At 73.3% G+C, this 55,721-nt stretch carries 55 protein-coding genes and 4 tRNA genes (2 of these 59 cut by a window edge); 26 read left to right on the top strand and 33 right to left on the bottom strand.

Going from position 1 to position 55,721, the window contains the following annotated elements:
• A protein-coding gene (locus ABD340_RS32440; protein ID WP_344594171.1) for an ArnT family glycosyltransferase crosses the window boundary here: on the top strand, positions 1-840 show its 3' portion. The gene continues 1,227 nt to the left of window position 1, outside the view; only the last 840 of its 2,067 coding nucleotides appear in the window; its start codon lies off the left edge, out of view; the stop codon is at positions 838-840.
• Positions 841-930: 90 nt separating this feature from the next.
• Positions 931-1,230 carry a 4a-hydroxytetrahydrobiopterin dehydratase gene (locus ABD340_RS32435; protein ID WP_344594169.1) on the top strand — a complete coding sequence of 100 codons (300 nt, stop codon included), beginning with the start codon at positions 931-933 and terminating at the stop codon, positions 1,228-1,230.
• A 29-nt stretch (positions 1,231-1,259) separates the two neighbouring features.
• Here the strand turns inward: ABD340_RS32435 and ABD340_RS32430 are convergent, their stop codons facing one another.
• Complete coding sequence (locus ABD340_RS32430) at positions 1,260-2,015, bottom strand: ABC transporter permease (RefSeq protein WP_344594168.1); 756 nt, start codon at positions 2,013-2,015, stop codon at positions 1,260-1,262.
• Positions 2,008-3,024: an ATP-binding cassette domain-containing protein gene (locus ABD340_RS32425; RefSeq protein WP_344594166.1), complete on the bottom strand. Its 1,017-nt coding sequence runs from the start codon at positions 3,022-3,024 to the stop codon at positions 2,008-2,010. The genes ABD340_RS32430 and ABD340_RS32425 overlap by 8 nt, the downstream gene beginning before the upstream one ends.
• Positions 3,025-3,127: 103 nt before the next feature.
• On the opposite strand from ABD340_RS32425, the gene ABD340_RS32420 reads away from it, so the two are divergent.
• The gene (locus ABD340_RS32420; RefSeq protein WP_344594164.1) at positions 3,128-3,892 is read left to right on the top strand and encodes a TetR/AcrR family transcriptional regulator; all 765 of its coding nucleotides are present in this window, start codon (positions 3,128-3,130) and stop codon (positions 3,890-3,892) included.
• An 87-nt stretch (positions 3,893-3,979) separates the two neighbouring features.
• Here the strand turns inward: ABD340_RS32420 and ABD340_RS32415 are convergent, their stop codons facing one another.
• From ABD340_RS32415 to ABD340_RS32405, 3 genes are all read right to left on the bottom strand, one after another.
• The gene (locus ABD340_RS32415; RefSeq protein WP_344594162.1) at positions 3,980-6,685 is read right to left on the bottom strand and encodes a DUF4132 domain-containing protein; all 2,706 of its coding nucleotides are present in this window, start codon (positions 6,683-6,685) and stop codon (positions 3,980-3,982) included.
• Positions 6,686-6,832: 147 nt separating this feature from the next.
• Positions 6,833-7,612 (bottom strand): hypothetical protein, encoded by a 780-nt coding sequence (locus ABD340_RS32410; protein ID WP_344594160.1) that lies wholly within the window; start codon positions 7,610-7,612, stop codon positions 6,833-6,835.
• 213 nt (positions 7,613-7,825) lie between these two features.
• Positions 7,826-10,126, bottom strand: a complete 2,301-nt coding sequence (locus ABD340_RS32405; protein ID WP_344594159.1) for an ATP-binding cassette domain-containing protein — start codon at positions 10,124-10,126, stop codon at positions 7,826-7,828.
• Positions 10,127-10,189: 63 nt separating this feature from the next.
• On the opposite strand from ABD340_RS32405, the gene ABD340_RS32400 reads away from it, so the two are divergent.
• Complete coding sequence (locus ABD340_RS32400; protein ID WP_344594158.1) at positions 10,190-11,179, top strand: helix-turn-helix transcriptional regulator; 990 nt, start codon at positions 10,190-10,192, stop codon at positions 11,177-11,179.
• On the opposite strand, the gene ABD340_RS32395 is transcribed toward ABD340_RS32400, so the two are convergent.
• Positions 11,180-11,806 carry a TetR family transcriptional regulator gene (locus ABD340_RS32395; RefSeq protein WP_344594156.1) on the bottom strand — a complete coding sequence of 209 codons (627 nt, stop codon included), beginning with the start codon at positions 11,804-11,806 and terminating at the stop codon, positions 11,180-11,182.
• Between the two features lie 167 nt (positions 11,807-11,973).
• Between ABD340_RS32395 and ABD340_RS32390 the strand changes: the two genes are divergently transcribed.
• On the top strand, positions 11,974-13,344 hold the full coding sequence (locus ABD340_RS32390; protein ID WP_344594155.1) for an alkaline phosphatase PhoX: 1,371 nt from the start codon (positions 11,974-11,976) through the stop codon (positions 13,342-13,344).
• A gap of 381 nt (positions 13,345-13,725) precedes the next feature.
• Here ABD340_RS32390 and ABD340_RS32385 read toward each other — a convergent pair whose 3' ends face one another.
• Together ABD340_RS32385 and ABD340_RS32380 are read right to left on the bottom strand one after the other, a co-directional pair.
• Positions 13,726-14,178, bottom strand: coding sequence for an iron chaperone (locus tag ABD340_RS32385; protein ID WP_344594153.1), 453 nt, complete (start codon positions 14,176-14,178; stop codon positions 13,726-13,728).
• Between the two features lie 359 nt (positions 14,179-14,537).
• Entirely contained in the window at positions 14,538-15,485 is a 948-nt protein-coding gene (locus tag ABD340_RS32380; RefSeq protein WP_344594152.1) for a LysR family transcriptional regulator, read from the bottom strand.
• An 84-nt stretch (positions 15,486-15,569) separates the two neighbouring features.
• Between ABD340_RS32380 and ABD340_RS32375 the strand changes: the two genes are divergently transcribed.
• Genes ABD340_RS32375 through ABD340_RS32365 form a run of 3 tightly spaced genes read left to right on the top strand, consistent with a single transcriptional unit; the run spans position 15,570 to position 17,678 of the window.
• Entirely contained in the window at positions 15,570-16,697 is a 1,128-nt protein-coding gene (locus tag ABD340_RS32375; RefSeq protein ID WP_344594150.1) for an aminotransferase class V-fold PLP-dependent enzyme, read from the top strand.
• A 47-nt stretch (positions 16,698-16,744) separates the two neighbouring features.
• On the top strand, positions 16,745-17,380 hold the full coding sequence (locus tag ABD340_RS32370) for a LysE family translocator (RefSeq protein ID WP_344594149.1): 636 nt from the start codon (positions 16,745-16,747) through the stop codon (positions 17,378-17,380).
• A 28-nt stretch (positions 17,381-17,408) separates the two neighbouring features.
• Positions 17,409-17,678 (top strand): hypothetical protein, encoded by a 270-nt coding sequence (locus tag ABD340_RS32365; protein ID WP_344594148.1) that lies wholly within the window; start codon positions 17,409-17,411, stop codon positions 17,676-17,678.
• Between the two features lie 15 nt (positions 17,679-17,693).
• Here ABD340_RS32365 and ABD340_RS32360 read toward each other — a convergent pair whose 3' ends face one another.
• A complete protein-coding gene (locus ABD340_RS32360) occupies positions 17,694-18,698 on the bottom strand; it encodes an SgcJ/EcaC family oxidoreductase (RefSeq protein WP_344594146.1) in 1,005 nt (334 codons plus the stop codon).
• A gap of 366 nt (positions 18,699-19,064) precedes the next feature.
• Between ABD340_RS32360 and ABD340_RS32355 the strand changes: the two genes are divergently transcribed.
• The gene (locus ABD340_RS32355) at positions 19,065-19,640 is read left to right on the top strand and encodes a TerD family protein (RefSeq protein ID WP_344594145.1); all 576 of its coding nucleotides are present in this window, start codon (positions 19,065-19,067) and stop codon (positions 19,638-19,640) included.
• Between the two features lie 280 nt (positions 19,641-19,920).
• Here the strand turns inward: ABD340_RS32355 and ABD340_RS32350 are convergent, their stop codons facing one another.
• Complete coding sequence (locus ABD340_RS32350; RefSeq protein WP_344594143.1) at positions 19,921-21,162, bottom strand: WD40 repeat domain-containing protein; 1,242 nt, start codon at positions 21,160-21,162, stop codon at positions 19,921-19,923.
• 300 nt (positions 21,163-21,462) lie between these two features.
• Positions 21,463-23,151: a class I adenylate-forming enzyme family protein gene (locus ABD340_RS32345; RefSeq protein WP_344594142.1), complete on the bottom strand. Its 1,689-nt coding sequence runs from the start codon at positions 23,149-23,151 to the stop codon at positions 21,463-21,465.
• 183 nt (positions 23,152-23,334) lie between these two features.
• On the opposite strand from ABD340_RS32345, the gene ABD340_RS32340 reads away from it, so the two are divergent.
• From ABD340_RS32340 to ABD340_RS32330, 3 genes are all read left to right on the top strand, one after another.
• Entirely contained in the window at positions 23,335-24,132 is a 798-nt protein-coding gene (locus ABD340_RS32340; RefSeq protein ID WP_344594140.1) for an HAD-IIA family hydrolase, read from the top strand.
• 159 nt (positions 24,133-24,291) lie between these two features.
• Positions 24,292-25,149: a DUF3152 domain-containing protein gene (locus ABD340_RS32335; RefSeq protein ID WP_344594138.1), complete on the top strand. Its 858-nt coding sequence runs from the start codon at positions 24,292-24,294 to the stop codon at positions 25,147-25,149.
• The gene (locus tag ABD340_RS32330) at positions 25,118-25,744 is read left to right on the top strand and encodes a YigZ family protein (protein WP_344594137.1); all 627 of its coding nucleotides are present in this window, start codon (positions 25,118-25,120) and stop codon (positions 25,742-25,744) included. Before ABD340_RS32335 ends, ABD340_RS32330 begins: the two co-directional genes overlap by 32 nt.
• Before the next feature lie 64 nt (positions 25,745-25,808).
• On the opposite strand, the gene ABD340_RS32325 is transcribed toward ABD340_RS32330, so the two are convergent.
• From ABD340_RS32325 to ABD340_RS32305, 5 genes are all read right to left on the bottom strand, one after another.
• A complete protein-coding gene (locus ABD340_RS32325; protein ID WP_344594136.1) occupies positions 25,809-26,222 on the bottom strand; it encodes a nuclear transport factor 2 family protein in 414 nt (137 codons plus the stop codon).
• Between the two features lie 183 nt (positions 26,223-26,405).
• A complete protein-coding gene (locus tag ABD340_RS32320; protein WP_344594134.1) occupies positions 26,406-27,224 on the bottom strand; it encodes a methylated-DNA--[protein]-cysteine S-methyltransferase in 819 nt (272 codons plus the stop codon).
• A complete protein-coding gene (locus tag ABD340_RS32315) occupies positions 27,221-27,895 on the bottom strand; it encodes an RNA polymerase sigma factor (RefSeq protein WP_344594133.1) in 675 nt (224 codons plus the stop codon). The genes ABD340_RS32320 and ABD340_RS32315 overlap by 4 nt, the downstream gene beginning before the upstream one ends.
• A gap of 71 nt (positions 27,896-27,966) precedes the next feature.
• Positions 27,967-28,632, bottom strand: a complete 666-nt coding sequence (locus tag ABD340_RS32310) for a response regulator (RefSeq protein WP_344594131.1) — start codon at positions 28,630-28,632, stop codon at positions 27,967-27,969.
• On the bottom strand, positions 28,629-29,894 hold the full coding sequence (locus ABD340_RS32305) for a sensor histidine kinase (RefSeq protein ID WP_344594129.1): 1,266 nt from the start codon (positions 29,892-29,894) through the stop codon (positions 28,629-28,631). Before ABD340_RS32305 ends, ABD340_RS32310 begins: the two co-directional genes overlap by 4 nt.
• A 309-nt stretch (positions 29,895-30,203) precedes the next feature.
• On the opposite strand from ABD340_RS32305, the gene ABD340_RS32300 reads away from it, so the two are divergent.
• Both ABD340_RS32300 and ABD340_RS32295 read left to right on the top strand, forming a co-directional pair.
• A complete protein-coding gene (locus tag ABD340_RS32300; protein WP_344594128.1) occupies positions 30,204-31,955 on the top strand; it encodes a sensor histidine kinase in 1,752 nt (583 codons plus the stop codon).
• Entirely contained in the window at positions 31,952-32,605 is a 654-nt protein-coding gene (locus tag ABD340_RS32295) for a response regulator (protein WP_344594127.1), read from the top strand. The genes ABD340_RS32300 and ABD340_RS32295 overlap by 4 nt, the downstream gene beginning before the upstream one ends.
• Before the next feature lie 149 nt (positions 32,606-32,754).
• On the opposite strand, the gene ABD340_RS32290 is transcribed toward ABD340_RS32295, so the two are convergent.
• Complete coding sequence (locus ABD340_RS32290) at positions 32,755-33,483, bottom strand: phosphatase PAP2 family protein (RefSeq protein WP_344594125.1); 729 nt, start codon at positions 33,481-33,483, stop codon at positions 32,755-32,757.
• 211 nt (positions 33,484-33,694) lie between these two features.
• Complete coding sequence (locus ABD340_RS32285; protein WP_344594124.1) at positions 33,695-34,468, bottom strand: DedA family protein; 774 nt, start codon at positions 34,466-34,468, stop codon at positions 33,695-33,697.
• 229 nt (positions 34,469-34,697) lie between these two features.
• Between ABD340_RS32285 and ABD340_RS32280 the strand changes: the two genes are divergently transcribed.
• From ABD340_RS32280 to ABD340_RS32270, 3 genes are all read left to right on the top strand, one after another.
• On the top strand, positions 34,698-35,168 hold the full coding sequence (locus tag ABD340_RS32280; RefSeq protein WP_344594123.1) for a DUF1707 SHOCT-like domain-containing protein: 471 nt from the start codon (positions 34,698-34,700) through the stop codon (positions 35,166-35,168).
• Positions 35,169-35,270: 102 nt separating this feature from the next.
• Positions 35,271-35,915 (top strand): HAD family hydrolase, encoded by a 645-nt coding sequence (locus ABD340_RS32275; protein ID WP_344594122.1) that lies wholly within the window; start codon positions 35,271-35,273, stop codon positions 35,913-35,915.
• A gap of 112 nt (positions 35,916-36,027) precedes the next feature.
• Complete coding sequence (locus tag ABD340_RS32270) at positions 36,028-36,720, top strand: hypothetical protein (RefSeq protein WP_344594121.1); 693 nt, start codon at positions 36,028-36,030, stop codon at positions 36,718-36,720.
• Positions 36,721-36,765: 45 nt separating this feature from the next.
• On the opposite strand, the gene ABD340_RS32265 is transcribed toward ABD340_RS32270, so the two are convergent.
• Positions 36,766-37,818, bottom strand: coding sequence for a tyrosine-type recombinase/integrase (locus ABD340_RS32265; protein ID WP_344594119.1), 1,053 nt, complete (start codon positions 37,816-37,818; stop codon positions 36,766-36,768).
• A gap of 159 nt (positions 37,819-37,977) precedes the next feature.
• Between ABD340_RS32265 and ABD340_RS32260 the strand changes: the two genes are divergently transcribed.
• From ABD340_RS32260 to ABD340_RS32225, 8 genes are all read left to right on the top strand, one after another.
• The gene (locus tag ABD340_RS32260; RefSeq protein WP_344594117.1) at positions 37,978-38,382 is read left to right on the top strand and encodes a VOC family protein; all 405 of its coding nucleotides are present in this window, start codon (positions 37,978-37,980) and stop codon (positions 38,380-38,382) included.
• A gap of 650 nt (positions 38,383-39,032) precedes the next feature.
• On the top strand, positions 39,033-40,232 hold the full coding sequence (locus tag ABD340_RS32255) for a DUF418 domain-containing protein (RefSeq protein ID WP_344594115.1): 1,200 nt from the start codon (positions 39,033-39,035) through the stop codon (positions 40,230-40,232).
• Between the two features lie 303 nt (positions 40,233-40,535).
• The gene (locus ABD340_RS32250) at positions 40,536-41,126 is read left to right on the top strand and encodes a hypothetical protein (RefSeq protein ID WP_344594114.1); all 591 of its coding nucleotides are present in this window, start codon (positions 40,536-40,538) and stop codon (positions 41,124-41,126) included.
• A 626-nt stretch (positions 41,127-41,752) separates the two neighbouring features.
• Complete coding sequence (locus tag ABD340_RS32245; protein WP_344594113.1) at positions 41,753-43,003, top strand: cytochrome ubiquinol oxidase subunit I; 1,251 nt, start codon at positions 41,753-41,755, stop codon at positions 43,001-43,003.
• Positions 43,004-43,056: 53 nt separating this feature from the next.
• A complete protein-coding gene (locus ABD340_RS32240) occupies positions 43,057-43,809 on the top strand; it encodes a cytochrome d ubiquinol oxidase subunit II (RefSeq protein ID WP_344594112.1) in 753 nt (250 codons plus the stop codon).
• A gap of 95 nt (positions 43,810-43,904) precedes the next feature.
• Positions 43,905-45,557 (top strand): thiol reductant ABC exporter subunit CydD, encoded by a 1,653-nt coding sequence (gene cydD / locus ABD340_RS32235; protein ID WP_425547492.1) that lies wholly within the window; start codon positions 43,905-43,907, stop codon positions 45,555-45,557.
• On the top strand, positions 45,554-47,290 hold the full coding sequence (gene cydC / locus ABD340_RS32230) for a thiol reductant ABC exporter subunit CydC (protein WP_344594108.1): 1,737 nt from the start codon (positions 45,554-45,556) through the stop codon (positions 47,288-47,290). Before cydD ends, cydC begins: the two co-directional genes overlap by 4 nt.
• 184 nt (positions 47,291-47,474) lie before the next feature.
• Complete coding sequence (locus tag ABD340_RS32225; RefSeq protein WP_344594342.1) at positions 47,475-48,215, top strand: Rho termination factor N-terminal domain-containing protein; 741 nt, start codon at positions 47,475-47,477, stop codon at positions 48,213-48,215.
• A gap of 84 nt (positions 48,216-48,299) precedes the next feature.
• Here the strand turns inward: ABD340_RS32225 and ABD340_RS32220 are convergent, their stop codons facing one another.
• From ABD340_RS32220 to ABD340_RS32155, 14 genes are all read right to left on the bottom strand, one after another.
• On the bottom strand, positions 48,300-48,728 hold the full coding sequence (locus ABD340_RS32220; RefSeq protein ID WP_344594106.1) for a gas vesicle protein K: 429 nt from the start codon (positions 48,726-48,728) through the stop codon (positions 48,300-48,302).
• The gene (locus tag ABD340_RS32215; protein WP_344594104.1) at positions 48,725-48,955 is read right to left on the bottom strand and encodes a gas vesicle protein; all 231 of its coding nucleotides are present in this window, start codon (positions 48,953-48,955) and stop codon (positions 48,725-48,727) included. Before ABD340_RS32215 ends, ABD340_RS32220 begins: the two co-directional genes overlap by 4 nt.
• A complete protein-coding gene (locus ABD340_RS32210; protein ID WP_344594102.1) occupies positions 48,952-49,839 on the bottom strand; it encodes a GvpL/GvpF family gas vesicle protein in 888 nt (295 codons plus the stop codon). Before ABD340_RS32210 ends, ABD340_RS32215 begins: the two co-directional genes overlap by 4 nt.
• Complete coding sequence (locus tag ABD340_RS32205) at positions 49,836-50,285, bottom strand: gas vesicle protein (RefSeq protein WP_425547491.1); 450 nt, start codon at positions 50,283-50,285, stop codon at positions 49,836-49,838. Before ABD340_RS32205 ends, ABD340_RS32210 begins: the two co-directional genes overlap by 4 nt.
• Before the next feature lie 83 nt (positions 50,286-50,368).
• Positions 50,369-50,650 (bottom strand): gas vesicle protein GvpO, encoded by a 282-nt coding sequence (gvpO, locus tag ABD340_RS32200; protein ID WP_344594101.1) that lies wholly within the window; start codon positions 50,648-50,650, stop codon positions 50,369-50,371.
• A 1-nt stretch (position 50,651) separates the two neighbouring features.
• Positions 50,652-50,891 carry a gas vesicle protein GvpG gene (locus ABD340_RS32195; RefSeq protein WP_344594100.1) on the bottom strand — a complete coding sequence of 80 codons (240 nt, stop codon included), beginning with the start codon at positions 50,889-50,891 and terminating at the stop codon, positions 50,652-50,654.
• 1 nt (position 50,892) lies between these two features.
• Positions 50,893-51,660 (bottom strand): GvpL/GvpF family gas vesicle protein, encoded by a 768-nt coding sequence (locus ABD340_RS32190; RefSeq protein ID WP_344594098.1) that lies wholly within the window; start codon positions 51,658-51,660, stop codon positions 50,893-50,895.
• Positions 51,657-52,103 carry a gas vesicle structural protein GvpA gene (locus tag ABD340_RS32185; RefSeq protein ID WP_344594096.1) on the bottom strand — a complete coding sequence of 149 codons (447 nt, stop codon included), beginning with the start codon at positions 52,101-52,103 and terminating at the stop codon, positions 51,657-51,659. Before ABD340_RS32185 ends, ABD340_RS32190 begins: the two co-directional genes overlap by 4 nt.
• Positions 52,104-52,303: 200 nt before the next feature.
• Entirely contained in the window at positions 52,304-52,636 is a 333-nt protein-coding gene (locus tag ABD340_RS32180; protein WP_344594094.1) for a hypothetical protein, read from the bottom strand.
• A 54-nt stretch (positions 52,637-52,690) separates the two neighbouring features.
• Positions 52,691-54,439 (bottom strand): thiamine pyrophosphate-binding protein, encoded by a 1,749-nt coding sequence (locus tag ABD340_RS32175; protein ID WP_344594093.1) that lies wholly within the window; start codon positions 54,437-54,439, stop codon positions 52,691-52,693.
• 178 nt (positions 54,440-54,617) lie between these two features.
• Positions 54,618-54,690, bottom strand: a tRNA-Arg gene (locus ABD340_RS32170).
• A 1-nt stretch (position 54,691) separates the two neighbouring features.
• Positions 54,692-54,764 (bottom strand) — tRNA-Cys (locus ABD340_RS32165).
• A 27-nt stretch (positions 54,765-54,791) separates the two neighbouring features.
• Positions 54,792-54,865: transfer RNA gene (locus ABD340_RS32160), tRNA-Asp, on the bottom strand.
• 4 nt (positions 54,866-54,869) lie between these two features.
• Positions 54,870-54,942: transfer RNA gene (locus tag ABD340_RS32155), tRNA-Val, on the bottom strand.
• Positions 54,943-55,273: 331 nt separating this feature from the next.
• On the opposite strand from ABD340_RS32155, the gene ABD340_RS32150 reads away from it, so the two are divergent.
• Positions 55,274-55,721, top strand: the 5' end (the start) of a protein-coding gene (locus tag ABD340_RS32150) for a benzaldehyde dehydrogenase (RefSeq protein WP_344594092.1). 1,010 nt of this gene lie beyond the right edge of the window; the window shows 448 of its 1,458 coding nt (coding positions 1-448); the start codon lies at positions 55,274-55,276; its stop codon lies beyond the right edge, outside the window.

Genomic DNA, 55,721 nt, shown 5'->3' with positions numbered 1-55,721 from the left:
GGGGTGGTGCTGGTGTCGGCGGGGTGGGCGTACGTGCTGCTCGGCCGTACCGGGGAGTGGTATCCGTGGCTGAAGCCGGTCGTGCTCGTGGCGGGGGTGGTGGGCGCCGGTCTGCTGGTGGCGGTGGGCCGGTTGCCGCGCCGGCTCGCCGCCTTGGCGGGGTCGGCGGCGGTCGCCGGCGTGCTCGCCGGGCCCGCGGCCTACGCGCTGGACACCGTGTCCACTCCGCACACCGGCGCGATCGTCACCGCGGGCCCTGCGACCGGGCCCGGTCCGGGCGGCGGCCGCGGGCCCGGTGGGATGCCCGGTGGGAGGCAGGGCCCGGGCGGCCGGGCGGGAGGGGCCAGGTTCGGAGCGCCGCCGCCGGGTGCGATACCGCCGGGTGCTGCGCGGTTCCCCGGACGGACCGACGGCCGCGGCGCGCCCCGGGACGGGGGCCCAGGAGGCGGCGGCCCTCGCGGCGGTCCCGGCGGGCTGCTGAACGGCGCCACGCCCAGCGCCGAGGTGACCGCGCTGCTGAAGGCCGGCGCGGGCTCCTACACCTGGGTCGCGGCAGCCGTCGGTTCCAACAACGCCTCCGGTTACCAGCTCGCAACGGGTGAGCCGGTCATGGCCGTGGGCGGGTTCAACGGGACGGACCCGGCGCCGACGCTGGAGCGGTTCAAGGCGTACGTCGCGGCGAAGCGGATCCACTACTTCGTGGGCGGCGGATCCATGATGATGCGCGCCCGGAGCGGCAGCGACGCCGCGCAGCGGATCGACGAGTGGGTACGGGGGAACTTCGCCGCGACCACGGTCGGCGGCACGACTCTCTACGACCTGACGGCGCCGCGCTCCTGATCGCCGCGCCGGGCCCCTGCCCGGGGTCCGGCGCGGCGCGTCCCGCGTGATGTACTCGGAAGGGAGACCACGAGCGGAGGGGACGCGACGATGGCAGATCTGCTCGACGACGCGGCGGTCACCGGCCGTCTCAAGGAGCTGCCGAACTGGACGCGGGACGGGAACGAGATCCGCCGCCGGGTGAAGGCACCGTCGTTCATGGCCGGGATCGAGCTGGTGGGGGAGGTCGCCCGGGCGGCCGAGGAGGCCGATCACCATCCCGACATCGACATCCGCTGGCGGACCCTGACCTTCGCGCTGTCCACCCATAGCGCGGGCGGGTTGACCGGCCGTGACTTCGATCTGGCGGCGCGGATCGACGCGATCGCCGAGCGGCACGGCGCCGACTAGGGCCGGGGCGCGTCGGCGGGTGACCGGGGTCAGCGGGTGCGGCGGCGGAACAGCGGGCCCGAGCACGCGATCGCGACCAGCAGCAGCCCGGCGCACCAGGCGAGCGCGACCCAGGGGCGGTCGCCCACCGGCTGATCGAGCAGCAGGCCGCGCACGCTCTCGATGACGGGGGTGGCGGGCTGGTTGCGGGCGAAGCCGTGCAGCCAGTCCGGCATCGTGTCGATCGGGACGAACGCGCTGCTGGGGTAGGGCATGAACAGCACGAAGAAGGTGAAGCCGCTGGCGGCCTCGGGCGTGCGGGCCAGCAGGCCGACCGCGGCCGACAGCGCCGCCATGGCCACGATGAAGGCGGTCAGGACCGCGAGGGCGGCGGCCCAGGCGGCGGGGCCGGCGCCGGGCCGGAAGCCGATGGCGAACGCGACGGTGAAGACCATGAGCACCGAGAACAGGTTGCGCATCGTGCTGGCGGTGATGTGGCCCGACAGCAGCATCCGGCCGCCGACGTCCATGGAGCGGAACCGGTCGACGATGCCTTCCTTCAGGTCGCCGGCGACCATCACCGCCGTCATGGACGCGCCGTAGGAGGCGCACATGACCAGGACGCCGGGGACGGCGTAGGTGACGTACTGGGGGGTGCCGGCACGGATGGCGCCGCCGAACAGGTAGACGAACAGCAGCAGCACCATCACCGGCAGCAGCACGGCGGTGAGCAGGGCGTCCAGGTTGCGGACGGTCAGGCGCAGGCTGCGTCCGGCCAGGACGGGCCAGGCGGCGAGTTCAGACAACGGAGGCCTCCTTGCCGGCCTGGTCGGGGGTCTGCTCGGGGGTCTGGTCGCCGGGCCGGTCGGGGGTGGCGGCGCGGCCGGTGAGGGCGAGGAAGACGTCGTCCAGCGTGGTGTCGTGGACGGCGAAGCGCTCGACGGCCGTGCCCGCGGGGTCGAGTTCGTCGAGCAGGGCGCGTACGTGGGCGGCGCCGCCGTCGGTGGCGACGCCGACGGTGAGCCTGGCCGGGTCGCGGTGGGTGGTGCGCGTGCCGAGTGCGGCGGTCAGGGCGTCGTAGGCGTCGGGGCCGGTGGCGATGAGGTCGAGGCGCTGTCCGGCGACGCGGTCCTTCAGTTCGGCGGCGGTGCCCTCGGCGACGACGCGCCCGGCGTCCAGCAGGGCGATGCGGTCGGCGAGCCGGTCGGCCTCCTCCAGGTACTGGGTGGTGAGGAAGACGGTGACGCCGCCGGCGGTGAGGTCGCCGACGACGTCCCACATGGCGCGCCTGCTGCGCGGGTCCAGGCCGGTGGTGGGTTCGTCCAGGAACAGCACGTCGGGATCGGTGACCAGTCCGGCGGCCAGGTCGAGGCGGCGGCGCATGCCGCCGGAGTAGGTGCCGACGCGGCGCCGGGCCGCGTCGGTGAGGTCGAAGCGCTCCAGCAGTTCGGCGGCGCGGCGGCGGGCCTGGGCGCGCGGCAGCTTGCGCAGCCGACCCATCATGCGCAGGTTCTCCTCGCCGGTCTGCAGTTCGTCGACGGCGGCGTACTGGCCGGTCAGGCTGATCGCACGGCGCACCTTCTTGCGCTGGGCGACCACGTCGAGGCCGGTGACGCGGGCGGTGCCGCCGCCGGGCGGGGTGAGCGTGGACAGGATCCGCACGGCGGTGGTCTTGCCCGCGCCGTTGGGGCCCAGCAGGGCGAACACGGTGCCCCTGGTGACGCGCAGGTCGATGCCGCCCAGAACGGTCATCGACCCGTAGGACTTGCGCAGCCCGATCGCCTCGATGGCGGTCTGCGCCGGTCGGTCGCTCATGGAGAGCCTTTCTGTGTATGGAGTACACGTTACTGTGTATGGCATACGCGGTACTGCGTAGGGTATACACATCCAAGGAAGTGCGGTCAACCCCGGGGATGTGATGAGCGAGGAGCCCGACGGCGGCCTGCCGGAGAGCATCGAACTGGCCTGGGGGCTGCGCGAGCGCCCCGGCAAGGGGCCCAAACGCGCCCTGAGCCTGAAGGGGATCATCGACGCCGCGGTGCGGATCGGCTCGGCCGAGGGCCTGGAGGCGGTCTCGATGAGCCGGGTCGCGGCGGAGGCCGGCGCCTCGACGATGGCGCTCTACCGGTATGTGCCGTCCAAGAACGCCCTGCTCTCGCTGATGCTGGACGAGGTCATGGGCGGGCCGCCGCGACTGCCGGGTCCCGAGGAGGGCTGGCGGGCGGCGCTGTCGGCCTGGGTGTGGGCGCTGCGCGCGACGATGCGGCGCAACCCCTGGTTGCTGCGGGCGCCGATCACCGGACCGCCGATCATGCCCAACAACGTGCGCTGGATGGAGGCCGGGCTGCGCGCCATGCGCGGCATGGGCCTGGACGGAGGCGCCCGGATCTCGCTGATCATCCTGCTCAGCAACTATGTCCGCTCCGAGGTGAGGATGACCCACGAGCTGGCGACGGCGTTCCAGGAGGCGTCGACCTCCGAGTCGGAGGTCGTGCGCGGCTACGGCGCCATGCTCACCGCCCTCACCGATCCCGGCCGCTTCCCGGAACTGCACGCCATCCTGGAGGATGGCGTGTTCGAGGGCGCCGTCGGCACTCCCGACGACGACTTCGTCTTCGGCCTGGAGACCCTGCTTGACGGCCTGGAGGCACTGGTGCGCCGCGGCGGCGCCCCGGACGCGTGATCGGCGGATGTTCCGGCGGGCGGCACGGCGGAGGCACGGCGGCGCGGCCCGAACGGGACCGGCCGCCGTGGCCCTGGGCCTGCGAACCTAGGCTTTCGCGTCATCCACGACGTCGGCCAGCGCGCGCAGGACTTCGGACGCGGTGACATCGTCCAGGCCGGCGAAGGTGGCCTTGGACTTCTTTGTGCCGTAGTCGTAGGCGTCGTGATCGGCGATCCAGAGGCTGTCCAGCGTCTGCTCTTCCCAGTCGGCCGGGGCCGTGACGGGGAACCCGGGGTAGACGTCGAGGATGATCGTGAGTCCGTTCGGCGAGTCGAACCGGATCGAGGTCTGCACGCCTCCCTCCCCGGCGGCGTCGCGACGCCAGCCCTGGCGTTCCAGCCTCAGCAGCGCGCCGACGCCGACCTCCACGCCGGAGAAGCGCTCGATGCGGTCGCCGGCGCCCTCCTCGTCGGTGAGCGCGTCGACCGGCCGGCCGAGCTGCGGGAACGGCTGGAGGATCTCGTAGTCGGCGAACAGCTCGCTCCACGCGGCGGCGGTCTCCCCCAGGCGAAGGGGGTGCGCGATCAGGACGGCGCCGGAGTCGGGCAGGGTGAGGGCCTCATCGTCGGCGTCGGCGAAGGAGCGGTCCTCGGCGACGCGGAACGCCGTGGTCGCGCGGCCGTCCTGCTCGTGCAGCCAGACCAGCCGCCGGACGAGGTGGCACACCAGCGGATGCTCCACGAACAACCTGCGGAAGTCATCGGTGCTCCAGCGGCGCTGCTGCACCATCGCCCGTTCCAGCCGCCGGACCAGGTCGGCCGCGACACCCCGGACGTCCTTTTTCAGCCCGCTGAACGCCCGGTGGGCGGCGGGCGCGAGCTCGGGGTCGTCCTGCACCCCCGGTTTGGGCAGCGACTTGCGGAGCTTGCCCTTGTCGTCGTACACGACCGGGCGGAGTTGCTCGTCGAAGCCGACACGGAAGGAACGCGGGCCGTAGTCGAGCGTCATGCCGTCCGCGCCGTCCAGGCCGAAGTCGGGGACCATGCGGTCGGCGAGCTGCTCCAGCGTGAGGCCGCGCGCCTGTGCGACCTGGTTGAGCAGCTTGCCCGCCTTGTTCTTCAGCCGCTTGGGCCGTGCCTTGTCGGCGACGAGGTGGAGTTGCAGGACGGCGACGTCCGAACCGGACGCGGCGAGCACCTCGAGGCCGTTCAGCGGCATCTTGATGTGGGACTGCCCGGTGGCGGCGCGCGCCATCGCGCCCAGGCGGCGCATGGTCTCCTCGTCGCCGGTCCAGCACAGCTGCGTCCAGACCGTCCGTGACTCCTCGCCGACGGACCGCCCGTGTTCGAACAGCGCCCAGCCGAACCGCGCGAGGGAGGCCGGGTCGAGCGCGTCCAGTGCCTCCTTCAGGGGCCCGGCCGGGGAGCGCTTCGGGCTCGCCTTGCCGAGGGCCGCGAGCAGGTTCGCGGTCGCGGCCTCCGGCAGCGCGTGCTCACGTCCCCGCATCAGGATCTGCGGAAGCAGGGCCGGCGGGGCCCAACCTGGAGCAGCGTCCTTCGCGGCCTTCTTGAACGCCTTCGGGACGAGGCCGTCGGGGGCTTCGGGCACCCGCGCCGCCTCAACGGCCTCGACCGCCGAACGCGCCTGGTCGTCCAGCTCTGCCAGCCGCGCCCTCAGTTCGGGGCGGGCCCGCAGATGCGCGGAGAGCAGGCGCGCCGCCGGTTCGGAGCTTTCGCTTCGCCGGGCGAGAAGTCGGAGCGCCCGCACCGGGAAGCGTTCGATCATCTCCGTCAGGGCGGCCAGCCCGCCCGGCCGGTCGATGTGGTCGGCCACGATGGTGAAGGCCTCATCGCTGGGCAGCAGCGAGAGCACCTGGGAGATCGCCCTGCGCGCGGACGCGTTGAAGCCCGCGCCGTAGACGTAGTCGCGAGTCTCGTACCCGGTTTCTTCGAGCGCCGCGGCCAGGTGCGGGGCGAGGGCCGGGCCGATCCCCTCGGCCGCGGTGAGCAGGATCTCCAGGCTGACCTCGTGGTCGCCCAGGTGCGCCCAGTTCGCCCCGCGCAGCCGAGCGAGCTGCCGGTCGGACCCGAGGGAGCACCAGAGCAGATTGGAGGCGTCGGTGTCCCGCTTGGGCCGTTCGCGGACGCACTCCTCCACCCACTCCTGCCGCGACGGGACCAGAAACGACACCACCAAGCGCTGCTGCCGCGTCCCGCGATGCCCGGCCAGCCGCTCGACGGCCTCGGCGTGGTCGGACTCGTCCGCGACCGCCAGCAGCGCGCGCATCCGCTTGCCCGCGGGTCCCGTCGCCCACGGCAGCTGCTTCTGCGTCCAGCCGTCGGCCTTGAGGACGTAGTCCCCGCTCAGCTTGTCCACCTCGACGACGAGGCCGTCCGCTTCCGCGCCGGCGCAGGCCGCGAACGCCGGCCCGTGCTCGACGGCCCACGCGTCGACCCACGCCACGGCGTTCTCGACGGCCCAGGTGCGGGTCCAGATGTCGAGGTCCTCGCCCCGGGACACGTGCGTCTCGACGATGGCGACGGCGGCCGCGCCGCGCGGGTCCGGCTCGCCGTTCAGGTATGCCCGCGCCGCCTTCACGGCGCGGGGATCGCTGCCCAGGTGGTAAAGCATCCGTTCGATTGCCGCGCGCCCTTCCTCCAGCCGGTCACGCACCCGCCTCGCAGCGGACGGGTCGATCCGCGGCGGCGGGTTCGGCACCGCCCCGCCGCGACGGAGCAGGAGTTCTCCGCGCAGCGCTTCGGGGACGGTGAGGACGTTCTCCTCATCGAGCGCGGGGGGATGATCACTCATGCGGGGCAACTTTAGAGGGGCCCGACGACATCAGGGACGAGGTGCCCTCATGCGGCGTCCGGGCCGGGCCTGCGCCGCGCCGCCCCCGTCCGCGAGTCCAGACGCCCGCCCTCCGGCGGCGCGTTCCGCGCTCGGTGGCCGGGGCTGTCAGGCGACGCGACCGGAGGAGGGGTCCTGTTCCTTGTCCGGCTCTCGGTCCTCCTTGTGCTCGGCGCCGGTGTCGGCGGGGGGAGGGGTGTCGACGGTGCGTGCGGCGGCCTTTTCGCGCTGCTTCTTGCGGCGCTGGTACTCCTGGACGGCGATCAGCGTCGCGGCCAGGACCGGGCCCCAGTACTTGGCGGTCTGCAGGATCGCCTGGACCCAGCCGGGCAGGGTCACGTCCGGGATCGGGAGCGAGGGCAGGTCGATGCTCGGCCACGGGATGCCGGGCAGGTCCGGCAGGTCCGGCGGGTTCACCTCGGGCAGGTCGATGTCGGGCTTGGGCAGCCGGATGAGCGCGCCGATCCCGAGCAGCGGCAGCAGGACCTTGGCGATCGCGGCGGCGACGTGCCGGGCCGCGTACAGGCGGGGGTAGCGGCGGGCCAGGCGCTCGCGGCGGGCGGCGCGGCTGCCGGGCGGCGGGGTGAACCAGGTCTCCCCTGCCCGGCTGACCAGGTCCTTGACGTCCTGGACGCCCTTGACATCCAGATCGGTGGAGTCGGGGACGAGCGCGACCACGCTCAGGTGGCCGAGCCGGTCCCAGGTCGCCTTGATCGTGAGGCCGTCGTGCAGGACTTTGGCGGCCTTCTTGCCGGTGGCCTTCTCCTCGGCGACCTGCTCGCCGTCGATGAACAGGCGGAGCAGCCTGGTGGGGGCCTTCCGGCCCTCCACCTCCAGGTGGTGTCCGTCGTGGTCGAGCACCCAGCGTTCCTGGGCGGTGGCGGCCATCGGTCTCTCCCCGTGGTGCGGCGGTGTGGTGCGGCGGTGTGGTGCGGCGGTGTGGTGCGGCGGTGTGGTGCGGCGGTGTGGTGCGGCGGTGTGGTGCGGCGGTGTGGTGGCGGCTGTGTGCGGGCCCTTCCCCTGGGCCCGCACACAGCGTCCCGCCGGCGGCCGGTGCCGGCATCCGTCCAAGTGCCACGCTTGATAGACCAAAGTCGATGGTCAGGGAGCGCTCGGGGGGACGGCCTTGCGCAGGTGGGCGGCGGTGATGGAGTCGGCGGACTCCAGCAGCCGGGCGGGGGTGCCCTCGAACACGATCCGCCCGCCGTGCTTGCCGCCGTCGGGGCCGAGGTCGATGATCCAGTCGGCGCGGCGGACCACGTCCAGGTCGTGCTCGATGACGATCACGGTGTTGCCGGCGTCGACCAGGCGGTCCAGCAGGGCGACCAGGGTGTCGACGTCGGCCATGTGCAGGCCGGTGGTGGGCTCGTCCAGGACGTAGACCTGGCCGGTGCGGTGCAGTTGGTCGGCCAGTTTGATGCGCTGCCGTTCGCCGCCGGACAGGGAGCTGAGCGGCTGGCCGAGGGTGAGGTAGGTCAGGCCGACCTCGTTGAGCGTGCGGAGTTTGGCCCGCAGCGGCTTCTCGGTGAGGAAGTCCAGGGCCTCCTCGGCGGTGAGCGCCAGGACGTCGACGATGGACTTGCCGCGCAGCCGGTGCCGGAGGACCTCGGGGCGGTACCGGGTGCCGTGGCAGAGGCGGCAGGTGGTGGTGACCGGGTCCATGAACGCCAGGTCGGTGTAGATGACGCCGTTGCCGTCGCATTCGGGGCAGGCGCCCTTGGAGTTGTGGCTGAACAGGCCGGGGTCGACGCCGTTGGCCTTGGCGAACAGCCGCCGCAGCGGATCCATGATCCCGATGTAGGTGGCGGGGCTGGAGCGCCGGGATGTGGCGATGGCCGACTGGTCGACCACGATCGCCTCGGGGTGGGCGGCGGTGAACACCTCCGAGACCAGGGTGCTCTTGCCCGACCCGGCCACTCCGGTGACGGCGGTGAGCACGCCGGTGGGGAAGCGCGCGGTGACGTCCTTGAGGTTGTGCAGGGTGGCGCCGGTGACGGTGAGCCAGCCGGAGGGTTCCCGGCAGGCCGGTTTGACCGGGGCGGAGCGGCGCAGGCAGCGCCCGGTGAGGGTGTCGGAGGCGCGCAGCTGCTCGACGGTGCCCTGGAAGACGGCGTGGCCGCCGTGCGCGCCGGCGCCGGGGCCCATGTCGACGACGTGGTCGGCGACCTCGATCACGTCGGGGTCGTGCTCGACCACCAGGACGGTGTTGCCCTTGTCGCGCAGCTGGCGCAGCAGGCCGTTGAGGCGGCCGATGTCGCGGGGGTGCATGCCGGTGCTGGGCTCGTCGAAGATGTAGGTCATGCCGGTGAGGCTGGAGCCCAGGTGCCGCACGACCTTGAGGCGTTGCGCCTCGCCGCCGGAGACGGTGCCGGTCGGCCGGTCCAGGCTGAGGTAGGACAGTCCGATCGCCTCCAGGCGTGCCAGCCGCTGGATCGCGGCGGCGGCGATCGGCCCTCCGACGGGGTCCTGGATCTCGGCGAGGGTGCCGATGAGGTCGGCGACCTCCATGGCGCACAGGTCGGCGATGTTGCGTCCGCCGATGCGGCTGGCCAGCGCCGCCTGGTTGAGGCGGGCGCCGTCGCAGGCCGGGCAGGTGCGCTGGGAGACCATTCCTGCGGCGGCCTCGCGGCTGCGTTCGGACAGGGTGGACAGGTCGCGTTTGATGTAGAGGCGCTCGAACCGTTCGAGCAGCCCCTCGAAGGCGTTGGAGCCCATTCGGCCGGTGTGGTTGAGGCGCGGCACGCGGAAGCCCTTGCCGTGCAGGAAGAGGTCCCATTCCTGTTGGGTGAACTCGCGCAGCGGCTTGTCGGGGTCGAACAGCCCGGACTCGGCGAACAGCTGCCACTGGAAGGTCCCCACCGCGAACGGCTGGAAGAGGATGGCGCCGTCGTTGAGGCTCTTGGCGGTGTCGAGGAGCCTGTCCAGGTCCGCGCGGACGACCCGGCCGAGCCCGTCGCATTCGGGGCACATACCCTGCGGGTCGTTGAAGGAGTACACCGAGGACTCGCCGGCGCTGGGCCGTCCGCAGCGGGAGAACAGCACCCGGATCACCGAGTAGATGTCGGTCATGGTGCCGACGGTGGAGCGGGAGTTGCCGCCGATCGGCCGCTGGTCGACCACGATGGCGGGGGCCAGGTGGTCGATCGCGTCGGCGTCGGGGCGCTCGTACTTGGGCAGCCGGTTGCGGATGAACCAGGTGAAGGTCTCGTTCAGCTGGCGCTGCGACTCCACCGCGACGGTGTCGAACACCACCGACGACTTGCCCGACCCCGACACCCCGGTGAAGACCACGATCTTCTCCTTGGGGATGCGCAGGGTGAGGTCCTGCAGGTTGTTCTGGCGGGCACCCTTGATCACGATGCTGTCCCTGTGCACCGCGGGCGCGTCGTTCGTCGGCGTCATGGCGGCCACGCTAGGAGGCAAACAGGTCGGGATCGGTCCTGTTTCGGCCGCATACTGGGAGGCGTGACCGACACTTCGGCGCGGCTGCTCCGGCTGCTGTCGCTCCTGCAGGCCCGCCGCGAGCGGACCGGCCCCGAGCTGGCCGAGCGGCTGGGCGTGACCGTCCGCACCGTGCGCCGCGACGTCGAGCGGCTGCGCGGGCTGGGCTATCCCGTGCACGCCGAGCTGGGCGCGGCGGGCGGGTACCGGCTCGAGGCGGGCACCGCGCTGCCCCCGCTGCTGCTGGACGACGGGGAGGCGGTGGCGATCGCGCTGGGGCTGCGCGGCGCGGCGGCCGGCGGCGGGGTGGAGGGGATCGAGGAGATCTCGGTGCGGGCGCTGGCCAAGCTGGAGCAGATTCTGCCGGACCGGTTGCGGCGGCGGGTGAACGCGGTGTCGACCGCGACGATGCCGATCGCGCCGCCGCCGGCGGGGCCGGTGGTGGCGCCGGAGACGCTGACCGTGCTGGCGGCGGCGTGCCGCGACCGGGAGCGGCTGCGGTTCGCCTACCGGGCCAGGGACGAGGCCGAGAGCCGCCGCGTGGTCGAGCCGCACGGGCTGGTGTCGGCGGGGCGCCGCTGGTATCTGGTGGCCTGGGATCTGGGCCGGGGGGACTGGCGGACCTTCCGCGTCGACCGGCTGGCCGATCCGCTGCCCACGGGGGTGCGCGGGCGGGCGCGGGAGCTGCCGGCGGCGGACGCGGCGGCGTTCGTGAAGCGGTCGCTGGCGGCGTCGCGGCCCGTCGTCGAGCGGGCCGTCCTGCTGGTGCACGCGCCGGCCGCGGAGCTGGCCGAGCGGTTCCGGGTGGCCGGGACGGAGCTGGAGCCGGTCGACGAGCGCACCTGCCTGGTGCGGACGGCGGCCGACTCGCTGGAGTGGACGGCGCTGCGGATCGCGTTCCTGGAGATCGACTTCACCGTGCGGGAGCCGGCGGAGCTGGCCGGCCGCCTGCACGACCTGGGCCGCCGCCTGCAGCGCGCGGCCCGTCCGGCGGCGGGGGAGGGCGGGCGCTGATCAGGCGCGGTGCGGGGCCAGGAGCCGGTCGAGGCCGGCGTGCAGGGCCTGCTCCAGGGTGCCGCCCTCGCCGGTCATGGCCCAGACGATCAGCACGCCGTTGTAGGCGATGTGGACCGAGCGGGCCAGCGCGGCGGTGTCGGCGCCGGGGGCCAGGTCGCCGGCGGCCGCGGCCTCGGCCAGCAGCGCGGTGATCTCCTCACCGACGATGCCGAAGTGGAGGGTGGCGAGTTCGCGGAACTCGGGGTCGGTGAGGTCGAGCTGGAGGAAGGCCAGGCTGTTGGCCATCTCCTCGGGGGTGCGGACGGTGCCGGCCATGGCCTGCAGCGCGGCGAGCAGGACCTCCAGCGGCCCGGCCCCGCCGGCGGGGCCGCCCGGGACGCCGTTCGGGCGGGTGAGGCGGTTCCGGGCGTCCTGGAAGAAGCGGCGGGCGTCCGGCCCGGCCCGGCGGGCGAGCGCGAGCAGCAGGCCGCGCTTGGAGCCGAACCGCTGGACGATCGTGGCGGGGGCGAGACCGGCCTCGGCGGCGACGGCCGCGAGGGTGAGGCGGCCCGGGCCCAGCCGTCCCAGCACCCGGCCCGCGGCCCGCAGGACCGCCTCGTCGCTGGTGGTACGGGGGCGCGCCACGGGCTCGGCTCCTCACCGGGTTTATGAACGGTCGTTCGGTAATTTTAGCGGCCCGGGCGGGTACGCCGCGCGTTGAACGAAGATCGCCGGGGGTGTCCTGGGCGGTTCACACCTTGTAGGGCATGTGTTACAAACTTCCCTGTTACCGGCTGACGCCAGGAGGGGCCATGTCCGTCACGCGACGCCAGATCCTCGCCCGCGGCGGCACCGTGGGGGCGGGCATCGCCTTCGCCGGCTCGGTGGAGCAGCTTTTCGCCGGAAGCCCGGCCGCCGCCGCGGTCGGCGGATCGGCGGGCTACGGGCCGCTGGTCCCCGACCCCGCCGGGATCCTGGACCTTCCCCGCGGGTTCCGCTACAAGATCCTCTCGCGTGAGGGCGAGCCGCTGCGCTCCGGCGAGGGCCCGGTGCCCGGCAACGCCGACGGCATGGCCGCCTTCCCCGGCGGACCGGGCCGGGTCCGGCTGGTGCGCAACCACGAGAACCGTCCCGACGCCGAGCATCGCGTGCCGGCCGTCGAGGGGCTGACCTACGACCCCGAGGGCAAGGGCGGCTGCACCGCCCTGGAGGTCTCCGCCGACGGGCGGGTGCGGGGCGAGCGGGTGGCGATCGCTGGGACGGCGGTCAACTGCGCCGGCGGCCCCACCCCCTGGAACACCTGGCTGACCTGCGAGGAGACCGAGGACAAGGCGGGCACCAACGGCTACACCGAAGACCACGGCTTCATCTTCGAGGTGGACCCGGCCCGTCCCGAACGCAGCGGCGCGGTGCCGCTGACGGCGATGGGACGCTTCCAGCACGAGGCGGTCGCGATCGACCCGCGCGACGGGGTGGTCTACGAGACCGAGGACGCCTTCGACAAGCCGTTCGGGCTGTTCTACCGGTTCCTGCCCGAGCGGCCCAGGGGCGGGTTCGGCAGCCTGCGCGCCGGGGGACGGCTGGAGGCGCTGCGGGTGCCGGGCGTGGCCGACCTGTCGGCGGTGCGGGAGCCGGGGACCAGGTTCGAGCGCGTGCAGTGGGTTCCGGTGCCCGATCCGCTGGCCCGGCAGACCCCGATCCGGTTCCAGGACTTCGGGTCCGGCGGGATCACCCACGGGCAGAAGCTGGAGGGCTGCTACTGGGGCGGCGACCGGGTCTACTTCGTGTGCAGCTTCGCGCGCGAGAGCGAGGGGTCGCAGGCCGACCACTTCGGGCAGGTGTGGTCCTACGAACCGCGCTCACGCCGCCTGACCCTGGTGATCGTGTTCGGTCCGGGCACCGACACCGGCAAGCCGGGGGAGTCCCCCGACAACATCGCGCTGGCGCCGCAGGGCGGCCTGATGGTGTGCGAGGACGGGGACGGCGCGCAGCACGTCTTCGGCGTGACGCGAGACCGCAAGGTGTACCCGATGGCGCGCAACCGGCAGAACACCGGCACCCAGGAGAAGCCGTCATGGGGCGAGTTCGCCGGCGTGACCTTCTCCCCGAACGGGCGGACGATGTTCGTCAACGTCTACGACCCGGGCACGACGTTCGCCGTCACCGGCCCCTGGCACCGCTAGCCGCCGGCGGGCCGCGCTTGTCGTCCAGGTCCTCGATGTCGAGCGTCAGACCAGCCAGCGGCCGTCGCGCATCAGCTCGCGGCCGGGCAATGTCGACGAGGTGCTCGCAGGCAGCGTGCGATTCCTCGACGCATGGAGCAGAGCGGCCGCCTGCGGTCGCGCTCCCCGGGCCCCGCGGCCGCGTCGCCGGAACAGGTGTGGAAGCGGGTTTGCCGGGTCTGGCTGCACTGGTACGTGGCGCTCAGGGCGGAGGCGGCGGTGCTCACCGGGCACCCGGACGCCCGGGACCGGCTGCCGCTACCGGTCGGCGCGCACGCTGGTCCTCGCCGGCCTCGCGCCCATGACCGCCCGGTGACCTGGTGCACCCGGGCGTCAACCGCCTCAGTTCACCGCCTGCTTCACCAGCGCGGCGATCCGGGCCTCCACCTCGGCCGTCACTTCGGTCAGGGCGAAGGCGGTCGGCCACATGGGGCCGTCGTCCAGCTTCGCCGGGTCGTTGAACCCGAGTGTCGCGTAGCGCGCCTTGAACTTGGCCGCGCTCTGGAAGAAGCAGACGACCTTGCCGTCCAGCGCGTAGGCGGGCATCCCGTACCAGAGCCTCGGCGCGAGGGCCGGGGCGTTGGCCGTGATGACGGCGTGGACGCGCTCGGCCATGATCCGGTCCGGGTCCTGCATCTCGGCGATCTTCGCCAGCACGTCCCGCACCGCCTCCGCCGCCTTCTCCGCACGCGAGCTGCGGCGCGCCGCCTTCTTCTGCTCCTGGGCGTGCTCCTTCATCGCGGCCCGCTCCTCGGCCGTGAACCCCTCGTATGAGCTGTCTTCGGTGCTGGCCATGGTCACTCCTGTGGTCGTGGGTAAGGGATCGGCCCGGTGTGCCGCGGGGCCGATCGCTCTGGTCACAGTCTCTCCCAGCAGGAATTCGAGCCGCATCCGTGCCGACCACGGAAACCACCACGGACAATGAGTCGGAGCCGGCAGGAACAGCCGCCCTCGCCTGCCGGTTGCGCAAACCGAGCCGATCGAGCCGGTGCACAAGATCAGCGCCGAGGTCCAGCGGGTGCACGGGAACGGCGTCCTGGTGCGCACCGGGCCGCTGCGCGGTCATGACGACGCCGCCTGCCGGCCGGTGATGGTCGCCCTGGCCTTGCTCGACCGCTACGCCGAGGTCTATGACCCGGGTACGAGGTTCGCCGTCATCGGCCCCTGGCACCGCTGGCCGCCGTCTCCAGTTCCGCCGTCTCGTCCTGGTCGGCGTCGCGGGCGACGGTGATGATCTCGTCCAGCAGCGCGGCGACGGCGGGCGGGAGGGGGCCGGCGGGCACGAGCGCGGTGATGCGGCGCCGGCCCAGGGCGGGGCATGGCGGGAGCGCGACGCCGGGCTCGTGGTGGAGGGCGAAGGCCAGGGCGGGCATGGCGGTGATCGCCAGTCCGCGCGCGACCAGGCGTTGCACGGCGATGTGGTCGTCGGTGGCGTAGGCGATGCGGGGGCTGAACCCGGCGCGGGCGCAGGCGCGCAGCAGGTGGCCGCGGCAGCGTTCGCAGCCCGCGGCCCAGGTCTCCTCGGACAACTCGGCCGGTTCCAGGCGCGCCGCGCCCGCCAGCGGGTGCGCGGCGGGGACGGCGAGCCGGATCGGGTCCCGGCGCAGCGGGATCTCCCGGAACCCGGCGCCGGTGTCGGGCGGGGTGTGCGGGTAGGCGAAGACCAGGGCCAGGTCGGTGTCGCCGGCGCGCAGCGCGGCCAGGGCGGCCGGCGGTTCGGCCTCGGTGAGGGAGGCGACGACGTCGGGGGCGCGGTCGCGCAGCGCGGCCAGCGCGTCGGGCAGGAACGCCGCGGCGGCGGTGGGGAACGCCGTGACCCGGACCCGTCCGGCGCGCAGCCCGGCGATCGCGGCGATGCGCTCCTGGGCCGCCTCGGTGCGGGCCAGGACGTCCTCGACGTGCTCGACCAGGATCCGGCCCGCCTCGGTGAGCCGCACGCCGCGGCCGTGCCGGACGACCAGGGGCGTGCCGGCCTCGGCCTCGAGCCGGGCGATGTGGTGGGAGACGGCGGGCTGGGTGTAGGACAGGGCGCGCGCGGCGGCGGTCATCGATCCCAGCCGGGCGACCTCGCGCAGGACGCGGCCGCGGTTCAGGTCGAGCATGGCCGCAAGGTATCAATGTCTTTTGGGCCCGACCCAGAAGATAGTGGTTTGTGCTATGGGTGCGGGGTGGCCGAGGATCGGGACATGGCCGACACGATCAGCGCAGCGATCCGCGACGCCCCCGAGCCCCCCGAGCCCCTCGATGCGCGGACGGCGCGGCGGGAGTTCGCGCCGCGGGGCGCCTTCCTCAACACCGCCTCCTACGGGCTGCCGCCGCGGGGCGCGCACGAGGCGATGCTGGCGGCCGAGCGGGACCGCGCGGCGGGCCTGCTGACCACGGGCATGGGCGACGAGGCGGTGCGGCGCGCGCGGGCGCTGTTCGGACGGCTGGTGGGGCTGCCGCCCGAGCGGATCGCCTGCGGGCCGCAGGTGTCGTACTTCGTGGGGCTGGTGGCGGCGTCGCTGCCGGCGCGCGCGACGGTGCTGGTGGCCGACGGCGATTTCACCTCCCTGCTGTTCCCGTTCCTGGCCCGTCCCGGCCTGGTGGTGCGGTCGGTGCCGCTGGAGCGGATCGCCGGCGCGGTCGACGGCGACGTCGACCTGGTGGCGGTGTCGGCGGTGCAGTCGGCCGACGGCCGGGTCGCGGCGATGGACGAGCTGATCGGCGCGGCGCGGGCGCACGGAGCGCGCGTGCTGCTGGACGCCACGCAGGCGGTGGGGTGGCTGCCGGTGCCCGCCGACCGGGTCGACCTGCTGGTGTGCGGCGGCTACAAGTGGCTGATGGGCCCGCGCGGCACATGCTTCCTGGCGGGGACCGCGGAGGCGCTGGCGGAGCTGCCGGCGATCGGGGCGGGCTGGTACGCGGGCGCCGACGTCTGGGATTCGATCTACGGTGCGCCGCTGCGGCTGGCCGGCGACGCGCGCCGGCTGGACCTGTCCCCGGCCTGGCAGAGCTGGGTGGGGCAGGTGCCGGCGCTGGAGTTGCTGGCGCGGGTCGGGGTGGCGGCGGTGCACGCGCACGATCTGGCGCTGGCGAACCGGTTCCGCGCGGGGCTGGGCTTGCCGCCGGGGGATTCGGCGATCGTGTCGGTGCCGGTGGCGGAGGGCACGGCGGAGCTGCTGGCCGCGCACGAGGTGATCGCCGCGGTCCGGGCCGGACGGCTGCGCTGCGCGTTCCACCTGTCCACCAGCGAGCAGGACGTGGACCGGGCGCTGGAGCTGCTGTCGGGCCGGGTCACGGCGGGTGCCCGCCGGGATGATCAGCCCCGATAGCCTGAAGCCCGGGACGTACCGGGACGGAACGGGGAGGGCGGGTCGCGATGGCGACTACGGGGCAGCTGGTCGCGTTCATGGTGACGACGGGGCTGGGGACGATGTCCCCGGGCCCGGACTTCGCGATCGTGGTGCGCCAGGCGGCCGTGGGCGGGCGGCGCGGCGGGATGGCGACGGCGCTGGGCATCGCGGCCGGAGTGCTGGTGTGGGCGGCGACCGCCGCGCTGGGCGTGGCGGCGGTGCTGGCCGCCTCGGCGACGGCGTTCACCGTCGTCAAGATCGTCGGCGCGGTGTACCTGCTGTACCTGGGGGTGCGGTCGCTGCGCGCGGCCGCGCGCAGCGGCGGGGAGGGGCCCGCGGACGGCGCCGGCGAGCGTGCGGCGGTGTCGTCCTGGGCGGCCTTCCGGCAGGGCCTGCTGTGCAACGTGCTGAACCCGAAGGCGGCGGTGTTCTTCGTGGCGCTGATGCCGCAGTTCCTGGGGGATCGGCCGGCGGTGGCCGACACGCTGCTGCTGTCGCTGATCGCGGCTGCGATGTCGTGCGTGTGGTTCACGGCGGTGGCCAACGTGGTGGGGGCGCTGCGCCGGGTGTTCGCGCGGGAGCGGGTGCGGCGCACCATCGACGGGGTCACGGGGACCGCGCTGATCGGCCTGGGCGTGCGCCTGGCCGTGACCCGCGCCTGATCGGCGCCAGGACAACCGGCCGCGCGAGGTGCGCGTCCTCTGTCGGGAGGAACGGGGGTCGGGCGCGGTGGTGTGGAGCCTGGTGTATCTGCTCGCCGTTTTCGGCGGCATCTGCGGGATCGGCCTGCTTTTCACGTGGGTCGACGGTGTGCTGACGCGCAGGGAGCGCCGGGCGCGCCGGAGGGCCCCGCGGCGGCGGGCCTACCGCGCGGGGCCGCGGTCGCGGCCGGCCGGCTGCGGCCGCGGCAGCGCCGACCCGGACGCCGGCCAGGACCGGCGCCCCGACCGCACGGCCTGACCCGTCCGCCGGGTGTCAGTGGCCGCGGGTGCGCAGGACCTCGCGGAGCTCCTCGGTCAGCTTCTTGGCGGTCTCGGGCCGGCCGTGGAACTGGGCCGGGGTGTTCTGGAACACCGCGACCTGCCAGCGGCCCAGCAGCTGGGCGGCGGTGATGGTCTGGATCGTGTTGAGGTCGGGGCGCAGGTCGTCCCCGCCGGGCGGGACCATGCCCGCGACGGCGCGCAGCACCGCCGCGCCCGGCCCGACCACGCGCACGTCCTGGATCTTGCCGACGAAGCCGCCGGTGGCGTGGTCGGCGAAGGTCGCCGAGAGCTGCTCGATGATGGTGGCGCGCCCGGCGTGCACGGTGCCGTCGAAGCCGATGGAGACGCCGTCCTCGCGGAACGGGGCGGCGAAGGCCCTGGCGTCGCGGGCGTTCCATCCGTCCAGGACGCGCCGGTACAGGTCCTGGACGGCCTCCAGCACGCCGAGGCCGGCCACGTAGCGGTCGTGGTGGACCTGCCAGCGGTCGGTGGTCCAGTTGGCCCAGTCGACGCGGGCGCCCTCCAGGGCCTCCTCCAGGTAGTCCAGGTGGATGTGCCAGCCCGCCAGGGTCTGGGGCACGAACTCCTCGGGGGTCTCCACGTCGCTGGTGAACACCAGCAGGGTGCCCGGGGGCGGCCCGGGCAGCGGGGTGAGCTCCCAGCGGAGCCTGCCGTGCAGGTCGGAGTCCAGTTCCAGCAGGCGCGGCGGGTCGAAGGCGGTGACGGTGCCGCGGGCGATGGCCGGTTCCTCGTCCCCGGAGTTGAGCCAGCGCAGCTCGAACGCGCCGCCCACCTTCGGTTCCAGGTGCGCCCGGGCGAGCCAGGCGGAGATCTCGTCGGGGTCGGTGAGCGCCCGCCAGACCCGTTCGGCGGGATGGCGCAGGCGGCGTTCGAAACGCAGCAGCGCCCGCCCGTCGCGCAGGGTCGCGGTGCCGTCGGGCGCGGGCGTCCCGGTGTGCCCCTCGGTGCCGGGTCCGGTGCTGGGTCCGTCGTTCATATCCTGGTCCTGCCCTTCATCGGCGCGATCACCTCACAACATAAGCTAGCAGGAATATAACCACACGAGCATTCTAGGTCCGCCGGCGAATGAGATCCCTGATCCCTCGCACACCACCGCAAGCGGCGCCAGGCCGGACATGGCCTCGACCGTGGCTCGTGGCGGCTCGGTGAGGTGTCGGTGAGGGGTCGGGCCTGCGCCACGGGCCTGCGGTGGCGGGCGGTGTTCCCCTACGGTGTGCGGGAACGGATTTCCGGGCACCGGGTGGCGAAAGCCGCGGTGGGAACCGGTACCGGTTGACTACCGTTCTCGTTACAGACCGTACGGGTGACAAGGCCCGCGCGGAGCCGATACGGAGGTAACACAGTGGGAGTCAGTCTGAGCAAGGGCGGCAACGTCTCGTTGACGAAGGAGGCTCCCGGACTGACCGCGGTCCTGGTGGGTCTGGGCTGGGACGTGCGGACCACGACCGGCAGCGACTTCGACCTGGACGCCAGCGCCATGCTGTGCTCGCAGGAGAACAAGGTCCTGTCGGACAAGCACTTCGTGTTCTTCAACAACCTCAAGAGCCCGGACGGCACGGTCGAGCACACCGGTGACAACCTCACCGGTGAGGGCGAGGGCGACGACGAGCAGATCAAGGTGAACCTGGCGTCGGTGCCGGCGGAGGTCTCCAAGATCGTGTTCCCGGTGTCGATCTACGACGCCGACAACCGGCAGCAGAGCTTCGGCCAGGTCCGCAACGCCTTCATCCGGATCGTCAACCAGGCCGACAACAACGAGATCGCCCGCTACGACCTGTCGGAGGACGCCTCGACCGAGACCGCGATGGTGTTCGGGGAGCTGTACCGGCACGGCGCGGAGTGGAAGTTCCGCGCGGTCGGTCAGGGGTACGCCTCCGGGCTGTCGGGCATCGCCTCGGACTTCGGCGTCAACGTCTGACGTCGCGCCGACGGCCGCCGCGGGCGGCTCGCTCCGGGGAGTTCGCGCATGTGACAGGGCGCCGGGCCGTTCGGCCCGGCGCCCTGTCGCGTCGCGGCGGCCTGAGGGGCACGCGGCAGGCCGCCCGCCGCGTGTGTTTCCGCCGCGGGGCGCTCAGGTGGTGCCGGGCGGCCGGTGTGCAGGGCCGCGGCGTCCCAGAACGCGGCGCAGGACCCCGATCACTGGGGTTCCGCCGGCTGGTGGGGCTTGGTGCCTCTGTGGCGCGTGGCCCCCGGTGGGTTCACTTCCGCATGTCGCGGTCCAGGAACCAGGCGCTGATCTCGGCGGGGTACGTCTCGGCCGTGACCAGTGCGCGCCCGCCGGGCGTGAAGGCGGCCAGGAAGCCGCTTGGATCCTCGATGCGGCGTGTCCACAGCGCGTGCCCCTGGCGGTCGATCACCGTGGCGGCCTCGTGCGAGGTGAACAGGCCGCGCGGCCCGTCCGGCGACCAGGTCATGGCCTGGCAGGTTCCCTCGGCCGGCACGTGCCCGGTGAACCGTCCCACGAGTTCCATGCCGCCGTCGCCGCCGAGGGCGGCCGTGTCACCCTGCGGTGAGAGCGCGAGCGTGCCGGCGCTGGGCAGGGTCGTTCGGTGCCGGGCCACGATCTCCCCGTCGGGCAGCCGGTAGATCGGCACCTCGCCGTCCGGGCCGATGAGAGCGAGCCTGGTGCCGGAGTGGTCCAGCACGGCGCCTCCCACGGCGACCGCGGCCGTCGTGAAGGCGACGTCGCCGGTCTGGGCGTCGGCCACCACGACCTGCCGTTCCGCGGTCTCCTCCCAGGGAAAGGCGAAGCTCACGGCCACGATCAGCTTCCCGTCTCCGCTGAAGCCGATGTGGGAGTACCCAGCCCCCTCGGTTCCCGTCGGCCACGGGCCCGCGGCCCACAGCCGTTCCGGTCCCGGGACGCGCCAGACGATCACCTGCCGGTCGAACCTGCCCGCGACCGCGACGAGCGAGCCGTCCGGGCTGAAGGCCACCTCCTCGCCCCAGCCGATGTAGTGGTCGTTCTCCTGGACGCCGTCGCTCTCCCACGCTCCCGTCTGTGCGTCGAACAGCTCCAGTCCGCCACTGGAGCTGTTGCCCTCGGCGGCGGAGACGAGCGCCGTCCAGCGCAGGTCCGGGCCGGCCCCGACCGCGTTGAAGGAGCTGAAGAAACCCTCTTCGTCCATGGCCGCGGCGCCGTAGAACTCCTCGTACGCGCCGGGATCGCAGGTCTCGTTCCCGGCGAGCATTTCGAGGTCGGCGTACAGGACGCGGTGGTCGGCCAGGAGAAAGCACGGCGCCCACTCACCCCGGCAGCGCCGTTGCCACCAGCGGTGCGGCATCGGGCGGCGGCCCGGCCAGCCGGCCAGGTCCTCGATCAGCTCCTCGATCAGCGTCCGGACTTCGCCCTCGGGCAGGTCTTCGGCATGGCGGGTGATCTCGTCCCATGCCTCGAACTCGCGGCCGTCGCCGGCCATGGCCTGCCACTGTTCGATCACCGGGGTGAGCCCTCCTCGTGCGCGCGGACCTGTCCGGACATGACTCTCCCAAACTGATGATCAGCGCGGCGCGGGAGGGCACGGCTGGGACAGAGGACTCGCATCACCCGTCGCCGCGGCGCGCGCCCGCTTCCCGGACTCGTTGCGGGCGGCGCCGGTCACGCCCAGCCCTTGGCCTGCCTGATCGACGTCGCGGGGCCGAGGCCACCCGGTCGCCGCGCTGGAACACTGCGGCACCGCCGCGACGGCGGTGCCGGGTGTGTGGCCGTCGCTCACATGATCCGCGGTGGTGGCGGCGGGTCAGGGCCGGAGGAGTTCCGCGCGCAGCCGGGTCTTGAGCAGCTTGCCGCCGGGGTTGCGGGGCAGTTCCTCCTCGCGGAACCAGAGGTGCTGGGGGATCTTGAACGCGGCGATCCGTTCGCCGAGGAAGGCGCGCAGTTCGTCGGGGGTGAGGGTGGTTCCGGGCCGCAGCCGCACCACGGCGCCGACCTCCTCGCCGAGTGCCTCGTGGGGGACGCCGATGACGCCGCAGTCGGCGACGGCGGGGTGCTCGTAGAGGGCGGCCTCGACCTCGGCGCAGTAGATGTTCTCGCCGCCGCGGATGAGCATGTCCTTGGCGCGGTCGACGATGTAGACGAAGCCGTCGGCGTCCAGGCGGGCCAGGTCGCCGCTGTGGAACCAGCCGCCGGTGAAGGCGCGGGCGGTCTCCTCGGGCCTGCCCCAGTAGCCCTTGATGACGTTGGGGCCGCGGATGAGCAGTTCGCCGATCTGGCCGGTGGGCAGCGGGGCGCCGTCGGGTCCGACGACCTTCACATCGCACACGGCGACGGGCGGGCCGACGCTGTCGGGGCGTTCCAGGTAGTTGACGCCGCAGTTGTAGGTGGTGACCGAGGAGGTCTCGGTGAGGCCGTAGCCGTTGGCGGGGGTGCGGGCGGGCAGCCGTTGCTCGATCTTGTCGACGAGGGTGGGCGGGGCGGGGGCGCCGCCGTAGCTGACGCCGGTGAGGCTGGAGGTGTCGTAGTCGTCGAAGTCGGGGGAGGTGAGGACCTGCCAGGCCATGGTGGGGACGCCGCCGAAGGCGGTGACGCGCTCGCGCTGGATGAGCCGCAGCGCCTCGCGGACGTCCCATTTGCGCATCAGCACGATGGTGCCGCCCTGCAGGGCGCTGCTGACGAGGACCGAGTGGCAGCCGGTGGCGTGGAAGAAGGGGACGCTGAGGAGGGTGACGCGGCGGCCGGGCGCGGCCGCCGCCTGTGCGGTGCCTCCTGCGCGCACGCCCGCGGAGGTGATGCCGTAGGCGAGGCTGACGGGGTTGGTGGTGATGTTGCGGTGGGTGCCCAGCGCGCCCTTGGGGCGGCCGGTGGTGCCGGAGGTGTAGAAGATCGTGGCGTCGTCCTCGGGGTCGAGCCGGACGTCGGGCGGCGGGGCGGCGGGGCCGGCTGAGGCCAGGGCGTTCTCGAAGGACTCGGTGCCGGTGGGCAGGGCTCCGCCCGCGCGGGCGACGAGGGCGGGCAGGCCCAGGCGGGGCAGGGCCGCGGCGAGGCGTTCGGCGCGCTGGAGGTCGGTGATGAGGAGCTTGGCGCCGCTGTCGGTGAGGCCGTACTCCAGTTCGGCGGCGGTCCACCAGGCGTTGAGGGGGACGACGACGGCGCCGGCGATGGCGGCGCCGAAGAAGGCGACGGCCCATTCGGGGTGGTTGCGCATGGCGATGGCGACGCGGTCGCCCTTGGTGATGCGGTACCGGTCGATGAGCAGGCGGGCGAAGGCGGCGGCGCGGGCGTGGTGCTCGGCGAAGGTGAGGCGGTCGTCGCCGTGGACCAGGAAGTCGGCGTCGCCGTGCTGGAGGGAGAGGTCCAGGATCTGGCGGAGGGTGGTGGGGGCGTTCTTCCAGATGCGGGTGCGGGTGCCGCGCAGGTCGATCTCGCCGGTTTCGAAGGGCTGCCCGGGGGCGGTCAGCTCGGCCCGGACCTCGGCGATGCTCTTCACCACGCCCACCTCCAGCGCCGAATGGCGTTCGGCTCTTCTGGGGCGAATCTATGATCCCCCTCACGTCCGGTCAACGCCCCTCGCGCGCCGCAGCGCCCCGCGGGCGCTGTGACGCGCGGCGGGCGGCGCGATCGGTGGCGCGCAGCGGGTGGCGGGAGGTGGGCGGGGTGCTGCGAGAATGGGCGCATGATTGAGCGCAGGCCGATCGAGTGCTGGCTGTCGGACATGGACGGTGTCCTGGTGCATGAGGGGCACCCGATCCCGGGTGCCGATGAGTTCGTCCGCCGGTTGACCGAGGCGAACCGGCGCTTCCTCGTCCTGACCAACAACTCGATCTACACCCGGCGCGACCTGTCGGCGCGGCTGGCCTCGATGGGGCTGCATGTGCCGGCCGAGGCGATCTGGACCTCGGCGCTGGCCACCGCGCAGTTCCTGTCCGACCAGCGGCCGGAGGGGTCGGCGTATGTGATCGGGGAGGCGGGGCTGACCACGGCGCTGCACGAGGCCGGGTACGTGCTGACCGACATCGACCCCGACTACGTGGTGCTGGGGGAGACCCGCACCTACAGCTTCTCGCAGATCACCCGGGCGATCCGGCTGATCGAGGGCCGTGCCCGGTTCATCGCGACCAATCCCGACCCGATCGGGCCGTCCGCCGAGGGGTCGCTGCCGGCGTGCGGCGCGGTCGCCGCGATGATCACCAAGGCGACCGGGGTGGAGCCCTACTTCGTCGGCAAGCCGAACCCGCTGATGATGCGGACGGCGCTGAACCGGGTGGAGGGGCACAGCGAGTCCACGGCGATGGTGGGCGACCGGATGGACACCGACATCGTCGCGGGTGTCGAGGCGGGGCTGGAGACGATCCTGGTGCTGAGCGGGGTGACGCGCAAGGAGGAGGTGGAGCGGTTCCCGTTCCGGCCCTCGCATGTGCTGCCGTCCATCGCCGACGTCCTGCCGATGATCGGGGAACGTTCCGGATCCTGACCCGGCCGGCCCCTGCCCGCCCCTTCCTTTCGTGCCGGGTTTGGCGGGGTTCGGGGGTGGGCGCGCCGATGTCGCGGTCCGTGGCCGAACCCGCCGTTCTCGCTACGCTGCGTGAGGATCGTTGGGCTTTTTCTCGGTGCGTCGCTTCGGGGGGCGGGCATGCAGGGAATCCAGGAGCCGGTGCGCGTCCCGGTGGACCTGTACGGGCGCCCGCGGCGGCGCCGGGGGTGGCGCCGCCGGTGGTGGTGGGCGGTTCTGGCGTGCGGGGCGTGCGTGGCGACGACGGGCGCGGGGCTGGCGGTGTGGACGGCCGGGGGCCCTGACCGGCACGCCTCGGCGACGGACGCCTCGCGGATCGGGCCCTCCCGCAGCGCGGTGGTGGTCAACGGGCGGGTGCAGCCGCCGCGGGTGCCGGTGCAGCGGGCGGCGTCGGGCCGGTACCGGCTGGTCCCGGGCGTGGCCGCGCCGCCGCGCGGTACCGGTTTTCTCGTCCGGTACGCGGTGGAGGTGGAGCAGGGGCTGCCGTTCAGGGCGTCGCGGTTCGCCGCCGAGGTGCACCGGGTGCTGAACGATCCGCGCGGCTGGGGGCGGGGCGGCAGGTTGCGGTTCGTGCGGGTGGCGCGGGGGCCGGTGAAGTTCCGGGTGTCGCTGTCGAGCCCGGCGCTGACCGACCGGATGTGCCTGCCGGCGCGGACGGGCGGGTGGCTGTCGTGCTTCGCGCGGGGCCGTTCGGTCATCAACGCGCGGCGCTGGGGGCTGGGCGCGGCGCCGTACGGGGCGGACCTGGCCCGCTACCGCGAGTACCTGATCAACCATGAGGTGGGGCACGCGCTGGGGCACGGGCATCTGGGGTGCCCGGGGCAGGGGCGGGTGGCGCCGGTGATGGTGCAGCAGACCAAGTCGTTGTACGGGTGCCGCGCCAACCCGTGGCCGTATCCGCGCCTGGCGGTGCGGGCCGGGCGGGGCCCTAGACTCGGATCACACCATGCGCATGATCAAAAGGGCGGGCTCCCATGAGCTGGAGATCCGCCGGTCCCGGTTCGTCTGCACGCTGGCGCGCGTCCACGATGAGGGCGCGGCGGCGGAGTTCATCGCCGGGCATCGCCGGGCGCATCGCGACGCGACCCACAACTGCACCGCCTACGTGGTGGGCGCGCACGGGGAGATCACCAAAAGCAATGATGACGGGGAGCCGTCCGGGACGGCGGGCGTCCCGATGCTGGAGGTGCTGGTCCGGCGGGGGCTGACCGGTGTGGTGGCGGTGGTGACCCGGTATTTCGGCGGGGTGAGGCTGGGCGCGGGCGGGCTGGTGCGCGCCTACGGGCAGGCGGTGTCGGAGGCGGTCGACGCGGTGGGCGTGGTGGAGCTGCTCGCGGTGGTGACGGTGACGGTGCGGGTGGAGCACGCGGTGGCGGGCCGCTTCCTGGGGGATCTGCACGGCACGGGGCGGCTGCCCGCCGATGTGCGGTACGCCGACGCGGTGGAGGCCGATGTGGCGGTTCCGGTGGCGGAGGCGGAGGCGTTCGAGGAGTGGGTGGCGGCGGCGACCGCGGGCCGTGCGCGGGTCCGCCGCGGCGCGCGGGGCCATGTCGAGGTGCCCGTCGGCTCCTGACCTGCCGATCCGGGGTGTGCGCTGTCCGCGCCGACGGCCGGCCGGGTTTCAGCCGGCGCCGATTTCAGCCGGCGCCGAGGGGTTTGCGGTGGGCGCGGGCGGTGCGGCGGGTGATGCGCCAGCCGTGGGCGGTGCGGGCGATGGTGTCGTCGTAGGTGACGCTGGCGCAGGTGCCGTCGGCGTTGATCCCGATGCCCTTGGACCGCGCGTGCACGCGGTCGGCGGTGATCGGCTCGAGGACGATGTTGGTGATGTGGTGGCCGACGGGGTTGCCCTCTCCCAGGTCCAGGGCGGCCTGGCGGAGCGCGGCGGTCCCGTGGACGGGGGCGGGCAGGCCGAGGTCGGTGAAGTCGTGGACGGCGTCGTCGGTGAACAGCTCGCCGAGGCGGTCCAGGTCGCCGGCGTCGACCAGGTGGCCGTGCCTTGCGAGGAGCTCGGTGATGGCGGTGCGGTCCTGGGGTGTCAGCGTGGTGGTCATCGCGGCTCCTCCTCCAAATACGGGGCGCTCCCCGGTTAACGGGACGTTATCGGGGATATCCCCGTTTTAGCAAGGGTGTTCCCCCGGCCCTATGGAGCAGCCCGCCTGCTGGCCGGTGACGTCGCCGACCTCTTCGGCGGGCTGCGCTAGGGGCACCCACCGGGGGAGGTGAGCGCAAGCGGGTCAGGCCGGTTGGGCCTGGCCTGGGCGGCAGTGCAGACAGGGCCGGTAGCCGGCGGCCTGGGCCGCGGCCAGGGTCGCGAAACCGTGCCGGTGCGCGGGGGTGATGCGGCGGGCGTGCGCGCAGGTGGGGAAGCACACGATGCCGGTGGTGTCGCTGGCCAGGTACTGCACGCCCCGCCGGGCCAGGTCGGCGAGGCGGTCCAGGTCGACGTCCTCGGCGCGCAGCAGGCGTTCCTTGGCCTGGACGCCGAACACGTACTGGCCGATCGTCCCGTCGGAACGGGTGACGCGATGGCAGGGGATCAGCAGCGGCACCGGGTTGCGGCCCAGCGCCGAACCGGCGGCGCGGACGGCCCTGGGGCTGCCGGCCTGCCGGGCGACCCAGGCATAGGGGCGGGTCTGGCCGCGGGGGATGGCGGCGGTGGCGCGCAGCACGGCCTCCTCGAACGCGCTGAGGCCGCGCAGGTCCAGGCGCAGGCCGCCCAACCGCCCGGTGCGCAGTGCCGGCACCAGCCCCGCGGGGGGACGGTCGGCGGGCAGCAGAGGGCGGCCGAAGCGGCTGCGGAAGGCCTCGGCGAAGGCGCGCTCGTCCAGCCCGGCGCGCAGGAACGCCACGCCCTGGTCGGTGAAGGCGACCTGCAGGTCCCGGTGCGGGCCCTCCAGAGGGCCCGGCACGCGGACGCGGCGGGCGGCGATGCGGTCCAGCAGGGCGGGCGGCGCGTCAGCGGCCAGCGCCGCCAGGGCCTCCTCCAGCCCGCCGCCCGAGCGGTCGTCGCGGGCGTCGGCGGAGGCGGCGGGGCGGGGATCGTGGCGGGTCATGGGGTGCCCCCTTGCGATGAGCGGAGCGGGTGGAGCGTGCGGAGCCTGGCCAGGCCCCGCGATATGTGCGATTTGACGGTGCCCTCGGGCACCCCCAGCACAGCGGCGATCTCGGTGACGGGCAGATCGGCGACATGGCGCAGGACGACGGCCGCGCGCTGGGCGGGACTGAGCTCGGCCAGCAGCCCGGCCAGTTCGCGTCCGGTCTCGTGACGGGCCGCGGCGGCCTCGACGCCCTCGGCCGGGTCGGCGGGCTCGGGCGCCTCCTCCAAAGGGCCGGGCGGAGGACGGCGCGCGGCGGTGCGCAGGCTGTTGCGCCACAGGTTCATCAGGATCGTCAGCAGCCACGCGCGGGGCCGCAGCGCCGCCAGCCGGTCGGGACCGTACCCGCACAGGGCCCGGTAGGCACGCAGGAACGCCTCGGCCGACAGGTCCTCGGCCTCGGCCCACCGCCCGCACAGCCGCAGCGCGGTGGTGAACACCGTGCCGCGGTAGGACTCGTACAGCACGGCGAACCCGGCGTCCAGGTCCTCGCCCAGCGCCGCCACGACCCGCCCGGCGGCCGCGTCGCGGTCCGCGCCGTCATCACCGCCGACCCCGGCCCCGGGCCCGGCGGATCCGGGCCCGGGGTCGGCTCGGGCGGGCTGGAGCTTGTCGTCCGTTACCGTCACATCCCTGTCAACACCGCGGCGCCCGCGCCGGTTGCGGGCACCGGTGCCCTCGGGGTCAGCCGAGCTCGGGGTCAGCCGAGCCAGCCGGGACGGATCACCCCGGTCTCGTAGGCCAGCACCACCAGCTGGGCGCGGTCGCGGGCGCCGAGCTTGGCCAGGATCCGGCTGACGTGGGTCTTGGCGGTGGCGGGACTGAGCACCAGCCGGCCGGCGATCTCCTCGTTGGACAGGCCCGCGGCCACCAGCTCCAGCACCTCCCGCTCCCGTTCGGTCAGGGTGTCGAGCCGGGCCGACGGCGGGGGAGCGGAGATCCGCGAGGCGAACTCGGCGATCAGCCGCCGGGTCACCGTCGGCGCCAGCAGCGCATCGCCGCGCGCGACCACCCGCACGCCGTGGATCAGCTCGGGCGGCTCGGTGTCCTTGACCAGGAACCCGCTGGCACCGGCCTTGATCGCACCGTAGACGTAGTCGTCCAGGTCGAACGTCGTCAAGATCACCACCTTGACGTCGGCGAGACGGGGATCGGTGACGATCCGCCGGGTGGCCTCCAGCCCGTCCAGCACGGGCATGCGGATGTCCATCAGCACCACGTCCGGGCGCCGCTCACCGGCCAGCCGCACCGCCTGCTCCCCGTCGCCGGCCTCGGCGACGATCCGGATGTCGTCCTCGCCCTCCAGGATCGACCGGAACCCGGCCCGCACCAGAGTCTGGTCGTCGGCCAGCACCACCTGGATCACGCGTCGTCTCCCGTCCGGCCCGCCATCGGCGCCCGCTCCACTCGTTCCTCCGTCGTCGTCGCACCGGCAGGGCCCGCCGGCAGTAGCGCCCGCACGCGGAACCCGCCGCCGGGCCCGGGCCCGGCGGTGACCTCGCCGCCGACCGCGGCGGCGCGCTCCCGCATCCCGCGCAACCCGTTACCGCGGTCCAGGGCGGCCGCGTCGACCGGTCCGGGACCGTCGTCGTCGATCTGCACGACCACCGCGCCGTCCGCGCAACCTATCGTGACGGTGACGGTCCGCGCGCCCGCGTGCCGCACCGCGTTGGTCAGCGCCTCCTGCACGATCCGGTAACCGGCCAGCGCCACCGGCGGCGGCAGCATACCGGCCAGGACCTCGTCGGTGGCGTCGCCGGCGCGGCGCACCCGCAGCCCCGAGGCGGAGGTCCGCTCCAGCAGCTCGGCCAGCCGGGCCAGCGACGGCGCCGGCGCGACCGCCGCGGCCCCGTCCTGCCCGTCGCCGTCCTGGTCGACCTGCCGCAGCACGCCCAGCACCCCGCGCAACTCCCGCAGCGTCTCCTTACTGGCCCCCTTGATCGCCTCCAGCGCGGCGTAGGCCTGCTCGGGATCGTCGCGGCGGTGCAGCGCGGCACCCGCCTGCACGTTGATCAGAGAGATCTGGTGGGCGAGCACGTCGTGCAGCTCGCGGGCGATCCGCAGCCGCTCCTCGGCGGCACGGCGGCGGGCCTCCTGCTCGCGGTCGCGGACCGCCTCGGCGGCACGCCGCTCGGCGGCCAGCAACCGGGCACGGCGGCTGCGGACGTACTGGCCCATCGCGATCGTCACCAGCAGCAGGGCGCTGAGACCGGCCACGTCCTCCGGGCGGACGGCCGCGCTCGGCTGCACGTCACCGCCGCGCAGCGCGCCCACCACCCAGAACCCGGCGTTGATCACGATCATCGCGGTCAGCGGCACATGCAGGCGGCATTCCACGGCGGCGGTGAACAACGCGATCAGGAACACGAACGCGACGGGCCCGTCGGGATAGCCCATCGGGTAGTACAGCGGCGTCAGCAGGGTGGCCAGCGCCAGCACCGCCAGCGGGTGGCGGCGCCGCACCGCCAGCCCCGCCGACACGACCACGATGATCAGCGCCCCGCCCGGCCACAGCGGACGGTCGGCCGGCCCGGCGGCCGCGGCGGAGGTCACCAGGGTGACCACCAGAGCGGCGATCGCCAGCACGAGGTCGAGGGCCTGGCCTCGCGGCCAGCGGATCGCGTCCACGGGCACAACCGTAGGACAACCCTGCGGCGCCGTCCGCCCGGGGCCGCTCCAGGCCGCCTCGTTCTGCTCGCCTCGTCCTGCCTGCCTCGTTCTGCCCGCGGCGCGGCCCTGACTTTCGTCAGTATCGGGCGCGGCCGGCCGGCTTATACGGTGGCCAGGGTGAACGGCCTGAACGCCCCCCGCGCCCCGGCGCCCCCCGCCCCACCCCGCCCAGGTCACGACCCGGCCGCGGGACAGGCGCGAGACGGGGGCAGCGACGGGGGAGGGCGGAGGCGCCGAGCCCTGTCGCACCCCTCCTGCCACACCGCCGTGCTTGACGCGGCACTGTGGGCGGTCCTGGCGTTCCCGGTGGCGGCCGGCATGCTGCTGCCCCCGCAACCCCACCGGGCCGGATGGTGGGCCCAGGGGGCGGGGCTGGGGGTGCTGGCCGCCGCGATCGCGGTCGGACGGGCCCGCCCGCTGGTACCGCTGCCCGCCGTCGTGGCGCTGACCGCCGTGCACGCCAACTTCGTGTTCGGCATGCCGGTCGCCGCCTACCTGACCGGTCGCCGCATGAACCGCGCCCGCCCCGTCCTGTGGGTGTTCACCGGGATCTTCGTGGCCGGCACCACGCTGAACATCGCCCGCGGCATCGACGTCACCACCTGGTTCCCCCTCACGGTCTACCTGGTGCTACTAGGCGTGCTGCCCTGGCTGGTAGGCCGCTACTGGCGCCAGAACCAAGAACTCCTGCACGCCGGCTGGGAACGGGCCGAACGCCTGGAACACCAGCAGCGCATCGTCACCGAACGCGAACGCCTGCGCGAACGCGCCCGCATCGCCCAGGACATGCACGACTCCCTGGGCCACGAACTGGCCCTCATCGCGGTGCGCGCGGGCGCCCTGCAGGTCGCGCCAGGACTGGACGAGGCACACCGCCGGGCCGCCGCCGAACTGCGCGCGGGCGCCGCCGAGGCCACCGAGCACCTACGGGAGATCATCGGAGTGCTCCACGAGGGCGTCCCGCGCGACACGGCCGCGCAGGACACCGGTCTGCAGGGGCCCGCGCTGACCCGGCCGGCCCGCGAGAGCATCGCCGAACTGGTCGAACGCGCCCACGCCTCCGGCATCCCCGTCCACCTGGCCGCCCCCGGCCCCCAGGACGACCGGGGCGACGCCCCGGAGATCGTCTCCGGGGTCCTGCCGGAGACGACGGAGATGGTCACCCTGGCGGCGCACCGCGTCGTGCAGGAGGCACTGACCAACGCGGCCAAGCACGCCCCCGGAGCCCCGGTCACGGTCCGCCTGGCCCGCACCGGCGGCGACCCCGACACGATCGTCGTGTCGGTCACAAACCAGGCGCCGCCCGCAGGCCCGCCGCTCCTCCCCACCGGCGCCCCTGGCGCCGCGAACGGCGGACACGGCCTGGCGGGCCTGGCCGAACGCGTCAGGCTGGCCGGCGGGACCCTGCACACCGGCCCCACCCCCGACGGCGGATTCGAGGTCACCGCCCGGCTGCCCGCCGCGCCCCCCGGCGCCCCGCCGCCCGTCCCACGGCACGACACCGCCCCTGGCGGCGCCCCGGACGCCCGACCGCACCCCCCTTCCCCCCCAGACGACCGGACCGGCGACCGGACCGGCGGCGAGCGGGCGGCGATGTCGGAATCGGCGCGCCGACTGGCCCGCGAACGCCACCAGGTCCGGCGGGAACTGCTCACCGCCATCATCGTCCCGGCAGGCCTGGTGGCGGCCCTGGGAGGGATCATGGTGGGCTACTACATCTACGCGACCATGAACTCGGTCCTGCGGCCCGACGACTACGCGGCGCTGCGGATCGGCACCCCCAGGCACCAGGTGGAACGGACACTGCCGCGCATGCAGACCATCGACTCCGGCGCCCGCCGCGCCCAGTACCCCGAACCGCGCGGCGCCCAGTGCGCCTACTACCGCTCCAACGCCAACATCCTGGGCGTGGACGACCTGTACCGGCTGTGCTTCTCCGGCGGACGGCTGACCGCCAAGGACGTCCTGCGCCCCGTCACCGGCGGCGGCCGGGGACCGGACGGGGAGAACACGCCGTGATCCGGGTGCTGCTCGCCGACGACGAAGCGATGATCCGCGCCGGCGTGCGCGCGATCCTGTCCGCAGACCCCGAGATCGAGGTCGTCGCCGAAGCCGGCGACGGGCGCCAAGCGGTCGAACTGGCCCTCTCGCACCGCCCCGACGTCGTCCTGCTGGACATCCGCATGCCCCGCCTGGACGGCCTGGCGGCCGCCGCCGAACTGCGCCGGGTCCTCCCCACCGCCTCCCTGATCATCCTCACCACCTTCGGCGAGGACGAGTACATCGCCCGCGCCCTGTCCGACGGCGCCAGCGGCTTCCTCCTCAAGTCCGGCGACCCGAACGAACTGATCACCGGCGTCCACGCCGTCGCCGAAGGCGCCGCCTACCTCTCACCCAAGGTCGCCCACCGGGTCATCACCGAACTGGGCCGCGGCCGGATGTCGCACGGCTCGGCCGCCCGCCGCCGCACCGAAACCCTCACACCCCGGGAACGGGAGGTGCTGGCCCTGGTGGGAGCGGGCCTGTCCAACGCCGAGATCGCACGCAGGCTGCACGTCGTCGAAGGCACCGTGAAGGCCTACATGAGCGCGATCCTGACCCGCCTGGAGGTCCGCAACCGCGTCCAGGCCGCCATCATCGCCTACGAAGCCGGCCTGATCGGCGACTAGCCGACCACCCGCCGAAGACCGGCCGAGCCCGGCGGCAAAACCTTCCGCCAACCGGCACGCAAGAACCCCGCCGCGAACGCCCGGACGCGTGACGACAGGGCCCTTGCGACGCCGTCGGGACGAGACGGCTCGAGCGGAGCCGAAAGGGATCAGGCGCGCGGGGGAGGGGAGGGGCGGACACCGGCCATCACGTCGGGAACGGTCGCCGTCGGCGCGCCCGCGTGCACCGGCCCCGCGGCCGCCACCGCAGCGGCGGCCCCGCCCGACGGCGCCAGCGCCGACGGCGGCCCCAGCAGCACCGTGCCGGCACCGATCCCGCGCACCGCCCGTAGCAGCGGAACCACCGCCCGCACCACCAGCAGCGCCACCACCGGCGCCACGACCACACCCACCACGAAACCGGCCGCCACATCGTGCGGGTAGTGCACGCCCACGAACACCCGCGAGAACGCCATCAGCAAGGCCAGCGGCAGCACCAGCGGCGCCATCGCCCGCCACGCCACCACGATCGCCGCCGCCGAGGCCGCCGCGATCGTCGCGTGGTTGCTGGGGAACGACCAGTCACCCGGCGCCGGGCACGCGGCGATGTTCATCGCCCCCGCCACCGCCCGGCACGGCCGCTCCTCCCGAAGGAACGACTTGGACACCTCGCTCACCAGGTAGGCGGCCACCACCGCCACCGGTGCCAGCAGCGCCAGCCCCATCTCCCGCTCACCGCGACCACGGGCCCGCCACCAGCCCGCCACGAACAGCACGGCGAACAACAGCAGTCCCGCATCGGTCCCGACCTCCGCCACGGTATGCACCCAGGAGGGCAGCCCGTGGGCGAACCCGGTCACGGCGCGGTACCAGTCGGCGCTGAAGCCTGGCGCTTGCATGCTCTCCCTCACGACGTCGAGACGGCCCGTACACGGGAATGAGATCCCGTGACGGACCGTCTTTGTTCACTGCACGTTCATGAACTTGTAGAGAATGTCACGCCATAGGCAGCCTTCGCTGCGACATTCGCACAGTCACCCCCACTTCCTCACCACCCCTGCCAAACCCCCAAGTCCCCGAGTCCCCGAGACCCCGGCGCACCAGGGGGCCTCAAAGCGCGTCCGCCGCCCCCCGCTCCGAACCCGTCCCGGCCCCCTCGGCGACGCCCAGGGCAGCGGCACCGTCCACGACGCCGATCTCCCCGACCTCCGCGCCCTCACCACGCCGCCCGTGCCGCCCGTGCCGCCCGTGCTCGTCCCCGGCGGCCGCCGCCGACCGCTCCGCACGCCGCCGCGAACGCCCCCGCACGAAACGCACCGACTCCACCACCACGGTCAACGTCAACGCCAACCCGATCCCCAGCGCCACACCCTTGACCGGATCGTGCTCGAACGCCTTCCCGCCCACGAACCCCAGCAGCCCCCCGTACACCGCCCAGCTCACCGCCGCCACCGCCGCGAACAGCGAGAACGACCGCAGCCGATACCCCACCGCCCCCATCGTCAACGTCACCGCCGTACGACCACCCGGCACATACCGCGCCACGACCAGGATCAGCCCGCCCCGCTCGTCCATCACCCGCCGCGACCACGCCAACGCCTTGTCCCGCCGCGACCCCGGTCGCGCCCGCGCCAGCAACCGCCCACCCGAACCGCGCCCCACCAGATACGAGATGTGATCGCCCGCGAACGCCCCCAGCGCCGCCAGCACGATCACCAGCGCCAGATCCGGCTCACCCGACGCCGCGTACACCCCACCCGTGATCACCATGCTCTCGCTCGGCACCACCGGGAAGAACCCGTCGATCGTCGCGACCGCGAACAAGGCCACGTAGAACCACGGCGAGGTCACCGCCGCATGCAGCACATCCAGCACTCCGTCCATGCCACGACGCTAGAAAACGATCAAGGCGCCGCACATCGCACCTAGGTCTCCCGACACCCCCTACTTCAGACAGGGCGACCGGCTACTTCGGCTAGTCGAAAACGGCTACTTCCAGTAGGGCGACCAGGATCCTGCGAACGATGTACCACCGATCTCCTCATCCTGGAGGACGACCCCGCGCACCCCCGAACGTCATCCTGGAACCACCAGAACCTCACGGGGAGCCACCTTGGAACCGCCGCACACCGCCACGCCCACCCCAGCGCACGGCACTCCAGAGCCCTCGCGCACCGGCCTGCGCGCCTCCGACAGCGACCGCAACGCCACCGTGGAACGACTCGGCGACGCCCTGGCCGAAGGCGCCCTCGACAACGCCGAATACCACCACCGGCTCGAACAGGCGGTCGCCGCCACCACCCTCGGCCGGCTCCAGTCCCTCACCGCGGACCTCCCCGTCTCCCGCGCCGCCCTCGCCAGGGACGCAGCCGCACGCAAGGCCGCCAAGGCCGAGGCCGACAAACGCGAGTGGCGCAAAGAATGGGGCTACTGGACCGGCGGCGCCCTCATCATGACCACCATCTGGGCCGTCAACTCCGTCCGCGAGAACGAGCGGGACTTCTACTGGCCCCTGGTCCCGCTCGGCATCTGGGCCGCCATCCTGCTCTCCTACGCCATCTGGCCCGGCGGCGACGACCACTGACCCCGCACACGCGGCCACCCGGCCCCGCGCGGCCGACGGCGCGGCACAGGCGGACAAAACGACTTACCCGTCACCACCCCGATCGGCCACAATGATCCACTTGTGGGAACACTGCACATCTTCGACATGGACGGCACCCTCCTGACCGGCACCACCGCCAACCTGGAAGTCGCCCGCCAACTCGGCACCCTGCCCGAACTCCACGCCCTGGAAGCCCGCTTCGCCACCGGAGACCTGGACACCCGCGGCTTCTCCGCCGAAATCCACCGCCTCTGGCGCCACCTCACCCCCGACCAGGTCGCCGCCGCCTACACCGCAGGCCCCTGGCTGAACGGCATCCGCGACGTCTGCGCCGACATCCGCACCCGTGGCGAGCACTCCGCCGTCATCACCATGTCGCCCGACTTCTTCGCCCGCCACCTCCTCGACCTCGGCTTCGACGACGTCATGGCCTCACGGTTCCCGCCCCTGCCCTTCACCGCCCCCCTCGACCCCGACGCCGTCCTCACCCCCGCCGACAAGGTCCGCATCACCGAAGAACTGCGCACCCGGCACCGGCTGCCCCTCGACCGCTGCCTGGCCTACGGCGACTCCATGTCCGACGCCCCCCTCTTCCGCCACCTCACCAACACCGTCGCGATCAACGCCGACCACCACCTCGCCGACATCGCCGCCCTCGACTACCGCGGAAACGACCTCGCCGAGGCCTACCGCCTGGCACGCACCCTCCTGCCCGACACCCCCTGAACCCCCACAGGACACTCGCCACGAGAACGGCGCGCACGCCACCGTCTCCCGCACACCCGCCCCGAACCGGGCCATGATGGACCTCAACATCCCCCGACCGGAGGGCGCGCCCATGGCCCCGACCGCCGACCCCTCCACCACCGCAGCCGACCACGCCGCCCAAACACCGGCCCGCCACCTGCCCTGGCTCGCCCTCACGGCCGTCGCCTACGCCCTCACCCACCACACCGGCGTAGGCCTGGCCTGGCTCGGAACCATCGGCGACACCCGCTGGGCCGACTGGATCGACATCCTCACCCCCTACGCCGTCCTCCTCCCCGCCGCCGCAGTCCTACGCGCCGCCCACGCCGGCCCGCGCACCTGGACCCTCTACCTCCTCGGCGCCATCACCTACGTCGAAGGCCACGGCATCCACCTGGCCGCCAACTCCGTCGGCAACCGCGCCCCCAGCGACATCGCCCACCTCTGGGACGAATACATCGGCCACTACCTCTGGTACGGCGGCGTCACCCTCGTCTTCACCGCCCTGGCCGCCACCCTCGCCCGCCGCACCCCCGCCCACGGGCCCCTCCCGATCGCGCTGGCCCTCATCACCGGGCTCACCTACACCACCAACGCCCTCGAAGGCCAGACCGCCCTGCCCTCCATCGCGATCACCGCCGCGTTCAGCATCTGGGGCTGGAGGACCCGACACCACCTCGGCCGCCTCCTGACGGTCGCGTTCGCCCCCGCGCTCCTCATGCTCATCATCTACGGCATCTGGCACCGCGGCTTCCCCGAACCCACCGACCTCGGCTGGATCTGACCCCCCCGGGGACCACCCGGCTCGAGCAGCCGACGCCGACGCGCCTCACCCCTTCTCGGGCCGCAGCAGCGGATGCACCCGCATCGCCGCCTCCAGCTCACCCGGCAGCTCATCCCGGTAACGCCCCAGCGTCGACAGATCCGAATGCCCCAGCACCCGCCGCACCGCGTCCATGTCCGTCGCCGCCGCCAGCAGATGCGTCGCCGTCGTATGCCGCAACCCGTGCGGCGTCACACTCCGGCGATGCTCGGGATCCACCCGCGCCAGCACCCGGTCGATCACCCCCTGCACATCACCCCGCGCCAACCGGTGACCACGCCACGACAACAACAGCGCCTCCGGCTCCCGCCCCCGATCCAGCAACCGGCGCCCCTCGGCCAGATACGCCTCCAGCACATCCGCCACAGGACGGGGGAGAGGCACATCCCGCGTCCGCCCGCCCTTGCCGAAGATCCGCCAATACCGCAGACCCCCGTTCACGAAGAAATCCTCCACATCGGCCCGTGTCAGCTCCGACACCCGCGGCCCCACCGCCGCCAGCAACAACACGATCAACGCGTCCCGCAACTCGGTACGCTGATCGACCCGCCGCGCCGGGTCCGCCGGCCCGCCCACCAGACCCCGCGCCGCCCCCATCAGCCCGTCGGCCTGCTCCACCGTCAGCGCACGCCGCCGCGCCCGCAACCCGCCCCGCTCCTTCGCCCGCAGCGTCACCGCCCGCATCGGATCCAGCTGCACCCACCCCACCAGCGCCGCATAACGGAAGAACGCCGACAACGACCTGCGGAAACGCGCCTGCGACGACGCCGACTGGCGCGCCACCGCCCCCGCCGGCGTACCACCCCCGGCCGGCGCGGCCCGGCGACGGCCGTCCGGCTTGTGCGCGAACTTCAGCAGCACCTCATCGACCTCGGCGCCGCCCAGGTCGTCCAGCACCCGCTCGGGCCCCGCCAGCTCCGCGAAGGTGTGCACGTCACGCGTGTAGACCTCGGCGGTCCCCGGCGCCAGCGCGCCGGTCGCGGACTTGGCCCGGATCAGCTCGGCGTAACGGTCGGCGGTCTCTTGGACGGTCAGGCGCTGGACATCACTGGGACGCACCCCGCGGACGTTACCGTTTCCCTCCGACAGAACACCGCCGCACCCGTGACATCACTCCCAGTGACCGCGTGCCATGGCAGCCGAAATCGGGGGAGGGGAGCGATAAGTTCGTGGCCTCCCCCCGGTCCAATCGGTGAGGACGTCGAAAGGAGACCCGTCATGGACTGGACCCTCGAAGTGGTGCCCGTGCCCGTCACCGACGTGGACCGTGCGAAGCGTTTCTACAGCGAGCAGGTCGGCTTCGCCGTCGACCACGACACCAGCGCGGGGGAGGGGTTCCGCATCGTCCAGCTGACCCCGCCGGGCTCGGGCTGCTCGATCGTCATCGGCAGCGTCGTCGGCATGGAGCCCGGGACGCTCCGCGGCCTCCAACTGGTCGTCTCCGACATCGAGGCCGCCCGCGACCAGCTCCTGGAACGCGGCGTGGACGCGGGAAAGGTCCAGCACTACGAGGCCGACGGCATGGTGGACGGACCCGGTGGGGGCTGGAACAACTTCGTCCACTTCAGCGACCCCGACGGCAACGGGTGGGTGCTCCAGCAGCGGCCCGCGGGAAACTCCTGAACCAAACCAGACAGAATCCAACTTCTGTCTGGTTTGCCATATTCTGCCCCTATTTGTCCGACTGGGGTGCGCGGCCCGAAGGGAAGCCGCCCCAGCCGGACGACCCCACGCCGGGGGAACGGCGACGCCCAGCAAGATCATTCTCACGCGGGGCCGACATCGATTACCCGCCAACCGCGGGGATGGAGATCAGCGCCAGCCGGCGAACCCGAGTAAACACAGGTCACCGGGCCCGGGGCAGGCGCCGGAGGGGCGGCGCATCCATGCGACGTAGCGAAGGCGTCCCGGCCCGAGCGACCTGGGGGGAGGTCCGCCCAGGACCGAGGGCGGAAAGAGCCGGCGCCGAGCACTGGCGGATCCTCGTCCCCGAGTATCACCGAGGGGCGGCCGGAGATATCGTGGAGGTTCGCCCGGAGGGCGATTCGCTGCGCCCCCGTTCTTCGCCGCCAACGGCGTGGTGAAGCGGCTGCGCCTGTTACCAGGGCCTTCGGCAGGCCTTCTCGGTGTGTCCTCGACCCTGTCGACGTACATCCGACGTGAACACCGATCGATGAGCCATCGGAATAGGGAACCCTCGAACCTGGGCGGGGCCGTCCCGTGATCGGCGCGGACGGGCCCTGATGAGGCCCGGCGGAGTGCCCGCTCGGCCGGTGACGCCGCCTGCCGTACCGGCCGCGTCCCGGGCCGCGCCGCCGGAGGGGAGACTGCTCGGGCTGGATCTGGCCCGCGGACTCGCCGTCCTGGGCATGTTCGCCGCCCACATCGGCCCCGACATCGTCGATGGGGACGCCGGCGGGGCGGTGAACCAGCTGACGCACGGCCGCTCCGCCGCGCTCTTCGCCCTGCTGGCCGGGGTGTCGGTGGTGATCATCAGTGGTCGACGGCGTCCCAAGAGCGGCCGGGAGGGCCGGCGGGCGAGGGCGAAGATCGCGATCCGCGGGGTGGCCTTGGTGGCGCTGGGCACGGCGGTGGCGATGCTTCCGTCCCCGGTGGATGTGATCATCGCCTACTACGGTCTGTGCTTCCTGCTGGCGCTGCCCCTGGCGCGGCTGCCCGCCAAGACGCTCGCGGTCATCGCGGCCTTCCTCGCCGTGGCCGGGCCCCTGGTGTCCTTCGGGGTGCGCGCCCTCGTGGAGCACCGATCCTGGGAGCACGCCGTCACCGCCTTCGACCCGATCGAGCGGCTGAGCGGGGAGGGCGTCGTCGACCTCCTGCTCACCGGGCCCTATCCGGCGATGACCTGGATGCCGTACGTGGTCGCCGGCATGGCGCTGGGACGGCTGGACCTGATGTCGGGCCGCGTGCGCCGCCGGCTGGCCGTCGCGGGCCCGGCGCTCGCGGTGTTCGGTTACGGGGCCTCGTGCCTGGTCTTCCATCTGCTCCCGGGGGTCCGCGCGGCCGTCGGGGACTCCGGCTGGTTCGATTCGGGGCCTGTGACCTGGTGGGTGGGCCCGGAGACCGGCACGGTGAGCACCCGCGCGCCCGCGTTGCTGCTGGTGGCCGCGCCGCACAGCGGGACGCCCCTGGAGATTCTCGGAAACGTCGGCGTGGCGATCACCATCGTGGTGTGCGCCCTCGCCGTGGTCACCGCCGCCGAGGCGCGGCGGCGGGTGCGCCGGTCGCTGCTTCCGGTGATCGCCGTGGGGTCGATGTCGTTGTCGGTCTATGTCGGCCATGTTCTCGCGCTCGCTGCGCTGGACACCGTGGACGCCGCCTCAGGGCTGCCGGTCCTGGTCGCCTTCGTCGTCGCGGCGCTGGTGCTCGCGACGCTGTGGGCCCGCCGTTTCCGGCGCGGCCCGCTGGAGTATCTGCTCAATGCCGCGACCCGGGTGACACGGCGCGTCGGATGAGGTCCGTGACGTCGTTCCGGCCTGAGCGGCGGGCCGCGCCCTTTCGGGGTGGTTCGAGCGCGCGGAGGTGCCGACTCGGGCTCCGTGGCCCGTTCTCACCCCTCTTCTAGAGATCCTCTGATTGGTTGATAATGTACATTATGTTAAGTAGATCTGATTCGCGCCCTCCCCCCGAGGGTGATCGCCCTTCGTTTTCACCCCACAGAGGGAGGGCGATCACCCGGACAGGGGAACCGCGGCCCGGGGCCGGTCGGAAGGCTTGTGAGGTCGAAAGTCATCACTCGCCAGATCGGAGTGCACGCAATGATCGACCGGACCCGCCGTGTGTCCGTCCTGGGCCTGGCCGTCACGGCCGGCCTCGCCGCGACCCTCACGGCCGCGATCTCCGCCGTGTCCTGGGCGGCGGCCGATGCGCCCGCGCCGGGCGTCAAGACCTCCCACCTCAAGGGATCGGCAAGGATGTACTTCCCTGCGCCCGACGACGACATCCGGGTGACGGTCGACGCGCACGCCACCTTCGATCCGAACGGGGCGTCCAAGCCCACCCGTTCGTGGGGGACGTTCCGGATCTCCCACCGGCTCAAGATGCCGGACGGGACGTGGTACACCAACTGGGGTGATCTCAAGGTCGACTGCCTGACCACCGGCGGTCCCACCGCGACCGTCACCGGCACCCTCACCAAGGTCACCCCCGGTGGTCCCTGGGAGGAGATGCTGAAGGATGGAGCGCGCATGGGCATCAGCTTCTACGTCGCGGGGAAAGGCGGGGGCCCGAGCCGGATCGGGCTGAGCGGCGGGCCGCAGCCCGGTGACGGTCAGCTGCGCAAATGCATGGCCCCCGCGGCCGACGCGCCGCTTCTCAAGGGCGGCTACGAACTGGTCGACAAGAAATGAAATGACCACCTGACCTTTCCCTGGTGGAACCGCGCCCGGGATGCCGGGGCTCCCGGAGCCGGTGGCCGTCACGTGACGTGGACGAGGGGTGCGCCTGCGTTCTTGCCGATCCTGTCGACCTCTCCCCCAGGTGAAGCAGAGCGGACTCCGCGGAGGATTCCGGTGAAGGACTTTGGGGCGGCCGCTGTCGTGGCCGCCCCAAAGTGATCGATACGGCGGTCGCCGCCCTCGTCCGGGAGGCTCCGTCATCCCATCGGACAGGTCTGGCTGAGCGCGCCGGGGTCGAGGGCTGCTGCGAGTCGCGGCCCGCGTGAGCGCCGCCCTGGGACGGCCTCTTGCGGAGCGGCCTTGCTTGTCGGCCAGGCGGGCCCGCGTGGTGGGTCTTGTCGCTGGCCGGGGCGCCCAGGCACTTGCGCGGTCTGTCCCCTCCCCCGCTGCGGGCCCGCTCCCCCGTCGTCTTCATCGCCGTTTGTTGCGGTGGGCGTGCGGGTCCCTACATCCCGGGATGTAGGTGGCGGGGTGGACGTGCGCGAAAGGTGCAGGGCGGGTGCATGCTCGGGCCCGATTCGCGGGCGGGTGGTGCCGGCCCAGGATCGGGGGGACCGATCGAGGGCTGAGGGTGAGTGATGGACGACCCGTTGATGCTGGCCCGGTTGCAGTTCGCGTTGACGGCGGGGTCGCATTTCCTGTTCGTGGCGCTGACGCTGGGGCTGGCGACGCTGGTGGCGTGGACGCAGACGCGGGCGACGCTGTCGGGCAGTGCGGTGCACGCGCGGATGACGCGGTTCTGGGGCCAGCTGTATGTGATCAATTATGCGGTGGGGATCGTCACCGGGCTGGTGATGGAGTTCCAGTTCGGGATGAACTGGGGTGGGATGTCGTCGCTGGTGGGGCAGGTGTTCGGGGCGCCGCTGGCGATGGAGACGGTGGTGGCGTTCTTCGTCGAGTCCACGTTCCTGGGGTTGTGGATCTTCGGGTGGGGCCGGCTGAACCGGTGGCTGCATCTGGCGTTGATCTGGGTGGTGACGCTGACGGCGTACATGTCGGCGTTCTTCATTCTGGTCGCCAATGGGTGGATGCAGCGGCCGGTGGGTTATGAGATGCGCGACGGGGTGGCGCATCTGACGGATCTGGGGGCGTTGCTGACCAATCCGACGGCGGTCCTGGCGTTCTTCCATGTGGGGTTCGGGGGGTTGCTGACGGCGGGGTTGTTCATGGCCGGGGTGAGCGCTTACCACCTGTTCCGGCGGACGGCGGAGGTGGATTTCTTCCGGCGGTCGATGCGGGTGGGGCTGGTGACGATGGCCGCGGCGGTGTTCCCGGTGGTGGTGTTCGGCGGGATGCAGTTCGCCTACGTGCAGCCGACCAAGCAGGCGGGGACGGCGGAGGCGGTGGCGGCCGAGGCGGGGTTCGCGGCGCGGTTCGGGCCGGGTGATTACCAGGCCCCGGGGCTGGCGGCGGCGGGTGAGGCGGTGATGACGCTGGTGTGGTCGCTGTTGTTCCTGCTGGCGGTGGCGGCGTTGGTGAAGGTGCCGTTCGGGCGGTGGCTGGTGCGGGGGCGGATCTTCCATGTGGTGGTGATGGCGGCGGTTCCGTTGCCGTATGTGGCGATGCTGAGCGGGTGGGTGTTCCGTGAGGTGGGCCGGCAGCCGTGGGTGGTGTACGGGGTGCTGACGACCGATGAGGCGTTGTCGGATGTGCGGCCGGGGTTGATCGCGGGGTCGTTCGTGGTGTTCACGGGGTTGTTCGCGGTGCTGATCGTGGTGAACGGGTGGTTGCTGGCGCGGTATGCGCGGCGTGGTCCGGACGGGGCGCGGCTGGGGGCGGCTCCGCCGTCGGATGGGGCGGTGCCTGCGGCGTTGACGCCGACGTTCTGAAGGCCGCGGGGCCGTCGCGTGCGGCGGCGCCGGTGTGTGGAGTGGAGTGGGACATGGAAGTGCTCGCGGTGGTGATGCTGGCGGTGTTCACGGTCGGGTATCTGGTGCTGGCCGGCGCGGATATCGGGGTGGGGATGCTGCTGCCGGTGCTGGGGCGTGATCAGGCGGAGCGGCGGGTGGTGCTGGCGGCGATCGGGCCGTTCTTCCTGGGCAATGAGGTGTGGCTGGTGGCGGCGGCGGGGGTGACCGCGGGGGCGTTCCCGGGGCTGGAGCATCATCTGCTGGAGGGGTTGTTCCCGCTGTTCGCGGTGCTGTTGCCGGCGTGGGTGGTGCGGGACATGGGGTTGTGGCTGCGGGGCCGGGTGGACGCGGCGGTGTGGCGCGGTGGTTGTGATGCGGCGATCGTGGCGGGTAGTTGGGCGCTGGCTCTGGCGTGGGGGGCGCTGCTGGGGTCGATGCTGGTCGGTGGTGGTGAGGCGGGGCTGAACGCGGGCAGTGTGCTGGGGTTGCCGCTGGCGTTGCTGTTCGCGGTGCACGGTGCGGGGTTCGCACGGTTGCGGTCGGCGGGGGCGGTGTTGGAGCGGGCGCGGCGGTTCCCGGCGCGGTACGGGGTGTCGGCGGTGGCGCTGGTGGGGGTCGCGTTGGCGGCGGGGTCGCGGTTGCCGTGGTCGCAGGTGGTGTCGTCGGGGACGGGGTTGGCGGCGACGGCGGTGATGACGGCGGTGCTGCTGCCGTTGTTGCTGGCGGCGCAGGCGTTGGTGTGGTGGACGTTCCGGGGGCGTGTGGACTCCCCTTCCTACCTGTGAGCGGCCGGGCGGACGGCGCCGTGGCCGTTGCGGACGGCGGTGGCGGGGACGGTGGTGCGGGGAGGGGGTCGGCGAAGGCGGTCGAGCGGCGTTTGATGCGGTTGGTGCCGCGTCGTGTGGTGGTGGTGTTGGGCGCGGCGGCGGTGGCGCAGGGTGTGCTGCTGGTGGTGCAGGCGGAGCTGCTGGCGCGGGCGATCGCCGGTTTGGACACGGGGCCGCTGCCGCTGGTGGCGGGGGTGGTGGCGGCGCGTGCGGTGCTGGCGTGGTGGGTGAGTGTGGTCGCGGGTCGTTCGGCGGCGGCGGTCAAGCGGGGGTTGCGGGGCGCTGTGCTGGGCGCCCGCTCCCCTGCCGACGCGGACGCGGGTGGCAGGGTGACGTTGCTGACGCGGGGCCTGGACGCGCTGGATCCGTTCTTCACCGGTTACCTGCCGCAGGTGCCGGCGGCGTGTGTGGTGCCGGTGCTGGTGCTGGCGAGGCTGGCGGTGGCCGATTGGGCGTCGGCGCTGGTGGTGGCGGTGACGGTTCCGCTGGTGCCGGTGTTCGGGATGCTGGTGGGGTGGCGGACGGCGGTGTTGACGGGTCGGCAGTGGGGGCTGCTGCAGCGGTTGGGCGGGCATTTCCGGGACGTGGTGGCCGGGTTGGGGACGTTGCGGGCGCATGGCCGTACCGGGCATCAGTCGGTGGTGGTGCGGGCGCTGGCCGATGAGCATCGGCGGGCGACGGTGGGGGCGTTGCGGGTGGCGTTCCTGTCGTCGCTGGTGTTGGAGCTGGTGTGCGCGCTGGCGGTGGCGGTGGTGGCGGTGCCGGTGGGGTTGCGGTTGCTGGGCGGGCAGATGGCGCTGGCGACGGGGTTGCTGGTGCTGATGTTGACGCCGGAGGTGTATCTGCCGTTGCGGGCGTTGGGGACGCGGTTCCATGCCAGTGCCGAGGGGGTGGCGGCGGCGCGGCAGGCGTTCGCGCTGATCGACGCCGGCCTGATCGGCACCGGCGCCGTGGCGGATGCCGGGGCGCGGCGAGGGCGGGTGGTGCCCGCGGCCCCGGCGCGAGGGCGGGCGGGGCCGCCGGAGATCGTGTTCGAGGAGGTCACGGCGCGGTATCCGGGGTCGGATCGGCCGGCGTTGGAGCGGGTGTCCTTGCGTGTGGCGGCCGGTGAGCGGGTGGCGGTGACGGGCCGGTCGGGGGCGGGCAAGTCGACGCTGCTGCTGGTGGCGCTGGGGTTGTGCCCGGTGGAGTCGGGTCGGGTGCTGGTGGACGGGGTGGATCTGGCCGGGCTGGATCCGGTGGCGTGGCGGGAGCGGTTGGGCTGGGTGCCGCAGCGTCCGCACCTGTTCGCGGCCTCGATCGGGGACAACATCCGGTTGGGGGTGCCGGACGCGGATGCGGGGGCCGTGGAGCGGGCGGCGCGGGCCGCGGGCGCGGTGGAGTTCATTCGGGCGCTTCCGGACGGGTACGGCACGGTGCTGGGTGAGCGGGGGGCGGGCCTGTCGGCGGGGCAGCGGCAGCGTCTGGCGGTTGCCCGCGCCTATTTGCGGGGGGCGCCGGTGATGTTGCTGGACGAGCCGACGGCGCGGCTGGACCTGCGTAGTGAGCGGTTGCTGGTGGAGGCCGCGGGGCGGTTGCTGGCGGGCCGGTCGGCGCTGGTGGTGGCGCATCGTCCGGCGTTGCTGGGTGTGGTGGACCGGGTGGTGCGGCTGGAGGACGGCCGGGTCGTGGACGATCGCCCCGCCCGTCCGGAGGAGGCGGCGTGAGCACCGGCGGCGTGCGCGCGGGCGGCGTGTGGGGGGCGGTTGGTCCGCACGGTGTGCGGCTGGTCGCGGCGGGCCTGGCCGGGGTGGCGGCGGAGTTGTGCGGGCTGGGGCTGGTGGCCGCTGCGGCGTGGCTGATCGCGCGGGCGGCGCAGCAGCCGACGATGGCGGCGCTGGGGCTGGCGATCGTGGCGGTGCGCGGCTGCGCGGTGGGAAAGGGGGCGTTCCGTTATCTGGAGCGGCTCGCCGGGCACGATGTGGCGTTGCGGGCGCTGGCGGAGTTGCGGGGCCGGGTGTTCGACGCGCTGGCGCGGGCGCCGCGGGGCGGGTTGCGTGAGGGGGACGCGCTGACGCGGCTGGTCGCCGATGTCGACGCGGTGCAGGATCTGCTGTTGCGGTGCGTGCTGCCGGTGGCGGCGGCGCTGGTGTGCGGGGCGGCGGGGGTCGCGGTGTGCGGGGCGGCGGTTGCGGTGGCGGGCGGTGTGCTGGCGGCGGGGCTGGTGGTGGCGGGTGTGCTGCTTCCGGCGGCGGGGGCGGTGCTGTCGGGTCGTGCGGCGGTGCGGGTCGCGGCCGAGCGGCAGGTCCTGGCGGTGCGGGCGCTGGAGGTGCTGGAGGGCGGGCACGATCTGGTGGTCTTCGGGGCCCGGGACCGGTTCGCGGACGCTGCGGCGGTGTCGGCGCGGCGGCTGGAGCGTGCGGAGCGGTCGGCGGCGGCCGCCTCGGCGTGGGTGGCCGGCGCCGGGGCGGCCGTGCAGGGAGTGACGGCGGTCGCGGTGGCGTGGGCGGCGCTGCGCGCGGGGGCCGACGAGGTCGCCGTGGCGGTGGCGGCGTTGACCGCGCTGGTCGCGGTCGAGGCGGTGCTGCCGTTGGCGGCTGCGGCGCAGCGGTTGCGGGAGGTGCTGCCGGCCTGCCGCCGGGTGGCGGCGCTGCTGCGCACTCCCCCGCGTCCGGGGCCGCCGCGTCCGGTGTCGCTGCCGCCTGGGCCGTTGAGTGTGCGGCTGCTGGGCGTGCGGGTGAGCTATCCGGTCTCGGGCGGCGGGGGCCTGGGCGAGGTGGTGGCGCTGGACGGGCTGGACCTGGTGGTGGAGGCGGGCCGTCGTGTCGCTTTCGTGGGCGCCGTCGGCGCGGGCAAGAGCACGGTGCTGGCGGTGGCGTCCGGTGAGGTGGCGCCTGTGGCGGGGGTGGTGCTGCTGGGCGGGCGGGAGGCGTCCTCGTGCGACCCGGACGCGGTGCGGGCGGCGGTGCGGGGGCTGGCGCAGGACGCGCACGTGTTCGCCGGGACCGTCCGCGCGAACCTGCTGCTGGCCCGTCCGGACGCCGGTGAGCAGGAGCTGCGGGCGGCGGCGCGGCGGGCGCGGCTGCTGGAGGTGGTGGAGCGGCTGCCGCAGGGGTGGGACACGGTGGTGGGGGCGGGCGGGCATGGCCTGTCGGGCGGCCAGCGGCAGCGGCTGCTGCTGGCCAGGGCGCTGCTGGCCGACCCTCCGGTCCTGGTGCTGGACGAGCCGGCCGAGGCGCTCGACCCCGCGACCGCGGACGCGATCACCCGCGATCTGCTGACCGCCGCGGGCGGCGGGACGCTGCTGCTGGTCACTCACCGGCTCGCCGCGCTGGAGCACGCCGATGAGGTGGTGGTCCTGGACGGCGGCCGGGTCGTGCAGCGCGGGCCGCACGCCGATCTTCTCGCGCGGCCCGGTCCGTACCGTGATCTGTGGGACGCTGAGCTCCTGACCGTTTGAACCCCCTCCCCCTCGGGGCGCCCGCGGCTTTCGGGCGCGATGTGCCTTGTGCATGGCCGGTGGTGTGGCGGGTAATGGCGGCGGCAAGGTTTCCTCAAGTTTGTGAAAGGGGCGAATGTCGATGGCGGGTATGCGGAAGGTGCCGTCGGCCCTGTTGCGGTCGTACCACGCTGTGTTGACGAAGGTGGGGCTGGGCAGGGACCGGAAGGCCGAGGCGCCCGTGCCGGCGGCGGAGGCCGGGCCGGCCGCGCCGGCAGCGTCGTCCAAGGTCTCTGAGAAGGTCTCTGAGACTGCCGGGGCGCCCGACGAGGTGAAGGCCGCCGACAGCGCGGAGCCCAAGGCCCCGAAGGTGCCGGAGACGACCGGGGCCGAAGTGGCGGAAGTTGCCGATGAGTCGGCCGGGCCGGAACCCGGGAAGGCCGAGCGGCCCGCCGATCCCGAACCTGCGCGTGAGGTTGAGCCTGAGGTTGCGTCCGAGCCGTCCAAGGTGACCGCCGAGGCCGACCGGCCGGCGGAGGAAGCGGAGGAAGCGGAGGAAGCGCAGCCCAAGGCCGCCGAATCTGAGCCCGTTGACCTCAAGGCGGCCGATCCCGAGCCTGTACCTGAGCCTGCGTCCGAGGCGGCGGCGTCCGAGGTGGCCGAAGAGGTGGCTGTCCCCTCCCCCGCCGCGGATGCCGATGGCGGGTCCGGTGCGGCCGAGCCGGGGCCGAGCCTGGAGCCCGACCCTGAGGACACCTCTCAGGATGCCTCTAAGGGCAAGAAGGCCGGCGCCGGCACCGGCCTTGAGGTCGATGAGTCGATGGCCAAGCAGGAGTTGTACCGGCTGGCGCAGGAGCTGGACATTCCCGGCCGTTCGAAGATGAGCAAGGGCCAGCTGGTGAAGGCCATCCGGCAGACGTCCCGTTCCGACCCGCCCGCCAAGTAGCCGCATCTCGGTCCCGCCCCCTGACCCACCCGGGAGACCGCCGTCCGGCCGCGCCGAGCGCGGCTGCGGTGGTGCCCGGGTGGGTCAGTCTTCGGGGAGGAGAGGGCCCAGGGGGCCCAGGTCGAGGTTGAGGTCGTGGTCGTCGAGGTCGAAGTGGTCCTTGAGCCGGGTCATGGCTTCTTCCAGGCGCATCAGCGCCAGTCCGAGCCGTTCGATCTGCTCGTCGGTGAGGTCGCCGCCCTCGGCACGCCGCAGGGCCTGGCGTTCCATGAGCTGGCGGATCAGCTCGACGAGGGTGAGGACGAGCTTGACCAGGTCGCGTTCGACGGTCTCGGGGTCGGTGCGCAGCCGTTGGTGGAGGGCGCTGGATCCCGGTGTCGACCGTACGGGACGGGCGCGTATCGGTTCGCCCGTGCCGCAGGGGTCGGCGCTGCGGGGCCTGGTGGTCCAGGGGGCGGTCGCCGGGTCGGCGTCGTGGACGATGACCTCTCCGGTGACGGGGTCGCGGCTCATGGCTGCTCCTTGGGCGGGGTGGAGGCGAGCACGGGCAGGATCTCTTCCTGGACGCTGGTGATGAGGGCGCGGAGGGAGACGTGCACCAGGTCGATCTCGGCGATGGAGATGACCAGGTCACCGGTGATGACCACGCCGCCGCCCAGGAGCCGGTCCAGGAGGTCGACCAGGGCGATGCGTGCCATCGGCGCGCCGGTGTCGGGGCCGGTGTCGAGGGGGATGGTCATGGGACTCTCCCCGTCCCTGCGCCTGCGCCTGCTGTTCCTTCGTCCGTGCGGGTGGCGGGGTGGAGGGCGTCGATGAAGGAGTAGGGCGGCCAGGGCCCGGTCACTTCGACTTCGATGCCGGGGAGGCGGGCATCCAGATCGCGTGCCACGTCCAGGAAGCCCTGGGCCCGCTCGTCGTCGACCAGGTAGGCGATGTTGAGGACGAGGGTGCCCTGGTGGCCGGACAGCCGCGGGTCCTGGGGCGGGTGGCGGCGGGTGGCGGCGGCGTGGCCGGCGAGTTCGGCGTGGACGGCCTCGGCCTGCTCGGTGATGCGCCGGGTGGCGTCCTGCCGGCGGCGGCGTTCGTCCTGGCGGCGTTTGAGGTAGGCGGTGCCCGCCCCTCCCCCGCCCGGACCCGCACCGGTGGTCGGCGCGGTGTCCTCCTGGAACGCCTCGGGGTGGGCGTAGGCCTTGACGCCCCATTCGGTGCGGCCGGTGATGCCGTCGAGGATCTGGGTGAAGTCGTCCTGCCCTTCGGTGAGGACGCGGCCGACGCGGTCGTCGTCGCGGTAGAGGGTGGCGATGCGCACCGGGGCGATGGGTGCGGTGCGGGCGGCGTGGTCGACGACCTGGTGGTGGGCGCGGGCGGTGTCCTCCAGGAAGGTCAGGTCCTCCAGGTTGGCGCGCAGGGCCTGTTCGCCGTACTGGTCGAGGCGGACGGTGCTGACCAGTGCGGTGAGGCCGGCGGAGGTGATGGTGCGGACGGGGGCTCCGCCGATCCCGGTGGCGGCGAGGGCGGCCGGGTCCAGGTCGCGGGTGACGCCGTACAGGTAGACGGCGGTCCCGGCGCTGGTCCCGGCGCTGGTCCCGGTGCCGGGTTCGGTGGTCGTGTGGCGGGTGGTCACGTGCGGTCCCCCTTTCGTTGGCCGGACTTGTGCGCGGCAGCGCCATCGCCGGTGTCGGCGGGGGCGGCTTCGAGGGCTTCGAGGGCTTCGAGGCGCTCGCGGAGCCGCCGGTTCTCCTCCAGCAGGTCCTGGTCGGAGGACGTCACGGAGGACGGTTCGGAGGCGGAGGCCGACACCTCCTGGCCGCGGCGCGCGCGCGAGGACAGTGAGGGGTCGTGCTCCCACCAGTCGATGCCCATCTCCTTGGCGCGGTCGACGGAGGCGACCAGCAGGCGCAGCTTGATGGTGAGCAGCTCGATGTCCAGCAGGTTCACGCGGATGTCGCCGACGATGACGATCCCCTTGTCGAGGATGCGTTCCAGCAGGTCGGCGAGGTTGGCGGCGGGCGGGGCGCCCGGCCGGTCGGCGGTGCTACGGGCGGGGTCGCGTCCCTGCGCCCAGGAGATCTCGCTCACGTGTCGTTCAGTTCCTTCCCCCCGTTGCCCGGCCCTTGCCCGTTGGCAACGGGCCGGGTCACGGGGTCTGCCGGTCAGCCCTGGCCGGTGCGTCCACGCGCGTAGCGGCGCAGCCGCCGGTAGGAGAGCAGTTCGCCCTCGTCGTCGATCTCCACCAGGTAGACGGCCAGGATGTCGGCGGAGTCGGGGATGCGGCGGGTCTCCACGACCTCGACGGTGATGCACCAGTCCCCGTTCTGGCCGTCGCCGCCGTCCCGGCCGCCACGCTCGGCGCCGACGACGCACTCGGCGTCGCGGCCGGTCATCTCGGTGACGTGGTGGACGGCGCGTTTGGCGGCCTCGACGGCAGAGATCATGTCAGCCGTCCCCGGGAGGGCGCCGGGTGAGCCTGCGGACCAGTTCCTCCTCGCGTTCGGCGGCCTCCTGCTCGCTCATCTCCCCCGCGGCGACCGCGTCGGCGATGTCGCGCATCTCGGCGGCGATGCGGCCTGGGTCGTACAGCTGCGCCTCGGCCTGCTCCCGCAGGATGTCGGCGAGCCAGACGACGCCGCGGACCGGGGCGAGCGGGAGGGTCGCCAGTCCGGTGAACAGTCCCACCTCAGCTCTCCGGTACGAAGTCGTACGGCGGCAGCGGGCCGATGAGCCGCAGGGTGATGCGGTCGGCGTGCGCGGCGCCGGTGTCGCGGACGGCGCGTTCGAAGTCCTCGCGGCGGTCGGCGTCGACGAGGAAGGCGGCGTCCATGACATCGTCCTCGCGGGCCGGCGGTTTGCGGACCAGGTCATGCGCGGCGGGTGCGAGGGCCTCCAGGAGGGCCTGGCCGTCGGCCTCACGGCGCTGTTCGAGAGAGCGCGCGATCATCTCGCCGAGGCGGACGCGGTCGTAGTAGGCGGCGTCGGCCGCGTCGGCGGGAATCCGGCGGAGCCGGTCGTTGAGGTCGGCGATCTGCGGGTCGTCGTTCATGACCTCGCGCAGCAGCGCGTCCTGGACATAGGTGCCGCGCACCCGCACCTCCAGGCGTCCGTCGAGCCGGTCCAGGATCTGGGTGAGGCGTTCGGCGTTGGCGGCCAGCAGTTCCTTCTCGACGGCCTCGGGCCCGGCCAGGGCGGCGCCGAAGCGGAAGGGGACCACGACCGTCCCGGTGGCCAGGAGCGCTTCCAGGACGTGCTCGTGGGCGAGTAGATCGGCGCGTTCGCCCAGGGGCCGGCCGACGGGGAGGTCGCTGGTGACGGCGGCGCAGCCCTCGTGGGTGATGAGGGTGACGGGGCGGCCGTCCAGGCCGGTGAGCCCGTCGGGGAGGGCCGCGGCGGCGCGGGTGACGCCGTAGACGTACCGGGCGGCGGTCTGGGTGGTGTTGGGTGAGGTCACTGGTCGTCCTCCTTGTCCTCCTTGCGGGCGGAGCGGCGCCGGGCGGGCTGCTTGCCGGAGCCTTCGTCCTCGCCGGCGGTGAAGGTCTCCTTGAGCTTGTCCTGGGCGCCCTGGAGCGCGCCCTTGGTCTTCCTGTTGGCGCCGGACTCGGTCATGCCGCCCACCATGTCGGGCAGTCCCTGGGCCTTGCCGGTGTTGGCGATGTCGAGGCGGTTGCACGCCTCGGCGAAGCGCAGGTAGGTGTCGACGCTGGCGACCACGATCCGCACATCGATGGTGAGGATCTCGATGCCGACCAGCGCGACCCGCGCGTACAGGTCGATGACCAGGCCCTTCTCCAGGATCAGGTCGACGACGTCGGCGAGGCCGCCGCCGTGTGAGCCGCCCTGCTGGGCGGGCTGGTAGGTGGTTCCGGCGGTCTGTTGAGCGATCGGACCGCTCATTGTCATCCCACTCCTTATGTCCCGTTTTGTTGGGCAAGCCGGTCTCGTACCCGAGCCGACACAAGTAAACGGATCACCAGAAATCGGTCATACCGGAACCAAAACGTGGCGGGCCGGGCCCGGAAAGGGCCCGGCCCGCCACGTCACCCGACCATCGGACCGGTGCGGCCCGACAGCCGTGGCCGGAGCGGACGCGCAGGTCAGCGCCTGCGGATCAGGCGCCGGCCGACGACGATCGCGGCGCCCGCGGCGGCCACGGCCGGCGCGGCCCGCAGCAGCCGTCGCAGCGTCATCAGCCTGGCGAACTTGGCGACCTGGCCGGGAACGGCCACGGCGGCGCCGGCGATCTGTCCCGCGGCCTGCTGGGCACTCTCACCGGCGCGCCCGGCGGCACGGCCCGCACCGCCGGCGGCGTCCTTGGCGCGGCTCCTGACCTCCTTCGTCTGCCGCTTGGCGCTACCGGTCTTCTCCTTGGTGGCGGCGGCACCGCGCTTGAGACGGTCGGAACCGTTGGACATCGAGGGGGTTTTCATCTGTGTTCCTTTCTTCCCTGATTGAGGGCTCGGGGCGTACGCGCAGCGACGGGGTCAATAGTGGCGGCGGACCTCGACGAACTCGGCGAGCTTCTGCCGGAACCCGGCCGCCGCCGCGCCGAACCGGTCCGGATCGTGCCACCACGCGCGCGCGGTCTGACGGGCCTGGTCGAACATGATGTGCGGCGGGAGCGGCACGACACCGGCGTCCACGGTGAACTCCAGCACCACCGGCCCGCCGGCCTCCAACGCCTCCTCCCAGACCGCGCCGACCCGCTCGGGATCGCGGCAGGAGATGCCGCGCAACCCGGCCAGGTCGGCGAAGGCGGCGCACGGCACCGCGGCCGAATCCCGCGAACCGGGACGGCCGACAGCGCTGAACACCGCGAACACCAACGGCGCACCAGAGCCGGCCAGCCGGTCCCGGTACCCCGCCACGGTGGCCATCTCGTTCATCCCGTCCGCCTGGAACGCCTCCCCGTCCACGAAGGCGATCACCGGGCGGTCGGGAAAGGCCAACCGCGCCGCGATCGCGTACGGGACCGCGGACCCGCAGGCGCCCAGCGTTCCCGACAACGCGGCGCGCATACCCTCCCGCAACCGCAGCCACCGCGCCCACCAGGCGGTGACGGCCCCCGGATCGCAAGTGAGAACCACGCCGTCGGGCAGCCGGCCGTTCAACTCCCACGCCACCAGCTGCGGATTGATCGCCTCGAACCGCTGGCGGGCCTGCCGGCGCAGAATCCGCCACCACTCCCCCACGTCCTCCTCGATCCCCCGCCGCCAGTCCCGCTCCCCCTTGTACCGCAGCAGGGGGATCAGCCCCCGCAACGTCAGACCGGCATCCCCGGCCAGCCCGACCTCCACAGGCACGCGGGCAGAGATACGGCGCGGATCGGCGTCGATCTGCACCACCCGCGCCCGCCCCTCCTCCGGCAGCCACTCGGCATAAGGGAAACCCGTCCCGACCACCAGCAGGGTGTCGCACCGGGTCACCATCTCGTCGCTGGGCCGCGACCCCAGGAACCCGATCGGCCCGGTCACGAACGGCAGCTCGTCGGGCAGCACGTCCCGCCCCAACAACGCCTTGGCCACACCGGCACCCAGCACATCGGCCGCCTGCACCAGCTCCGGCCCCGCGCCGCGGGCACCCTGCCCGACCAGGATCGCCACCCGGCTCCCCCGGTTCAGCACCGCCGCGGCCGCCTCCAGATCCTCCGCCGGCGGCACCGGCCGGGCGGCAGGGACGCCGACGCCGGAGAACACCGCGCGGTCCCCGTGCGGCGGCACGGTCACCGCGTGCTCGTCCAGCACGTCGGCGGGGACGATCACCACGGCCACCCCGCGGGCCGCGGCGGCCGTCCGCATCGCCTGGTCGACCAGATGCCGCGCCTGCGCGGGGGTCGCGCAGACCTGCGCGTACTCGGCGACGTCGCTGAACAGCGGGATCAGACCGACCTCCGGCCCGCCCCCCGCCCCCAGCGAAGCACGCCTGCGCTGCCCGACCAGCGCCACGACCGGCACACGGTCGAGCGCGGCATCGTACAAGCCGCTCAGAAGCCGGATCGCGGCCGCCTCATCCGCCGCCGCACACACCCCGACCCCACCGGTGAACCTGGCATGACCGGCGGCCATGAACGCCGCCGCCTCCACCCGGCGGGGCCGCACAAGCTCAGGATCGCCGCCGGCGCGATCGAAGGCGTCCCCGAACCCGCCGATACCGTCGCCGGGACACCCGTACACCCGGCGCACGCCCCACTCACGCAGCCGGGCCAGGATGTGATCGGCGACCCGGTGGGCCATCTGCCTGCCCTCCTCCGCGCGCGTGCACATGCCCTCGCATGCCCTTGCCGCCCTACCCCGCAGGCCATCGGCAAACATCCCCATGGGCGCGATCGACGGGCCCATGCGGGAGTCCAGCAGGGCGAGACCGTCGGCGTCTCGCGCCCATGTGCCGCTCAGCGGCCACCACAACCCCCGGTCTCTCCGGCAGGAATCGAACCTGCGACTTCCGGCTTCGGAGGCCGGCGCTCTGTCCGCTGAGCTACGGAGAGGAAGCGCTGGTGGGATTCGAACCCACGTAGAACGGCTTTGCAGACCGTCACCTCAACCACTCGGCCACAGCGCCCAGAGCCCACCGCGCTGGGCGGGCCGGCGACCTCGGTGGGATTCGAACCCACGCACCCCGGTGAGACAGACCGGTGCTCTCGACCACTGAGCTACGAGGCCTTCGTAGACCGGGGCGGACTCGAACCGCCGACCGTCCCGGTGTGAGCGGGAAGCTCTCGCCACTGAGCTACCGGTCTAAGAAGAAAGAAACCAAAAAAGGGGGCGGGTCAGCGGACCACGCACCGCCGCACCCGGGGACACACCGGGCCGCCCACCACCCGATCGTCGCGTCGACCGCGCCGCATCATCATGCCCGTCTCCCTCCCGTGCGTACCTGCCCCGGCGCCCGCTCCGACCGCCGTCCCCACCACACTGACCGACACCCCACAAACCCGCAACGCATTATTTCCCCCACCACACCCCCGCAGCCTTCCACCCAACGGAAAGGTCGTACCCGAACGCTCCACCCCGGACGGCAGGTTGAGAACACCCCGGACGGGGCCGCCCCGCGCAGGAGGAGCAACGACGATGCCGCTACTCGACCCCAACCTGTGGACCGGCAACATCTTCAACGGAACCTGGAAAACCGGTTCCGCCGGCACCTACGACATCATCGAACCCGCCACCGGCGACACCCTGGGCATCCTCGGCCGCGCCGGCACCGACGACGCCGCCCAAGCCGCCACCACCGCGGCCACCGCCCAACACCACTGGGCCACCCGCCCCTACGAAGAACGCGCCGCCGTACTACGCCGCGCCGCAACCCTGTTCGAAGAACACGCCACCGAGATCCAGCAATGGATCGTCCGCGAAGCCGGATCGATCCCACCCAAAGCCGAACTTGAGACCCGCTTCGCCGCCGACCTGTGCCACCAGGCCGCCGCACTCCCCTCCCAACCCCGCGGCCACGTCCTGCCCTCGGCCCAAGACCGCTGGAGCCTGGCCCGACGACGCCCCGCAGGCGTCGTCAGCGTCA

The sequence above is a fragment of the Actinomadura vinacea genome (assembly GCF_039532545.1).
Classification (GTDB): domain Bacteria; phylum Actinomycetota; class Actinomycetes; order Streptosporangiales; family Streptosporangiaceae; genus Spirillospora; species Spirillospora vinacea.
The sequence above is the reverse complement of the archived record's forward strand: the minus strand, read 5'-3'. Positions and strand labels throughout refer to the sequence as shown.

Excerpts from the sequence above, each read along its gene's own strand:
- ABD340_RS32435 (WP_344594169.1), top strand. The coding sequence starts at position 931 with ATGGCAGATCTGCTCGACGACGCGGCGGTCACCGGCCGTCTCAAGGAG.
- ABD340_RS32425 (WP_344594166.1), bottom strand. The coding sequence starts at position 3,024 with ATGAGCGACCGACCGGCGCAGACCGCCATCGAGGCGATCGGGCTGCGC.
- ABD340_RS32420 (WP_344594164.1), top strand. The coding sequence starts at position 3,128 with ATGAGCGAGGAGCCCGACGGCGGCCTGCCGGAGAGCATCGAACTGGCC.
- ABD340_RS32415 (WP_344594162.1), bottom strand. The coding sequence starts at position 6,685 with ATGAGTGATCATCCCCCCGCGCTCGATGAGGAGAACGTCCTCACCGTC.
- ABD340_RS32410 (WP_344594160.1), bottom strand. The coding sequence starts at position 7,612 with ATGGCCGCCACCGCCCAGGAACGCTGGGTGCTCGACCACGACGGACAC.
- ABD340_RS32405 (WP_344594159.1), bottom strand. The coding sequence starts at position 10,126 with ATGACGCCGACGAACGACGCGCCCGCGGTGCACAGGGACAGCATCGTG.
- ABD340_RS32390 (WP_344594155.1), top strand. The coding sequence starts at position 11,974 with ATGTCCGTCACGCGACGCCAGATCCTCGCCCGCGGCGGCACCGTGGGG.
- ABD340_RS32385 (WP_344594153.1), bottom strand. The coding sequence starts at position 14,178 with ATGGCCAGCACCGAAGACAGCTCATACGAGGGGTTCACGGCCGAGGAG.
- ABD340_RS32380 (WP_344594152.1), bottom strand. The coding sequence starts at position 15,485 with ATGCTCGACCTGAACCGCGGCCGCGTCCTGCGCGAGGTCGCCCGGCTG.
- ABD340_RS32375 (WP_344594150.1), top strand. The coding sequence starts at position 15,570 with ATGGCCGACACGATCAGCGCAGCGATCCGCGACGCCCCCGAGCCCCCC.
- ABD340_RS32370 (WP_344594149.1), top strand. The coding sequence starts at position 16,745 with ATGGCGACTACGGGGCAGCTGGTCGCGTTCATGGTGACGACGGGGCTG.
- ABD340_RS32360 (WP_344594146.1), bottom strand. The coding sequence starts at position 18,698 with ATGAACGACGGACCCAGCACCGGACCCGGCACCGAGGGGCACACCGGG.
- ABD340_RS32340 (WP_344594140.1), top strand. The coding sequence starts at position 23,335 with ATGATTGAGCGCAGGCCGATCGAGTGCTGGCTGTCGGACATGGACGGT.
- ABD340_RS32335 (WP_344594138.1), top strand. The coding sequence starts at position 24,292 with ATGCAGGGAATCCAGGAGCCGGTGCGCGTCCCGGTGGACCTGTACGGG.
- ABD340_RS32330 (WP_344594137.1), top strand. The coding sequence starts at position 25,118 with ATGCGCATGATCAAAAGGGCGGGCTCCCATGAGCTGGAGATCCGCCGG.
- ABD340_RS32325 (WP_344594136.1), bottom strand. The coding sequence starts at position 26,222 with ATGACCACCACGCTGACACCCCAGGACCGCACCGCCATCACCGAGCTC.
- ABD340_RS32320 (WP_344594134.1), bottom strand. The coding sequence starts at position 27,224 with ATGACCCGCCACGATCCCCGCCCCGCCGCCTCCGCCGACGCCCGCGAC.
- ABD340_RS32290 (WP_344594125.1), bottom strand. The coding sequence starts at position 33,483 with ATGCAAGCGCCAGGCTTCAGCGCCGACTGGTACCGCGCCGTGACCGGG.
- ABD340_RS32285 (WP_344594124.1), bottom strand. The coding sequence starts at position 34,468 with ATGGACGGAGTGCTGGATGTGCTGCATGCGGCGGTGACCTCGCCGTGG.
- ABD340_RS32270 (WP_344594121.1), top strand. The coding sequence starts at position 36,028 with ATGGCCCCGACCGCCGACCCCTCCACCACCGCAGCCGACCACGCCGCC.
- ABD340_RS32260 (WP_344594117.1), top strand. The coding sequence starts at position 37,978 with ATGGACTGGACCCTCGAAGTGGTGCCCGTGCCCGTCACCGACGTGGAC.
- ABD340_RS32250 (WP_344594114.1), top strand. The coding sequence starts at position 40,536 with ATGATCGACCGGACCCGCCGTGTGTCCGTCCTGGGCCTGGCCGTCACG.
- ABD340_RS32245 (WP_344594113.1), top strand. The coding sequence starts at position 41,753 with ATGGACGACCCGTTGATGCTGGCCCGGTTGCAGTTCGCGTTGACGGCG.
- ABD340_RS32240 (WP_344594112.1), top strand. The coding sequence starts at position 43,057 with ATGGAAGTGCTCGCGGTGGTGATGCTGGCGGTGTTCACGGTCGGGTAT.
- cydD (WP_425547492.1), top strand. The coding sequence starts at position 43,905 with ATGCGGTTGGTGCCGCGTCGTGTGGTGGTGGTGTTGGGCGCGGCGGCG.
- ABD340_RS32220 (WP_344594106.1), bottom strand. The coding sequence starts at position 48,728 with ATGAGCCGCGACCCCGTCACCGGAGAGGTCATCGTCCACGACGCCGAC.
- ABD340_RS32215 (WP_344594104.1), bottom strand. The coding sequence starts at position 48,955 with ATGACCATCCCCCTCGACACCGGCCCCGACACCGGCGCGCCGATGGCA.
- gvpO (WP_344594101.1), bottom strand. The coding sequence starts at position 50,650 with ATGATCTCTGCCGTCGAGGCCGCCAAACGCGCCGTCCACCACGTCACC.
- ABD340_RS32185 (WP_344594096.1), bottom strand. The coding sequence starts at position 52,103 with ATGAGCGGTCCGATCGCTCAACAGACCGCCGGAACCACCTACCAGCCC.
- ABD340_RS32180 (WP_344594094.1), bottom strand. The coding sequence starts at position 52,636 with ATGAAAACCCCCTCGATGTCCAACGGTTCCGACCGTCTCAAGCGCGGT.
- ABD340_RS32175 (WP_344594093.1), bottom strand. The coding sequence starts at position 54,439 with ATGGCCCACCGGGTCGCCGATCACATCCTGGCCCGGCTGCGTGAGTGG.